Genomic DNA, 55937 nt, shown 5'->3' with positions numbered 1-55937 from the left:
CCACGCCCCGGTTCCTGGCCCAGCCGCCGCTGCTGCCCGTGGGCGAACTCGACCTGGAGGCGGCCGAGCCCACCCCGGTGGAGCGGGCGGTGGTCGAGGCGCTGGCCGAGGGCTGAGGCGGCCGGCCGCGCGGAGCGGCGCTACCCGGCGGCGCCGGCCGGGTGCTCGGCGCCGGGGGCGCCGCCGGCCTCCGGCGCGGCCGCACCGGGCGCGCCGGAGGCGCCGGCGCCGCCGGGCGAGCCGCCCCGGCGGGCGCGCGGACGCAGCCGCGCCGCGGCCGAGCGCGCGAGGTCGGCCACTGAGGGACCTCCGGCGAAGCACCACAGGGCGATGACCGGATCGCAGATCGCGCAGCCCAGCGAGGAGTGCTCGGCGAACGGCAGGATCGGGTTGCCGTAGAGGTGGTGCAGGGCGTCCCACACCGTGTGCAGCAGCCAGGCGACCCCGATCCACGCCCAGGAGTCCAGGCCCCGGTAGGCGCAGTAGGTCGCCACCGCCGTGAACGCCAGCTCCAGCGGGCCGAACCCGCCGCCGCTCAGGTAGGCGGCCCCGGCGCCGGCGACGAACACCGCGTTGAAGCGCCTGCGGTGCGGCTCGGCGATGAGGGAGTTCAGGGCGGCGTAGACCAGCCCGATCACGATCGGGGCGACGACGGTCAACATGGTGGAGTCCGGCCTCCTTCGAACGGTCGCGGGACGCGCTCGCGCCCCCGTGGGTCACGACCGTAGAAGCGCGGCCCGCGACCGGGGGAGTGGCCGGACGGCCAGATGCCGCCGGGTTTCTGCCAGGCCGCGGCGGCGCCCGCGCGCCGGGGCGAACGCCTGGTGCGCGTCGTCCACCCGCGCGCTCCCCGGCCTCCTCAGCCGCCCTCCGGACGGCGCCGCGAATCGAGCCAAACGCCCGCGGCACCGCGTCCGCCTCCGTTCCCTCGGTGGTTTCGGCGCGGTCGCGGCCGCCCGTTGCGGTCGGTGCCAAACGCCTGGACCGGGGTAGGGGGCGGGGCACGATCGCAAGCCCGCAGGTGGGGGCGCGCCGAGCACGGTGTGTCCGCTAACGTGTCCGATCGCGCCGCATCCGTGTTGCGGCGCGGTTAATGGGCCGGTTTGGCCCGCCCGACCGCCCCCGGGCCAGAAAGGCAGGAGCTTCAGATGGCACAAGAGCACCGCGAGCAGTGGGGGTCCCGCACGGGCTTCCTGCTCGCGGCGATCGGATCCGCTGTGGGACTGGGCAACATCTGGCGGTTCCCCTACATCGCCTACGAGAACGGCGGCGGCGCCTTCCTGGTGCCCTACCTCGTGGCACTGCTGACCGCCGGCATCCCGCTGCTCATCATGGAATACGCGATCGGGCACCGCTTCCGCGGCTCGGCGCCGGCGTCGTTCCGCCGGATGTCGCGGCCCACCGAGGCGCTGGGCTGGTGGCAGGTCGCCATCTCCTTCGTGATCGCGGTGTACTACGCCGTCATCGTCGCGTGGGGCGCCTGCTACGCCTGGTTCTCCCTGACCCAGGCGTGGGGCGAGGACCCCGACGCGTTCCTGTTCCAGGACTTCCTCCAGGTCTCGGAGGCCCCCGGCGCCATCACCGGCTACGTCCCCGGCGTGCTGTGGCCGCTGGTGGGGGTGTGGATCGTCGTCCTGGTCATCCTGGTGCTGGGTGTGCGGCGCGGCATCGAATGGGCCAACCGCATCTTCATCCCGCTGCTGGGCGTGCTGTTCGCGATCCTGGTGGTGCAGGCCCTGTTCCTGGACGGCGCTGAGGTGGGCCTCGACGCGCTGTTCGCGCCCGACTGGTCGGCCATCACCGACGGCAGCGTGTGGGTGGCCGCCTACGGCCAGATCTTCTTCTCGCTGTCGGTCGGGTTCGGCATCATGATCACCTACTCGTCCTACCTGCGCCGCCGATCCGACCTCACCGGGTCGGCCATGGTGGCCGGGTTCGCCAACAGCTCGTTCGAGATCCTCGCCGGCATCGGTGTGTTCGCCACCCTGGGCTTCATGGCCGTGGCCAGCGGGGTGCCGGTGGACGAGGTCGCCACCAGCGGCATCGGCCTGGCGTTCGTCGCCTTCCCGCAGATCATCTCCAACCTGCCGTTCGGCGCCGCGCTGTTCGGCGTGCTGTTCTTCGTGTCGCTGGTGATCGCCGGCCTGACCTCGCTGATCAGCATCGTGCAGGTCGTGGTGTCGGCGGTGCAGGACCGCCTGGGCATGCGCCGTGTGCCCGCCGCCCTGCTGGTGGGCGGTGTGACCGCCGCGGTGTCGATCCTGCTCTTCCCCACCAACCAGGGCCTCTACATCCTCGACGCCGCCGACCACTTCATCAACCAGTACGGCATCGTGCTGGCGGGCCTGGTGTCGGTCGTCGTGGTGGCCTGGATCGTGCGGCGCCTGCCCATGCTGGAGGCGCACGCCGCCAAGACCTCCGTGGTCGCCCTCACCTGGTGGTGGCGCATCACCCTGAGCGTGGTCACGCCGATCGTCCTCGGCTTCATGATGTACGACAGCCTGCGCGCGGAGCTGGCGTCCAACTACGAGGACTACCCGACGTGGTTCCTGCTCACGGCGGGATGGGGTGTGGCCGGGGCCGCCCTGGTGCTCGGCATCCTGATCTCGCTTCTCCCGTGGAAGAACCTGCCGAGTGCGACGGCCGACCCCGACGACCCCGAACCCGGGACCGCCGCCGCGGCCGACGACGCCGAGAGGGGGCGCTGATGTCCGTCGGAGCCATCGTGATGATGGTCCTCGCCATCGTGATCGTCTGGGGCGGTCTGATCGCGGCGATCATCCACCTCGCCCGCCACCCCGACCCCGACCCCGGCCCCGACGCGTGACGGGCTGAGGGCGCACCGAGGCGGAACACGGGGGTGTTTCGGACCCGTACGGGTCCGAAACACCCCCGCGCGCCTTTTCGCGCCCCGCGGCGCCGTCGGCGCGCTGTGCCAGAATGAGAGCCGCCGCCATGCGGCCCGCGCGCGCCCGCCCCGGCCGCCGCCCGCCCCCGTCACCGAGGACCGGCCCCCCATGAGCGACCCCTACAGCCCCCAGCCCTACGGCCCGCCGTACGGCGCCCCGCCCACCGGCCCCGACTACGCGCCGCACGGGGGGCACCCGGCGCCGCCGGGATACGCCGCCCCGGCGCCCGGGGGCTACGCCGTGCCCCACGCCGGCGGCTACGGCGCGCCGGGCCCGGGCCTGCCGCCGCCCCCGCCGGAGCACGCCGACCAGGTGTGGCCGCCGCCGGCGGGCTGGGGCGCGCGGGTCGGCGCCTACATCGTCGACACGCTGATCGCGCTGCCGATCTTCCTGGTCTGCTTCTACGGCGGCCTGGGCCTGATCATCTTCATCCTCGAAGGCCAGAACCTGCCCGAGGACCAGGAGGCGGCGATCGGGATCCCCACCACGCTCCTCTTCGGCGCCCTGGGGGCGTTCCTGTCGTTCAGCTACTTCTGGTTCCCCCACGCCCGCAGCGGGCGGACCCTCGGCAAGCGGCTGTTCGGCATCAAGGTCGTCTCGATGAAGACGGGCGAGCCCCCGTCGCTGGGGCTGTCGGCCGGGCGCCAGCTGGTGCACATCGGCATGGCCTCGGTCACCTGCGTCGGCTGGCTGATCGACGTGCTGTGGCCGCTGTGGGACCAGCCCTACCAGCAGGCCGTGCACGACAAGGCGGTCGGCACCCGGGTGATCACCGTGCGCGGCGCGGGCGCGGCCCCGCCGCCGGGGCGCCCCGGCGCGGCGTACTGACGCCGCCGGCCGCGCGGCCGCGCGTGGCGCCTGTCGCAGCGGGCCGGTAAGATCACCGGTCACCACCGGCACCGGCACCGGCACCGGCGCCGGCGCCCGGGCGCGGCCGGTCGAGCGGAAGGGCTCACACCATGGCCGACAGCACGGACAAGGCGGCACACGACGCCCGCTCCCTCGCGGTGTTCGCCGAGATCTACCTGCGGGAGTTCGCCGACCACGCGCCCCAGGACTTCGCCTTCGCCGACCTCGACACCCGCGCGGTCCTCGCCGAGGCCCACCGCCGCTGGACCGGCACCACCGCCTCGCTCGCCTACAACACCGACTCCAAGAAGGGCATCCGCACCCACAGCATCCTCGTGCCCCGCGACCTCGCCGCGCTCGCGGCCGAGGTCGCCAAGACCAGCCCGCTGGCCGCCGCGGCGGTCGAGGAGGAGCGGCTGCGCCGCTACGACCCCCAGAGCCGCGACCACCTGGCCGAGCGCGGCCGGATCTCCGAGCGGATCGGATCCCTGCTGGTGCGGGCCGGCCACCTCGGCGGCGCGGCCCTCAAGTACCGCGCGGCCCAGGACTTCCTCGCGGCCGCGGGCGAGCACACCGAGGCCCGCGCGGCGGGCCGCACCCGGCTTCGGGTGCTCGACCGCCTTGTCCGCCACCTGGAGGCCAGGCAGGACGACGTCCGCGCCGCGTCCGCGTCCGCCGACGACCCCGTGGCCTTCAACAGCGCCGTCGGCCGCCGGATGCGGATCACCCCAGGCAGCGGCGGATGGGAGTCCGAGCTGACGGCGGCGCGCCGGGAGCTGTACGAGCGCACCACCGCGGAGTACGGCCCGCTGCACGCCCGTGCCGTGTCGGCCGCGCGGCGCCTGGTCGAGGTCCTGCACGACATGGGGAAGCACCTGGACGCGTACCGCTTCGGCCGGGACGCCCTCGACCGGATCAGGAAGGCCGGCCGGAACACGGGCCGGGACCTCCTGCGCCGCGCCGACGAGACCCGCGCCCAGTACCGCGAGCGCGTCGGCGCCCCGCTCGCCGCGCTGGAGCAGCGGGTCCAGCGGGCGCGCGTGGTCTCGGCGCCGACCGACCCGAACGAATCGGGCTACCTGGGCGGCGAGCGCGGGATCAGCGGTCCGCCCGGCGGCGTGCGCAGGGCCGTCGTCAAGGCCGCGCAAGGCGTGTCCCCGGGCCGCCGGGCGCACACCACCCCGGCCCTGCCGGCCCCCCGGGGCGCCCGCCGGGGCTGACCCCGGTCCGGCCGCCCGGCGCCTCAGCGCCCCCGGGTGCGCCGCTCGTAGTTGCCGCTGGAGAAGAACGGCGCTTGCGGCGGACCGGGCGGTCCGCCCGTGGCGGCGGTGTGGCCCGAGACCGTGGGAGCGGGCCGGGCGGCCCGGCGGACGTCGGGCCGCAGGCCCCGCAGCGCGGCGCGCACCGGGTGGCCGCTGTCCTTGAGGTCCACCTGCTCCAGCTTCGCCTGGACCGCTTTCAGGTCCTGGGCGACGGCCTCGTAGGGCCCGTCGGCCGCGACCCGCGCGGCCACCGCCTTCAGCGCCTGCTCGGCCGCCCGCCAGCGGCCGTTGCCGCGCTGGGCCTTGGTCAGCTCCCAGCACGCCTGCCAGCCCTCGCGCACCGCCTCCCCGGCCTCGTTGTCCAGGGACGGCACCGCGACCCGGGCGCTCCACCCGATCAGGCGCAGGGCGGCGGCCACGCGCTCCTCGCCCGCGGCGAGCAGCAGGCGCTCGGCCCGGCCGTGGTCGCGGGCGCGCAGCGCCTGGACGCCCTCGCGGTACAGGGCGTCGCCCAGCAGGCGGTTGGCGCGCAGCGCGTGCATCCGCGCCGGGCCCCGGCGCCGCTCGACCAGGTGCGCTTCCAGGTCCTCGACCAGGGCGGGCAGGCGCTCCCGCAGCCGCGCGAGGTTGGCGGGCGTGAGGTCGTCGGCGAGCGGGGCCAGCTCCGCCAGCTCCCGGCGGAGGTCCTCCAGGGGTGCCGCCATGCCGCCGTCCTCTCGCCGCGGTTCGGGGGGCGGCACCGATTATGGCGCAAGCGCCCTCAGCCCTCGCCCAGGGCCTCGCGGGTGCGGCGGGCCCGCTCCGCGCGCGGGGTGAACGCCACCGGCAGGCGCTCGACGGTGTTGGCCATGAGCGAGGGCACCGGCTCCAGGGCGGCGGGGTCGGCGTCCAGGCGCAGGTCGGGGAACGCGGTGAACAGCTCCCGCAGGGCGATGGCCGCCTCCATCCGCGCCAGCGGCGCGCCCATGCAGTGGTGCGGGCCCCAGCCGAAGGCCAGGTGCCCGCGCTGCTCGCGGGTGGGGTCGAAGCGCTCGGCGGTGGACCCGTGCCAGGTCGCGTCGCGCCCGGCCGCGCCGTAGCACAGCAGGACAGCGTCGCCCGCGCGCAGCGCGGTGCCGCCGACCTCGACGTCGCGCAGCGCGTAGGCGAACGGCAGCGCGAACAGGGAGGTGTCCCAGCGCAGGACCTCCTCGACGACGCCCTCCCACGTGGCCGCGCCGTGCGCCAGGAACTCCAGGTGCACGGGGTGGGCCAGCAGCGCGCGCACGGCGTTGACCAGCACGCCCTCGGTGGTCTCGAACCCGGCGGCGAGGAACAGGTAGAGCATGTCGACCAGTTCGGTGTCGCTGAGGCGGTCGCCGCCGTCGCGCGCGGCGATGAGCGCGCTGGCGAGGTCGTCGGCGGGGGCGGCGCGGCGCTCCTCGATGAGGGTGCCCAGCACCTCGTGGATCTCCTGGTAGAAGGCGGCGCCCTCCTCCGGGGTCATGACGCTGGAGCCGAACCCGCGGCGCACCAGGTCGACCAGGCGCGGGCGGTCCTCCTCGGCGATCCCGAACAGCTCGGCGAGCACCCGCATGGGCAGCGGGAAGGCGAACGCCTCGCGCAGGTCGGCGCGCCCGCCGGTGGCGTCGAGACCCGCCAGCAGGTCGGCCACGATCGCCTCCACCCGCGGGCGCAGCCCGGCGACGCGGCGCGGGGTGAAGGCGCGCGACACCAGCGACCGCATGCGCCGGTGGTCGGCGCCGTCGGCGGTGAGCATGTTCCGCAGCAGGACGTTGCTCATCATGGGCCAGTCGTCGGGGACCTCGCCGTCGCGCAGCGCCCGCCAGTTGTGCCCCGAGCGCGAGAAGTCGCGCGAGGTCAAGATCTCCTGGAGTTCGGCGTGCCGCGTCACCGCCCAAACAACGACATCACCCGGGAGACGAACCTGGACAAGGGGGCCGATCCCACGGAGGAGCCGGGCCTGTCCGTGGACGTCGGCGGCTCGGGGGTCGAGCCGGACGGGGAGTTCGACGGGTTCCACGGGGCGCCTCCGTTCGCGGTGGCCTGGACGGGTGCGGGGGTGAAGGTGACCGGCAGGCTCTGCGGGCCGCGCCGGTAGACGGTGGGCAGGGGGCGGATGTCGTCGGCGGCCACGGCCAACCGCATGTCGGGCAGCCGGCGGCGCAGCGTCTCGACGGCGGTGGCGACCGCGCCGATGCCCATGCCGCGCGCGGGGCAGGCGTGCGCCCCCGCGCCGAAGGACAGGTAGGACTGGTTGCCCGAGCCCAGGGTCTGGGCGCCCAGCTTGGGGTCGCGGTTGGCGGCCAGGTAGCAGGGCACCAGCCCCTCGCCCGCGCGGACGGTGCGGCCCTCGATCACGACGTCGGCGGTGGGGAAGCGGCCCGGCAGGGTGGCGATGGGCGGATCGGTCCACAGCACCCGGTCCACCGCGTCGGACACGCTGACCCGCGCGCCGGCGACCTCGCTGGCGATGGCGCGGTCGGTGAGCAGGAGGCGCACGGTGCTGGCGATGAGGTTCTTCACCGGGTCGACCGAGGCGGCGATGAGCAGTTCGAGGTCGAAGGCGATCTCGATGTCGGTGAGGTTCTGCGGCGCCGACACCAGCGCCGCCACCAGGTCGTGGCCGGGCCCGATCTCACCCGCCTTCAGCGCGGCGCGCTTGGCCTCGGCGACGCGGGTGCCGTGCTTGACGAGCCGCTGCTGGGCCTGGATGGAGTCGGCGTCGACCTCCCACTGGCGGGCCATGCACTCCACCAGGTCGCCGAACTCCTCCTGGGTCATGCCGAACCACCGGTTGAGCATCAGCGCGGGCACCACGGCGGCGAAGTCGGTGACGATGTCGGCCCGGCCCTCGGCGCAGAAGCCGTCGACGGCGATGTCGGCGAGCTGCGCGGCGTCGATGCGCACCCGGGCGCCGCCGAGGGTGTCCAGCGCCCACTTGATGGCGGCCCGGCGGCGGCGGTGGCGCTCGCCGTCAAGGCAGAGGGCGTTGAGGCCGCCGCGGTCGCTGAACAGGGTGTGGATCGCCATGCCGGGGTGGAAGCGGCCCTCGACCTGCTCGCGCCAGTGCCCGGAGGCTCGGGGGAAGCGGTGCGGGTCCTTGAGGACCTCGGCCAGCGCGGAGTAGTCGAGCACGAGCCAGGCCGCCACGCCCGCCTCGAAGTCCACGGGCGCCAGGGCGCCGTAGGTGGCGCGGAGCCCTTCCAGGTAGTCGGCGGGGTCGACGCCGTCGGCGGTGAAGTCGGGGAGGGGGACGGCGTTGTCGTGGAGGGGGCAGCCGGCGGGCGGCCCGTCCTGACTGTGGCTGGGGCTCATAGGCGCGTTTCCAGTAATCCGGTAGTCGCGGAGAGTGGCGGGGTGGGGGTAGAGGGGTGCCCGGGCGGGAGCACGGGGGCCGGGCCGAAGATCGGCGGACATGGTAGCCCCAGACGATCATGCGCGCGAGAGTCCCAGGTCACGAGAATTCGGCTGCCGCGGCGCTTTGGGCCGCCGGGACGCTCCCCGGTGACCCAGCGTGCCCGGCGGTCCGTCCGGGCTAGGCGGTCCGGAGACGGTCGAGTCCGGTCGAGTCCGGTCGAGGCCGGTAGGGGCGGGCCGGGGAGGCCGCCCCCGCCCGGGAGCAGGGGGCGGGGGCGGCGTGTCGGGGGCGGCCGCGGTCACCGGCGCTGCCGGGCGGTGCCGCGCAGCGCCTCCGTCGTGGCGGCCACGATCCCCGGCGGTTCGGGGCCCAGGGCCGGCAGGACCAGCAGGACCGCGCGGGTGCGGATCGCGCGGGCGGCCAGTTCCCTCCGGTAGGCGGCGATGTCCTCGACGCGGTGCGGCGGCTCGACGCTCAGCGACTCCACCACCGCCGAGAGGAGGTCGCGCACGCCCGGGTCGAGGTTCACCGGGCGGCCGCCGCGTCGGCGGCGGCCAGCAGGAGGGCGAACCTGTCCAGGTCGTAGGACCCGACGGTGTCGCCGGAGCCGTGGTGCACCGCCTGGTAGTAGACGTCACCGGACTCGTCGGCGGAGTACCGCGCGCACCAGCCCCGGTGCGCCAGGGTGACGGCGACGAACCGCTCGTAGGTGTCGCGGTCCAGCGGGCGCGGTGTGTACTCGCGGGAGGGGAGGGGGGTCATCGCGGCCCCTCCCCGGACGCCCGGCGGCACTCGATCCACCGGCGTACGAGCGGCTGGAGGGCGGCGCGGGACGTCGTCGAGCCCGTCACCGCGCATGAGCGGGCGCGGCCGCCGCGCGGCCGCCGTCTTCTCGGGTTCGGGAGGGCGCCCGTGTTCGCCGGTCGCGTGCCGCGCCCGCTGCGGGCGGGCGTGCCCCGCGCCCCACTGCCCGGGGGCGCCCTCGCCAGGATGTGGCCTGTGCATACCGTGACCGTAGGTGTGCGGTACGCATCAGAGGTTCAGTGAATTGAACCCGGTTTCGCTGGTCAGATGACGCCCATCCGCCAGGCGAGGCCCCGCAACACCGGGTCCTTGACCCGGGCCATGTCGCGGACCGTCTCGCGGATCAGGGGCGAGTGCCGCACCTGGGCCGGGGAGAGGCGTTCGGCCTTCTGGAGTTCGCGGGCCGCCGCCTTGTCCCGGCCGAGCATGTGCAGGGCCCGAAACCGGTCCATGTGGAGGGCCGCCCTGCGGTTCCTCGACGCCAAGGCGCCGGTGTCGACACGGTCGCTGATGCGCATGGCCTCGCCGGGGTCCTCGGCCTCGACCGCGAGCATGGTCCGCCACACGCCCACGTTCGAGACCCCGAACAGCTCCCACGCCTGGGGGTCGTCGCCGGTGTCGAATCGCTCCGCCAGCCGCGCCGCCTCATCCGCCTGGCGGCGCGCCGCGTCGTGCTCACCGGACACCTGGTGCGCCAGCGCCGCGCTCAACCGCAGCATGCCGTAGACCTGGTGGGCCATCGGGTCGTCGCCGATGTGCGGCTCCAGTTCGTCGGCGATCCGGGGGGTGGCCAGCAGCGCCCGCGACCGGTTCGCCGAGGGGCGGGCGTGCGCGCTGTGGTAGGCCGCCGCCGCGCTCCACACGGGGTCCGCCAGCCACACCGCCGCCTGCCGGGCCCGGTCGGCGCTGATCCACGCGAGGTCGCTGTGTCCGAAGTGCCGCATGACGATGACGGCGAGGCCGCAGGCGGTGATGAGCTGGCGCAGGGCCTCGGAGCGGTCGGGCTCGGCCAGGTGCGCTCCGGCGTGCAGTTCGGACAGCACCCCCGGCAGGGTCCGCATCATGGCGTCGTAGTCGGTGCGGCGCAACCGGGTGTCGAGTGTGCGGAGGTCGGCCGCGGTCTGGTCGAGCGGGCGCACGGGCACGTCCGGCGGGTCGTCCAGGGAGTACTCGTGCAGGACCTCGCGCAGCCGGACGAGGTTGATGCCGGGGAGACGGGCGTGGACGTCGTCGGCGGGCCCGCCGAGGATGGTGTCCGCCGAGACCTCCAGCACCTCGGCGATGGCGGCGATGTCCGCGCGCTTGTCGAGCGGTATCCGCCCGTTCTCGACCATCGACATCCAGCCTTTGGACTTCCCGACGAGTCCCGCCAGGACGTCGAGGTTCATGCCCTTGGCACGCCGGGCCGCACGCACGCGCTCACCGATGGAGGGGGTTCGGGGGGAATCGTCCATTGCCACGCTCCAGGTCGGTCGACTCGCATCAACAGCCTAGGGCGGGGGCCTTCCGCGTGTCAGGGGATTGCGGCGTGCGCGGCGCCGGGGCGGTCAGGGGCGCAGGGTGAGGACGTCCACGGCCGCCTCCTCAACGGCCGGGCGGGTGAAGCGCATGGGGATGGTCTCGCCCGCGGCCCACAGCGGGGTCTGGTCCTCGCGGTGGGGGTGGAATGCGTGGCCCGAGGGGCCGGTGAGGTCGATCCAGCGGGACCGGTCGAAGTCGGCCAAATCGACCGTCATGCGCATCGACGGCACCGTCGTCACCGCGTAGCCCTCCGCCAGGTCCCAGCCCGTGGCGTTGACGACGCTGGTGCCGCCCCCCGACTCCACCGTGGAGCCGTTGAACACCCACTCCAGCGGGGCGATCCCCGACGACCCCAGCGACGGGTGGCCCGCGGTGAGGGTGTGCAGGTCACCCCAGCGCCACGACCGCGGGTCCTCGCCCAGGGTCTGGGCCAGCTCCTCGGCGGCGCGCTCCATCGCCTCGGCCAGGACCGCGTCGCGGCCGTCGGCCACCGTGCCCCGCCACCACGGCGAGCCGGGGTCCTCCAGCAGCCGGCTGACCACCAGCCAGCCGCGCGAGCCGCCGTCCATGGGGTAGCCGCTGCCCAGTTCGTCGAACGTGAGGTCGAGCAGGTGGTGCCAGACCGCGTTGTAGAAGGCCGCCGCCGCGAAGTCGGCGTCCTGCTGGAAGTCCCACTCGGCCAGTAGCCGGCGCCCCTCGGCGGCGGTGCCCTCGGCCGGGGCGTCGAGCAGGTAGGGGACGATCGCGCGGGCGCCGCTGTTCTCGTTGTCCAGTTGGATCTCGCCCATGTCGGCCGTTGTCAGCCCGCCGCGCCCCACGGCGTCGGCGAGCAGGGTGCGGATCCGCTCGGAGCGGTAGCCGTAGTCCCAGTCGGCGGTGAGCAGGTGGGGGTAGTCCGACCCGACGGCGGCCTGGTTGGCGGTGACGATGAACCCCGACTCCGGGTCGGTCACGGTGGGCAGTTCGTCGAAGTCGAGGTAGCCCCTCCAGTCGTAGTCGGAGTCCCAGCCGGGCGCCGGCCAGCGGCCGTCCCCGGCGCCGCGCACCGGGATCGTGCCCGGAGCCTGGTAGCCGATGGTGCCCTCGGTGTCGGCGTAGACGAGGTTCTGCGCGGGCACGGCGAAGGAGCGGGCCGCCTCGCGGAAGGACGCGAAGTCCTCGGCGGCGTTCATCGCGAAGATCGCGTCGGCCGTGGTGCCCGGCTCCAGCGCGGTCCAGCTCAGCGCCACCCCGTAGCCGCCCTCGGGTGCGGCGGCGGCCTGCTCGGCGGGGCGGCCCTCGGCGTCCACGGGCGGGGCCTCGCCGATGTCGCGCAGGTCCAGGGCGCTGGCCGCGTCCGAGAGCAGCGGGCCGTGGCGGGTGGAGCGGACGGTGAAGGTGACGTCGGCGCCCCCGGCCACCCGCACCGTCTCCTCGCGGGTCCGCAGCGGCTCGTGCTCGCCGTCGACCACGGCGGCGTCGCCCTCGATCCGCTCCAGGTAGAGGTCGGCGACGTCGGGCCCCAGGTTGGTGAACCCCCACGCGATGTCGGCGTTGTGGCCGATGACCACGCCCGGCAGCCCGGCGAAGCCGAACCCGGTGACGTCGAAAGGGCACGCGTCGGTGACCTCGGTGCAGTGCAGACCGGTCTGGTGCCACACCGAGGGCATCTGCGCCCCCAGGTGGGGGTCGTTGGCCAGCAGCGGCAGGCCCGAGGCGGTGTGCTCGCCCGAGACCACCCAGGAGTTGGAGCCCAGCCCCGAGGAGTGCGGGCCCACCAGCGGCGGGACGGCGGCCAGGCCCGCGCCGACCTCGGCCAGCGCGGGTGCGGCGTCGGCCGGGGGGAGGGCGGTGTCGCCGCCGTCACCGGCGCCCGGGCCGGGGTCCGGCTCGAACGCGCCGTCGCGGACCCGCCCGCCGGAGACGATCGGCGCGTGCTCCTCCTCGGGGTAGGCCGGGTACAGCTCCTCCACCTGCTCGCGGGTGAGCCCGTCGGCCACCAGCCCCGCCCGCTCGATCTCCTCGGCCATGTTGCCGCGCAGGTCCCAGGCCATGGCCTTGAGCCAGGCCAGGCTGTCCACGGCGGTCCAGGGCTCCACCTCGTGGTCGGGGCTGAGCACGCCCAGCACGGTGAACTCCAGGCCCAGCTCCCCGCCGCCCCGCTGGTCCAGGTAGGCGTTGACCCCCTCGGCGTAGGCGTCGAGGTAGGCGCGGGTGTCGGGCTCCAGCAGGTCGTACTCCCGCTCGGCCACGCGCCGCCAGCCCATGGTGCGCAGGTAGACGTCGGTGCCCACCTGGTCGGGCCCGAACAGCTCGGCCAGCCGCCCGGCGGTGGTCATGCGGTTGAAGTGCATCTGCCAGAACCGGTCCTGGGCGTGCACGAACCCCTGCGCCCGGAACAGGTCCTCGGCGGTGGCGGCGTAGACGTGCGGCACCCCGCGGCCGTCGCGGTAGACGGTGGCCTCGCCCTCAAGGGCGGGCAGCGCCAGCTCGCCCTGGGTCTGGGGGAAGGCGCGCCGCACGGACCAGAACCCGGCCGCGGCGGCCAGCAGCGCCAGGCCGGTCACGACGCAGAGCGCGCCCACGGCCCACCGTTTGAAACGTGTTCTAGTCCCGGCCATGGGGAGACTCTAGTGGGGCGCGCCACACCCCCCGGTCACGGGGTCGGCGCTCCGGCCCGCGCGGGCGGGAACCGCACTCACGCCGGGGCGGGGAGCGCCGGCGCGCGGCTCAGTCGTCGGGGTCGGGCCGGGCCGCCTCGCGCCGGGGGCCCGCGGCCCGACCGTTCCAGGTGGCCACGGCGCACACGAGCAGGGTGAGGGCCGAGGCCGCCAGCCCCCAGAACGCGAAGACGCCGACGAAGCCGATGTCCTCGCAGTCGTACTGGGCCGGGTAGCTGGCGAACGCCCGCACGCAGCCCAGCGGCAGCACCCGCAGGGCCAGGTCGCTGAGCAGGCCGTCGGAGCCGATCACGAGCATGCCCGCCGCCCAGCCGATCGCGATGAGGACGAACGCGGCGAACAGCCGCCGGACCGTGTTCCTGACCATGGCGCCCCTGTACGCGAGAGCGGGCCGTGCGCCGGCCGCCGGCTGATCGCGGCTCCGGCCGTGGGCTTTACGAGGTGACTGGCGGTGGGCGGCACAAGCGGGCGAAGACGCGTGGCGGCCCGCCGGCCGCGGCGGCGCGGTGCAAGGCGTGCGCTGTGGTGATTCAAGCACACACCGGCCCCGCTGCGCAGGGCGGACGCCCGGCCGCGAGCGGACACGGGGCCCGCGCGGCGGCCGGACCGCCGTCCCCGTTCCCGGGCCTACTCGCGCCGCTGCTCGGAGTGGCCCAGCGACCGGTGCGGAGCGACGCGGTCGCGGACCGCGCGCTTGAGGGCGGCGAGGTCGGGGAACCCGCCGTCGTCGGCGCGCGACCACAGCCGCTCCTGGTCCAGGCGGACCTCGAAGACCCCGCCCGTGCCCGGGATCAGGGCGACCTCGCCGAGTTCGGTGCGGAAGGTCGTCAGCAGCTCCTGCGCCGTCCAGGCCGCGCGCAGCAGCCAGCGGCACTGGGTGCAGTACTCGATCTCCAGCCGGGGGTGTCGGGTGGTGGCCATGGCGCCCATTGTGCTGGGGGCGCGGTCGCCGGGTGCGCACCGGGGGGCCGGCGTGCCGTGAGCGGGCCCCGGCGACCGCGCGTTCACACGGCGGTTGCGAACTCGGCCGCCCGGGCGCGGGCCCGGGCGAACTCCGCCAGGGTGGTGGGCGGTGCGCCGCCGTAGCGCTGGATGTCGTCGGTGACCGGGTAGGGCTCGCGGCGTGAGCCCACCCGCCGGAAGGACTCCCACAGGTGGCGCAGGTGCTCGACGGCCACCGGGTCGCGGTAGAGCAGGTGGGCCTGGCGCTCCCAGCGGTCCTCGGGGAGGTCGGTGTAGGAGACCCCGTGGGCGGCGGCGGAGTCGAAGGCGGTGACGATCTCGGCGACGCTGCTGACCTGGCCGGTGAGCAGGCACACGGGGTCGGGGTCGGGGATGGAGCCGGGATCGGCGGTGGGGTCGGCGAGCAGCGCGGCCGCCACCCGGGCGACGTCGGCGGCCGCCACGAGCGGGAGCACGGTGCAGGGCGAGCCCAGCGGCAGGGCCAGCCGGCGTTCGTCGCCGGCGGCCAGCACCACGGCGAGGTCCTCGAAGAGCACGCCCGCGCGCAGGTGCACGGGGTTCAGCCCCGCGCGGTCCAGGACCCGCTCGGCCAGCCAGTGGCGGCGCGCGTGCGGAGCGGGGGCCTGCGGCGAGGCGGCGAGCTGGGACACGGCGACCACGCGGTCGAGGCCGCCGGCGGCCGCGGCCTCGGCGAACGCGGCGGCGGCGTCGAGCAGACCGGCGGCGACCGGGTAGGTGAAGAACGCCCGCCGAACACCGCGCAGAGCGGGGAGGAGGTCGCCGACCTCGCGGAGGTCGGCCACGGCCACCTCGGCGCCCGCGCGGCGCAGCGCGGCGGCGCGGTGGTCGTCGGCGCGCACGAGGGCGCGCACGGGCACCCCGCGCTCCAGCAGCAACCGGGTGACCAGGCCGCCGGTGGCACCGGGGGAGCCGCCGGCGGCGCCGGTGACCAGCACCGGGCGCGCTGAGGCGGTGGAGCCCGCGGCGGCGCGGAGGGCGCTGCGGGCGGCGGAGCGGGACGGCGGCATGGTTCCCCCTCACCTCGGACCGGACGACTTGTTCGAACATACATTCGATCCGCGGGTTGCGGCAAGGGTCTGTGCACGGCGGCCCGCCACCGCCTCCCGCCACGGGGTCCCAGACCGGTCGGCGCCCTCTCCCTCCGGCCCGCGCACCCCTCCGTGGCGGCCGGGCCGGAGCGGGGCGGGCCCGCCGGGCGGCCGACCGCCCCGCCCGCGGGCCCGCCCGGCGCGCCTCCACCGCGCCGCCGGGGCCTACCCGGCGGCCGCCAGGTCCGCCCGCAGGTGGCGGGCCGTCAGCGAGTGCTCGTCCTTGACCAGGTCGTGCGGAGTGCCCTCGAACATGATCCGGCCGCCGTCCTTGCCGCCGTGCGGACCGAGGTCGATCACCCAGTCCGCGTGCTTGACCACGTCGAGGTCGTGCTCGATCACGACCACGGTGTTGCGCGCGTCCACCAGCCGGTCCAGCAGCGCCAGCAGGGTGTCGACGTCGGCCATGTGCAGCCCGTTGGTGGGCTCGTCGATGATGTAGAGCCCGCCGCGCTTGGTGAGGTGGGTGGCCAGCTTCAGCCGCCGCCGCTCGCCGCCCGACAGCGAGCTCAGCTCCTGGCCCAGCGTGAGGTAGCCCAGCCCCACCTCGATCAGCTGCCGCAGCTGCGCCGCGATCCTCGGCTCGGTGAGGAACCCCGCGGCCTCCTCCGCGGTCATCGCCATGACCTCGGCGATGGTGCGGCCGCGCAGCCGGTAGGCCAGCACCGAGGTGTCGTAGCGCCGCCCCTCGCACGCCTCGCACACCATGGTCACCGGGTCCATGAACGACATCTCGGCGGTGATCTCGCCCCGCCCCCCGCAGGCGGAGCAGGCGCCCTTGGAGTTGAAGCTGAACATGCCCGGGTCCACCCGGTTGGCGTCGGCGAAGCTCTTGCGCAGCGGGTCCATGATGCCCAGGAACGACGCGGGGGTGGAGCGGCTGGAGGCGGTGATGGCCTGCTGCCCGATCAGCACCGCATCGGGGTGGGCGGCGGCGAACACGTCGGTGACCAGCGTGCTCTTGCCCGAGCCCGCCACCCCCGTGAACACGGTCAGCACGCCGGTGGGCACCGCCACCGACACGTCCTTGAGGTTGTGCCGCCGGGCGTTGTCCACGCGCAGCCAGCCGCGCGGCTCGCGCACAGCCTCCTTCAGCCCGGTGGTCCGCCGCAGGCACCGCCCGGTGAGGGTGTCGCCGGCGCGCAGCCCCTCGGGCGGCCCCGCGTACACCACCTGGCCGCCGTTGGCGCCCGCCAGCGGCCCCATGTCGATGACGTGGTCGGCGATCGCGATCACGTCGCGGTCGTGCTCGACCACCAGCACCGTGTTGCCCCGGTCGCGCAGCGCCTTCAGCAGGCGGTTGAGCCGCCCCACGTCGTGGGGGTGCAGTCCGGTGCTGGGCTCGTCGAACACATAGGTCATGCCCACCAGCGACGACCCCAGGTAGCGCACCATCTTCAGCCGCTGGGCCTCGCCCCCCGACAGCGTGGTGGTCTCGCGGTCCAGGCTGAGGTAGCCCAGGCCGATGTCGCTGAGCCGGCGCAGCGCGGCGGCGGCCGAGCGCGCGATGGGAGTGCCCTGGGGGTGGTCGATCCCCTCCAGCACCCCGATGAGGTCGTCCAGCTCCATCGCGGTCCAGTTGGCGATGTTGCGGCCGTCGATGCGCGAGGCCAGCGCCGCCGGTGCCAGCCGGGCACCGTCGCACGCCGGGCACCGCCCCTCGCGGATCACCGCCTGCACCGCCTCGCGGCTGCGCTTGCTCATACCGGAGATGTCGCGCTTGAGGTAGAGGCGCTCGAAGCGGTCGGCGATCCCCTCGTAGGTCATGTTGTAGGTGCCGCTGCCGGTCTCGACCGGGACCTTCAGTGTCTTGTCGCGCCCGCCGTGGAGCAGCGTGTGCCACTCCTCCTCGGTGAACTCCCCCAGGGGCTTGTCGCCGTCGAGCACCGCCGTCCACATGCTGCCCGCAATGCCGCCCTCGAACGGCCGGAACCGCACCCCGCCGTCGTTGAGGGAGCGGGACAGGTCGAAGAACGTGTCGGGGTCCAGCTCCACCTTGCGGCCCAGGCCCTGGCACTCGGGGCAGGCCCCGGCGGGGGTGTTGAAGGAGTAGGCCGAGGACATCCCGGCCGAGGGCTCGCCCATGCGCGAGAACAGCACCCGCAGTTGGGGGTGGATGTCGGTGGCGGTGCCCACCGTGGAGCGGGAGTTGCCGCCCACCGGCTTCTGGTCCACCACGATCGCCGCCGAGAGGTTGTCGACGTGGTCGGCCTCGGGCTTCTCGTACTTGGGCAGGAACCCGCGCACGAACGCCGGGTAGGTGTCGTTGAGCTGGCGCTGGGCCTCCTGGGCCACGGTGCCGAACACCAGCGAGGACTTGCCCGAGCCGGAGACGCCGGTGAACACGACGATCCGGTTCTTGGGGATCTCGACGGAGACGTCCTTGAGGTTGTGCACCCGCGCGCCGCGGATGACGATCGGCGGCGCGGCGGCGGGCGCATCGGTGGACGCGCCGCCGGACGGGGAGCCCTCGGTGTCGGGGGAGGGGGCTGACCGGGTCATGTGGGTCCTCTCAGGGGGTGGCGCCGCCGCGCGGGCATGCGGCGGCAGACCCCTACAGGCCAGGGGTCGGATCGGGTCGGGAGTGCCTCAACTCTGACCCGTCCGACCCGCAAAGGCAAACGCGAGTCGTGTGTTCACATTTGTCTGACCTGCGAAAACGCCGTAGGTCCCGGGCGGCGCGGCGCGGTGCCGCGCGGCACCGCGCGATGTCAGCCGGCCGTGGCCTCCATGGCCTGGGCCACGAGTTCCACGGTCCGCAGCCGGCCCTCCAGGGTCCCGGCCTGCGGCGCGACGATCAGCTCGTCGGCCTCGGCGTGCCCGGCGAACCAGGCGAGGTACTCGCGCACCTCGCCGGGCGTGCCCACGGCCGAGTACGTCGCCATCTGCATGACCTGCCGGCCCGCCGGGGAGTCGAGGGCGGCGTCGGCCTCCTCGGGGGTGAGCGTCCGCCCGCGCGCCAGCAGTTGGGCGGCCATGCGCCGCCGCGCCAGGTGCGCCTGCTCCTTGGCCTGCTCGGTGGTGTCGGCGGCGGTGGCGTTGACGCCGGCGATCACGTAGGGCTCGGCGAGCTGGTCGGAGGGGCTGAACTCGCGCCGGTAGAGCGCCACGGCCTCCTGCAACGCGGCCGGGGCGAAGTGCGAGGCGAAGGAGTAGGGCAGCCCCAGCGCCGCCGCGAGCCGGGCGCCGAACAGGGAGGACCCCAGGATGTACAGCGGCACGTTGGTGCCCTTGCCGGGAATGGCGTCCACGCCGGGGATCCGGGAGTTGCCGGTGAGGTAGCCCTGCAGCTCCAGCACGTCCTGGGGGAAGGTGTCGGCCGAGGCGGGGTCGCGGCGCAGCGCCCGCATCGTGTTCTGGTCGCTGCCGGGCGCGCGGCCCAGCCCCAGGTCGATGCGGTCGGGGTGCAGCGTGGCCAGGGTGCCGAACTGCTCGGCGATGGTCAGCGGCGCGTGGTTGGGCAGCATCACCCCGCCCGCGCCCAGGCGGATGCGGCGGGTGAGGGTGGCGATGTGGGCGATCAGCACGCTGGTGGCCGAGGACGCGATGGTGGCCATGTTGTGGTGCTCGGCGTACCAGATCCGCCGGTAGCCCAGTTCGTCGGCGCTGCGGGCCACGGCCGCGCTGGCTTCGAAGCTGTCGCGTGCGGTCATGCCCTCGTTGATGGGCGCCAGGTCGAGCAGGGAGACGGGGACGGACACGGCGTGCGGCCTTTCGACGGCGGGACGGGAACGCGCGGCGCCGCCGGGCGCCGCGCCGGGGAGTGCGGGCGGGGCGGACCGGATCGGCCGCGCGCCCACCTTGGGGCAACAGCGCTGTTCATCCGGTTTGTTCCGTGCGCGGGCGCGGCGCCGGGCGCGCCGCCGGGTTTCAGCCCCGCGCACCGGGCCAGTGGACACCCACCGACCCGGTGCACATCGACCCGAACACCGACCGACGACGAGGGGAGGACCCATGCGAGCGGTGACGTGGCAGGGCGTCGAGGACGTCCGGACCAGCGAGGTCCCCGACCCCGGGATCCGCGAGCCGACCGACGCGGTCGTCGAGGTGACCTCGACCGCCATCTGCGGTTCGGACCTGCACCTGTACTCGCCCCTGGGCACGTTCATGGAGCCCGGCGACATCCTCGGCCACGAGGCGATGGGCGTGGTGCGCGAGGTGGGGCCCGAGGTCACCGGCATCGCCCCCGGCGACCGCGTGGTGATGCCGTTCAACATCTCCTGCGGCCACTGCGCCATGTGCCGGGACCGCTACTACGCCCAGTGCGAGACCACGCAGGTCCGGGAGTTCGGCAAGGGCGCCGCGCTGTTCGGCTACACCAAGCTCTACGGGCACGTGCCCGGCGGGCAGGCGGAGTACCTGCGCGTGCCCCAGGCCCACTTCGGCCCGATCCGGGTGCCCGAGGGGCCGCCCGACACCCGCTTCCTGTTCCTCTCCGACGTGCTGCCCACCGCCTGGCAGGCCGTGGCCTACGCCGACATCCCGCCCGGCGGCTCGGTGGCGGTGATCGGGCTCGGCCCCATCGGCCAGATGTGCGCGCGCATCGCCCTGCACCAGGGCGCGGGAGAGGTGTTCGGCGTCGACGAGGTGCCCGAGCGGCTGGCCATGGCCGAGCGCTACGGGGTCAGCGTGGTCGACGGCGGCGCCGAGGACGACCCGGCGGCGGTCATCCGCGACCGCACCGAGGGGCGCGGACCGCACTCGGTGATCGACGCTGTCGGCATGGAGGCCCACGGCGCGCCGGCGGGCAAGGCCGCCCAGACGGCGGCGCGGCTGCTGCCCGACGCGGTGTCCGAGCGGCTCATGCAGCGCGCCGGGGTGGACCGGCTCTCGGCGCTGCACCTGGCCTTCGACGTGGTGCGCCGCTGCGGCACGGTGTCCATCAGCGGCGTCTACGGCGGGCAGACCGATCCGCTGCCGATGATGGACCTCTTCGACAAGGGCGTGACGATCCGGATGGGCCAGGCGCACGTGCGGCGCTGGACCGACGACATCCTGCCGCTGCTGGTCGACCCCGAATCCGACCCCCTGGGGGTGGACGACTTCACCACCCACGTGATGCCGCTGGACCGCGCCGCCGAGGCCTACGACATGTTCCAGCACAAGCGCGACGGCGCGGTCAAGGTGGTGCTCCGGCCGCAGGCGGCGGCATAGCGCGGGCGGGCGGCGCGGCGGACGCGGCCGGGCGGGCGCGGGCTCCGTGTGGTGTGCGCCGCCCGAGCCGAGTAGTGCGAACAGTCCGAGTAGTGCGACCAGAGCGCGAACACAGTGGAGGGCACATGCGCTGGACCATGGCCGCCGCGGCGGCCGGAACCGCGGCGGTGGCCGCGACCGCGTGGCGGGCCCTGCCCCGGCCCGCCGACCTCACCGGGCACACCGCCCTCGTCACCGGCGGATCGCGCGGACTGGGCCTGCTCATCGCGCGCGAGCTGGGCACCGCCGGCTGCCGGGTGCTGGTGTGCGCCCGCAGCGGCGACGAACTGGACACCGCGGTCGACGACCTGCGCGGGCGCGGGATCGACGCCCACGGGCTGGCCTGCGACCTGCGCGTGGAACGGGAGATCGCGGCGCTCACCGCCCGCGTCAGCGGCGAGTTCGGGCCGCTGGACATCCTGGTCAACAACGCCGGGATCATCCGCGTGGGGCCGGCCGCGACCATGAGCGACGAGGACGTCGCCGAGGCCCTGGACCTGATGTTCTGGGCGCCCTACCGGCTGACCCGCGCGTTCCTGCCCGAGCTGCGCGAGCGCTCCGGCCGCGTCGTCACCGTCACCTCGATCGGCGCCAAGGTCAGCGTGCCGCACCTGCTGCCCTACTCCGTCGGCAAGTTCGCCGAGGCGGCGTTCGCCGAGGGCATGGACGCCGAGACCGCCGGTGACGTGCGCTTCACGACCGTGGTCCCCGGCCTCATGCGCACCGGGTCGCACATGGGCGCGGAGTTCACGGGCCGCCCCGGCGCGGAGTACGCCTGGTTCGCACTGCTGTCGGGGCTGCCGGTGCTGTCCATGGACGCCGAGCGCGCGGCCCGCGCCATCGTGCGCGGGATGCGGCAGGGGCGGCGCTACATCGTGCTGACCCCGGCCGCGCGGGTGGCGATGGCGGCGAAGGGGGTCGCCCCCGGACTCGTCCAGACGGCGCTGCGCGCCACCGGGGCGGTGCTGCCGGGCGGCCCGGAGGGGCGGCTGGAGACCGGCGAGCAGGCGCGCGAGCGCACCGGGCCGGTGCTGCGGCTGCTGACCCGGCTCAACGACACCGCGAGCCGGCGGTTCAACCAGGTGCCGCGCCCGCGCCCGGAGGCGGAGATGCCGCGCCCCGAGGCGCGCTGAGAGCCTTCAGGGGGCGCCCGCGCCTCCCGCACCGCATGAGGAGCGGGCCCGCGCAGAGGAGCGGGCCCGCACACCGGCGGCGGCCGTACCCGCGGTCTCGGGGACGGCCGCCGCCGGTGTGCGGGCCTCGCGTCCGTGCCGCGCCGGTGTGCGGGCCTCCTCCAGCCCGTGTGCCCCTCGCGTCGGCGTGCGCCGGACCGGCCCGGCGGTGCGGGGCGGCGCGCTAGGAGCTGCGGCCCGCCAGCGCGTCGCGCATGCGGTCGATCATCCCCGCGCCCGGGTCCAGGATCCGGTTGGCGGGAGGCTTGTCGGGCGCGTGCGGGTGCGGCCTCGTGGGAGCCGACTCCTTGGCCTTGAGGACCTTGGCGCCCAGCTCCGCCAGCTCCTCGGGCGAGCAGGCCGCACGCAGCCGGGGCAGCAGGTCCTCCTCCTCGTCGCTGATGTGGTGCCGGATGTCGGACATCAGCGTGGAGAGCAGCTCCTCGAAACGGGGGTCGGTCGCCGCGCACCCCTCCAGGTCCTTCATCACCTGCTCGGCCTCGGCGTGCTCCTCCAGTTCGTGGTCGACGATCTCGTCGCCGTCGTCGAGCACACGGCGGGCCGCCGGGTACATGTGCTGCTCCTCGGCGACCGAGTGCCGCACCAGTTCGGTGATGACGTGGTCCGCCAGCCGCCGGCGGTGCTCGGGGTCGGGCGCGCCTTGCTCCAGCTCGGTGAACACCGCCTCGACCGCGCGGTGGTCGGAGATGATGACGTCGATGAGGTCGGTGCCCCGGGCGTCGGTGCCTGCCATGTCGCTCCCCTCTTCTGCCTGTCTCCCGCTCTCGCCTGTCTGAGGGTCTCCTGCTCCTCCGCGCTCCCGTCTTGCGCGGGGCGCGCGGCCCGCTAGCTAGCCGGCCTGGATCTCCCCGCCGGTGGGCGCCAGCACCTCCCCGGTGTAGTAGGACGACAGCTTGTTGCTGGCGAAGAAGACGTAGGAGGGCGCGATCTCGTCGGGCTGGGCCGCGCGCCCCATGGGCGCCTGGCCGCCGAAGCCCTCGACGGAGTCCTTCTCCAGCGTGGCCGGGATCAGCGGCGTCCACACCGGCCCCGGCGCCACGCAGTTCACCCGGATGCCGTCGTCCATGTAGTGCTGCGCCAGCGAGTGCACGAGGTTCATGACCGCCGCCTTGCTGGTGGCGTAGTCGATGAGGGACTTGTTGCCGCGCAGGCCGTTGACCGAGCCGGTGACGATGACCGACGCGTCGGAGGCCAGGTGCGGCGCCGCCGCGCGCAGCGTCCAGAAGACGCCGAAGACGTTCACCTCGTAAGTGCGGCGGAGCTGCTCGGTGGTCAGCTCGGCGAAGTCGTCCACCGGCGCCTGCGTGGCGGCGTGGGCCACCAGGACGTCGATCGTCCCGAGTTCGCGCACGGTGCGCTCGACCATCGCGGTGCAGTGCGCCTCGTCGGCCACGTCGCCGCGGATGAGCTCGCAGCGGCGGCCCTCGCGCCGCACCAGGTCGGCGGTGTGCTCGGCGTCGGCGTCCTCGCTGAGATAGCCGACGGCGACGTCGGCGCCCTCCTTGGCGAAGGCCACCGACACCGCGCGCCCGATACCGGAGTCGCCGCCGGTGATGAGCGCGGTCTTGCCCTCCAGCAGGCCGCGGCCGACGTAGCTGGCCATCTCGTCGCGGGGCTGGGGGTCCATGGGCCCGGTCTCACCGGGGTAGGGCTGCTGTTGGGCGGGCGGGTTGGTCACGGCCGGCTCCCTCCAAGCTCTTCGGGCTTCACGCTGTCGACTGCTGCGGGGCGGACGCGGGCGCCCCGCGGGTTCGTCCGCCGTTCCGCCCGCGGGGTGCGCCACCGCCGGGCGGGCGGTGGCGCGCGGACGGGCCGGCGGGCGGGTCAGCCGGTGGACTCCCCGCTGACGTCGGCGATGTCGCGGCTGACCTCGTCCGGGCCGCCGTAGTTCTGCCGGGGCAGGTTGCGCAGCGCGTCCACGACCTCGTCACCGGCCTTGTTCTGCCGCGCGTGCTGGACGAGGTCGTCGCGCGAGGACGGGTACCCCACGCCGGACAGCGCCTTCTGCACCTCGATGAACGTCGGCTGTGCCATGTCGGGCCTCCTCTTCGCGTCGACTGGCCGGACACCCGGCCGGGCTACCCGCGAAGGCGGCGTCCATGCCCGCTGAGGGCGGGGCGGGGCAGGGCGCGGATGGGGGTGGGCGGGGTGCGGGCGGGCGCGACGGGTGGGCGATCCGGCGGTGTGGGCGGGTGGGCCTGGGAGCGGGGGCGGACCTGCGGGCGGGGCGCGGGCGGTGGTTCGCCGTCCGCATGGGGGGTAGCCACCGCCGCATGGGAATCGTCAAGACCATGCACCGCATCGAGGCCGCCGAGGAACTGGACCCCGTGGTCGGGCGACTCAAGCCCCTCGTCGACCGCATCCCGCCCGGACGGCTGCGCGACCTGCTGCACGGCGTGCCGCTGGGGCACCCGGCCCACCCGATCCTGGTCCAGGTACCCATCGGCGCCTGGACCTCGGCGGTCGTGCTGGACCTGTTCCCCGGTACCGAGCGCGCCGCGCGGCTGCTGGTGGGGGTGGGCCTGGCGGCGGCGGTCCCGGCGTCGGTGGCCGGCGCCGTGGACTGGTCGGAGCAGCACGAGCGGCACCAGCGGACCGGCGTCGTGCACGCCATGGCCAACGGGGCCGGTGCGGTCCTGTTCGCCGCCTCGGCGCTGGCCCGGGCGCGCGGGCGCACCGGGCTGGGCAAGGCCCTGGCCGTGGCCGGGATGGGCGCGGTGGGCGCGGGCGGCATGCTGGGCGGCCACATCGCCTACCACCTGGCGGGCGGCGCCAACCACGCCGACTACGCGGTGGACCGGCTGCCCGAGGACTGGCAGGAGATCGGGCAGGCGGCCGACTTCGAGGAGAACACGCCCGTGCACGCCCGCCTCGGCGACGTCGGCCTGGTCGTGGTGCGCAGCGGTGAGCGGGTGCATGTCCTGGCCGACACCTGCACGCACCTGGGCGGCCCCCTGTCGGAGGGGGAGACCGACGGCACGTGCCTCACCTGCCCCTGGCACGGCAGCACGTTCCGCCTGACCGACGGCGCGGTCGTGGGAGGTCCGGCGACGGCGGCGCAGCCGGTGCTGGAGACCGAGGTGCGCGACGGCGTGGTGCGCGTGCGGCGAGGGTGAGCCGGCGCGGTCCGTGGTGCGGGCGCGGAGTCGGCGCGGAGTCCGGGGTGCCGGGTGGGGGTGGGCGCGGACGCGGGCGCTTGGCGCGGGGACGAAGACGGAGCGGCGGTACGCATGGGCGGGCGGCGCGGGTGTTAGTGGCCCGGGGAGAACCGACGAGCGCGTTCGGAGGAAGCCATGGACGGCGACGAGGATGCCATGGGCGGTGACACCGCGATCCGCGACGCCTTCACGCCGCTGGAGGACACCCGCTCGCTGGACCCGCTCCTGGAGCGGGTGGGCGGCGCCCGGTTCGTGCTGCTGGGGGAGTCCTCCCACGGCACCTCGGAGTTCTACCGGTGGCGCGCCGCCATCACCGCGCGGCTGGTGCGGGAGAAGGGGTTCTCCCTGATCGCGGTCGAGGGCGACTGGCCCGACTGCCTGGACGTCCACCGCCACCTCACCGACGACCCCCGCACCCCCGAGGACCCCGCCGACGCGCTGGCCGGGTTCGCCCGCTGGCCGCGATGGATGTGGGCCAACCGGGAGGTCGCCGACCTGCTCGCGGTCCTGCGCGGGCACAACGCCGGTCGCCCGCCGGCCGACCGCGTCGGGTTCTTCGGCCTGGACGTGTACTCGCTGTGGGAGTCCCTGCGCGCGATCCTGGACTACCTGCGCGCCCACCACCCCGACCAGGTCGACGCCGCACTGGAGGCCTACCGCTGCTTCGAGCCCTACACCGGCGACGAGCGCGCCTATGCCCGCTCCACCGCGCTGGTGCCGCCGGGCTGCGCCGAGGAGGTCGCCTCGCTGCTGGCCGGCACTAAGCGGCGGGCCGCCGCCGACGACACCGGCGCGGGTATCTCCGGCGGCGGCGGTCTCACCCGCCTGGCCGCCGTGCAGAACGCCGAGGTGGTGGCCAACGCGGAGGGCTACTACCGGGCGATGGTGGGCGGCGGGCCGCAGGCGTGGAACATCCGCGACCGCCACATGGCCGCCACGCTGGACCGGCTGATCGAGCACGGCGGGCCCGGCGCCAAGGTCGTGGTGTGGGCGCACAACACCCACATCGGCGACGCGCGCGCCACCGACATGGCGGCGGCGGGCATGGTCAACCTGGGCCAGCTCGTGCGCGAGCGCCACGCGGCCGACGGCGTGGTGGCGGTGGGGTTCGGCACCCACAGCGGAACCGTGGTGGCCGGGCGCCGCTGGGGCGGCGACCCCGAGGTGATGGAGGTGCCGCCCGCCCGCGCGGGCAGCCTGGAGGACCGGCTCCACCGCGCGCTGCCCAGCGGGGCGTCGCTCGCGGTCTTCCCCGAGAAGGCGGTGGGGGAGTCCCGCGGCGAGGTGGCGGGGGATGCGGCTGCGGAGGGCCGCGGGGACGCGGCCGGGCAGGGAGCCGGGAAGGCGGCTGGGGCGGCGCCCGGGGAGGCGGCGGCCTGGGGCTCCGGTTGGCTCGGCGAGACGCTGGACCACCGGGCGATCGGCGTCGTCTACCACCCCGAGCGCGAGGCGCGGGGCAACTACGTCCCCACGGTGGCCGGGCAGCGCTACGACGCGTTCGTCCACGTCGACCGCACCACCGCGCTCCATCCCCTGCACGGCACCGAGCCGCCCGCGCCCCGCGAGCCGGAGACCTACCCCAGCGGGGTCTGAGCCCTGGAGAGCACGCGGCCCGCGGTGAGTCGCCGAGGGGAGCGTGTTCACCACGTGAGACGCAGCGCCTCCGGGGGGCGGGCGGTGGCGCCACGGGGTGGTCACATCGCGCTGGGGTGCTGTTGGCGGCGTCACACCGTCGAATGGGGAACACATCGACGCGCGGCCGTGCTGAACACGCCGTCGTCCCCGCCCGTCCCCTGCGCCGGACGGAGCCGGAGGTTCTTGTCTCTACTCCCCCCACGCCCTTGCTGAAGACACGGAAAGGCCGGTTTCGCGAAGTGGCGGTTACCAACGCGTCCACCACCGGTTCCCCACCCACACCACCGACATCCTCCTCCGGCCCCGCGTCGGCGCGCGCGAGTGCGTCCGTGGAGCCGAGCGGCTGGCAGAAGCTGCGCGTCATCCTCGTTCTCGGCGCCCTGGTGGCCCTCGGGCCGCTCACCATCGACCTCTACCTTCCGGCGCTGCCGGCCATCGGCGAGGACCTCGGTGCCTCCTCCTCGGCCGTGCAGCTCACCCTCACCGGCACCCTGCTCGGGCTCGGGCTGGGCCAGCTGGTCGTCGGCCCGCTGTCGGACAGCGTGGGGCGCCGCCTCCCGCTGATCGCCGGGACCGTGCTGCACATCGCGTCGTCCCTGCTGATCATGCTCGCCCCCAACGTCGCGGTGCTGGGCGCGCTGCGCGTCGTGCAGGGCGCGGGTGCCGCCGCGGCGATGGTCGTGGCCATGGCCGTGGTCCGCGACCTGTTCTCCGGCCGCTCGGCCGCCACCGTGCTCTCGCGGCTGATGCTGGTCATGGGCGCCGCCCCGATCCTGGCGCCGTCCCTGGGCAGCGCGGTCCTGCTCGCGGGGTCCTGGCGCGCCGTCTTCGCGGCGCTGGCCGTGCTGGGGGTGCTGCTGCTCGCCGTGGCGGTCCTGGCCCTGCGCGAGACCCTGCCGCCCGAGCGGCGGCGCGCCGGCGAGATCCGGCCGGTGCTGCGCACCTACGGCGCGCTGCTCACCGACCGCGAGTTCCTGGTGATGGCGCTGGTGGCCGCGCTGGGGATGTCGGCGCTGTTCGCCTACGTCTCGGGTTCGGCGTTCGTGCTGCAGGAGCAGTACGGGCTCAACCAGCAGGAGTTCGGCATCGCCTTCGGCGTCGGCGCGGTCGCCATCATCGGCGCCTCGCAGTTCAACGTCGTGCTGCTCAACCGCTTCACCGCCCGCCAGATCGTGCTCTACGCGCTGGTCGCGGCCACGGCGTTCGGCGCGGTGCTGACCGCGTTCGCCTACAGCGGGGTCGGCGGCATGGCCGGGTTCATCGTCCCGCTGTGGTTCGTGCTGGCCGCGGTGGGGTTCGTGCTGCCCAACGCGCCCGCGCTGGCGCTGTCGCGCCACGGCGAGGCGGCGGGCACGGCGGCGGCCCTGCTGGGCGCCGCGCAGTTCGGGCTCGGCGCGTTCATCGCCCCGGTGGTGGGGGTGCTGGGCAACGACGGACCCGCCATGGCCGTGGCCATGACCGGGGGTTCGGCGGTGGCCCTCGCCGCGCTCGGCGCCACCCTCCTGGGGGAGCGCCGCCGGCGCCGCGCGGCCGAGGCCGCCGCCTAGAGGCGCGGGCGGCGCCGGCCCCCGGGGTCGGCGCCGCCCGTATCGGGGGCAGGGCCGGGCGCGTGGCGCCCGGCCCTTCCGCGTGTCAGCCGCGCGCAAGCGCCGCGAAGAACGCGCGGATGTCGCCGGCGAGCACGTCGGGTACCGCGTGGGCGGCGTAGTGGCCGCCCCCGGGGTAGGAGTTCCACCGCACGATGTTGGCGTGGTCGCGCTCGGCGAACCGGCGGATCGAGACGAAGTCGCCCTCGAACATCGCCAGGGCCGTGGGGACGGTGGTGGGCCCGGTCGGCTTGTCCTCGCTGTGGGCGTCCTCGAAGTAGAACCGCATGGCCGAGCCCGAAGTCCCGGTCAGCCAGTACAGCGCCACGTTGGCCACGACGAAGTCGGGGTCGAGGGTGTCGTCGAAGAGCTGGGCCTGCCAGGCGAGCAGCCCCACGGGGGAGTCGGCCAGCGCGAACGCGAGCGTCTGCGGCTGCTGGCTGTGCAGCACGTTGAACGCGAACTTGTTCTCGTAGAACCACTGGAGCACCTTGAGCGCGGCCTGGTCGGCCTCGCTGAGGTCGGCCATCTCGGCCGGGTCGCCCGAGGGGAACGCGTAGAGCTGGGTGACGTGGACCCCCGCCACGTTGCCGGGCGCCAGCCGGCCGACCTCGGGCGAGACCATGGAACCGCCGTCGTTGCCCACGGCGCCGTAGGTCTCGTAGCCCAGGCGGCGCATCAGCTCCACCCAGGCGCGGGCGGTGCGGTGGGTGCCCCACCCGGGCTCGCTGGTGGGGCCGGAGAACCCGAAGCCGGGCAGCGAGGGGATGACCAGGTGGAACGCCGGGTCGTCGGGGGACTCGGGCGCGGTCAGCGGGGCGATGACGTCCAGGTACTCCAGGACCGAGCCGGGCCAGCCGTGGGTCAGGATCAGCGGCACGGCGTCGGGCCGCTCGGAGCGGACGTGCAGGAAGTGGATGGTCTGGCCCTCGATCTCGGTCGTGAACTGCGGGTAGGCGTTGAGCCGGTCCTCCAGTGCGCGCCAGTCGAAGGCGTCGAGCCAGTGGGCGGCCAGGTCGCGGACCCGGCCCGCGGGCATCCCGTAGCGGTCGCCGGAGCCGGGGACCTCGTTGGGCCACAGCGCCCGGCGCAGGCGGTCGGCCACGTCGTCCAGGGCGGCCTGGGGGATGTCGACGCGGAAGGGGCGGATGGTGGCGGCGCTCATGGCTCTCCTCTGTTTGGAACGGAATGATTTGTTCCGATGGGTGCAACCTTAGCAGAACGGAATGATCCGTTCCAGTGCTAGGTTGGGGGCATGCCGAACCACACCGCTTCCTCCGCCGGACCGGGCCTGCCGGGGCGGCGCGGCCAGGCCGCGCGCAACGACGAGGCCATCGTCACCGCGGCCCGCGAGGTCTTCCTCGCCGATCCCAAGGCGCCGGTGTCGGCCGTCGCCGCGCGCGCGGGCGTAGGCATCAGCGCCCTCTACCGCCGCTACGGCGGCAAGGAGGACCTGCTGCGCCAGGTCTGCCACGACGGTCTGCGCCGCTACATCGCCGAGGCCGAGGCGGCACTGGAGGAGTCCGAGGGCTGGGCCGCCTTCACCGGGTTCCTGCGGGCCGTGGTGGACGCCGACCTGCATTCGCTCACCGTGCACCTGGCGGGGTCCTTCGCGCCCACCGCGGAGATGGGGGCCGACGCCGCCCGCAGCGGCGAGCTGACCGCCGAGCTGGTCGCGCGGGCGCGCGAGTCCGGGCGCCTGCGCGCCGGGTTCGCCGTGGAGGACGTCACCCTGGTCCTGGAGGGCTGCGCCGCCATCCGGTTCCCCGATCCCGGCCGCACCCGCCTCCTGCGCCGGCGCTACCTGGCCCTGCTGGTGCAGGGGCTCGACGCCGAGGCCGACGAGGCCGCCGACCTGCCCGGGCCGCCCGCCACCCAGGAGGAGCTGGGCTGGCGCTGGCTGCGCTGAGGTGGCCACGCCTTCAAGTCGCTGACCTCTGCTTTCAACCCAAAGGTTGACAGGGGGAACGGCATGGAAGATACTCAACCTGTCGGTTGATAAACCGAGAGGTTGAACGCGGAACAGGAAGATGGCAGACGACGAACTCAGCCTGACGTTCGCCGCCCTGGCCGACCCCACACGGCGGGCGATCCTCGCCCGCCTGGCCCAGGGCGAGGCGACCGTCAACGAGCTGGCGGAGCCGTTCGCCATCAGTGTCCAGGCGGTCTCCAAGCACCTGAAGGTGCTCGAACGGGCGGGGCTGATCAGCCGGGGGCGCGACGCCCAGTGGCGGCCCTGCCGGCTCGAACGGGCGCCGCTGCAGACCGCCTCGGAGTGGATCGAGCGCTACCGCCACGTCCAGCGCGCCCGCATGGACCGCCTGGACCAGGTCATCCAGAACATCGCCGGATCACGGCGGCAGGAGAAAGGGCAGGACAATGAGCGAGACTGAACTGATCGTGGAGCCGGGCCGCCAGGACATCGTGATGTCGCGGGTCTTCAACGCCGACCGCGCGACCGTCTTCGCCGCCCTCACCGACGCCGAGGCGCTGAGCCAGTGGTGGGGCGCCCTCGACGGCGGCACCAACGTCGAGCGGCACGACCCCCGCCCCGGCGGCACGTGGCGCTTCGTCAACCGCGACAAGGACGGCAACGAGTACGCCTTCCAGGGCGTGTTCCACGACGTCGTGCCCGACGAGCGCATCGTGCAGACCATGGAGTTCCTCGGCATGCCCGGCCACGTGCTGCTGGAGACCGCCACCCTGGAGGAGGTCGAGGGCGGGACGAGGTACACGTCGGTGTCGGTGTTCCAGTCGGTCGAGGACCGCGACGGCATGGTCGCCGCCGGCATGGAGCACGGCGCCCGCGCCGACATGGAGAAGCTGGCCGAACTGGTCGAGAAGAAGGGCTGACCCCGGCCGGCCGGGCATCCGGGGGCGGGCCGTCCGGCCGCAGGTGCGCGTCCCGCGCGCCGCCCGCCGACCCGCCCCCGCCTTCCCGCCCGGGGCGGCGGCCGCGCGCACCGGCGGCTCCCGGCGGACCGTCCGCGCAGGCACCGCGCGGGCCGGTCCACCCGGCCGCCTCAGCGGCGCGGCGTGCGGGCCAGGTAGTCCGCGAAGGTGACCGTGCCGGCGGGCCGCGCGGCGGTCGTCAGGTGGCCCGCGCGGAACGCCCGGCCGAGCGCGCCGGGCAGGCGCACCGGCAGCACCGGGCGGCGCGCGCCCCGGGCGCGCTGCCATTGGCGGACCGCCTCGTCCATCGCCAGCACCTCCGGCCCGGCGAACTCCTCCACCGCCCGCGACGGCCCGGCGCGCAGCAGTGCCAGCACCCGCTCGGCCACGTCGGCGACGTCCACCGGCTGGGTCGTGACCCCCCGGTCGGCGGCCATCACCGGCAGCCGCGCCATGGCGCTCAGCGCGTCGTCCACCAGGCCGTGGAACTGGGCGGCGCGCAGGATCGTCCAGGGCAGGCCCGCCGTGCGGACCTCCCGCTCGGCGCGCAGCTTGGCGCGGAAGTAGCCCCACGGCACCCGGTCGACCCCGATGATCGACAGGTGCAGCACGTGGCCCACCCCGGCCCCGCGCGCGGCCTCCAGCAGCAGGCGGGTGCCGTCCACGTCCACCCGCTCGGTGTAGCGGCCCTTGTAGGGCGCCGAGGCCAGGTGCACCACGGTGTCGGCGCCCGCCACGGCGGCGGCCAGACCCGCGCCGGTGGCGAGGTCGGCCACCACCCACTCCGGTCCGCGCCCCTGAGCCGCCGGGAGCCGCTCCTCGGCCGCCACCGCCGGACGTCCCTCGCCCGCCGCCGCGCCGTTGCCCGCACGGGCGCCCGGCCGGGCGGCCCCGGCGTCCGCACCGCCGGGGTGCGGGCGCCGGCTCGCCGCGCGGACCTCCAGGCCGGCCCCCACCAGGACCGGCAGCACGGCCCCGCCCAGGCGGCCGGTGGCGCCGGTGACCAGGACGCGCGTCACGACGCCGACGGCCGGTGGGAGCCCGGGACCATCCGGGTCGTCACGGCGACGCGGTTCCAGAAGTTGATCGCGGCGACCGCCAGCACCAGCGCCGCCAGCGTCTCCTCGTCGTAGTGCCGCGCCGCCTCCTCCCACACCGGGTCGGACACCGCGTCGCGGCGGTCGCTCAGCCGCGTGGCCTCCTCGGCGAGGGCGAGCGCGGCGCGCTCGGCATCGGTGAACAGCGGCGACTCCCACCAGACCGGCAGCGCCAGCAGCCGCTCCTCGGACTCGCCCTCCTTGCGGGCGTCGTGGGTGTGCATGTCCACGCAGAACGCGCAGCCGTTGATCTGGCTGACCCGGATCTTGACCAGTTCCAGCGTGCCGGTGGGCAGCGTGCTGGCGCGCAGCCACGCCTCCAGCCCGGACACGGCCTTGTAGGCGTCCGGCGCGAGTTTGATGACGTTCATGCGCTGGCTCATCGGGCACTCCTCAGCTTCTCGGGGTTCAACACGATGTCGATCTCGGTGATCCGCCCCTCGGCGACGCTCAGCGCCGCCACGCGGACGGGCCGGCCGCCGTGGTACTGGACCAGCCCGGGCCGGCCGTTCACGGGGCGCACGCGGGTGGACAGGTCCTGGCCCGCCGATCGCGCCTGCACGCCCATGAGGAAGCGCGCGACCTTGTCGGCGCCCTCGATCGGCCGCAGCGCGCTGCGCACCCGGCCCCCGCCGTCGCTGCGCAGCACCGCCGCGGGGTCGAGCAGGCCCAGGAGCGCGCCGAGGTCGCCGCCCTCGACCGCGCGCTGGAACGCCTCCACCACTCGGCGGTGCTCGCCGGCGTCGACGGCGAAGCGCGGCGCCCGCGCTGTGACGTGCCGCCGCGCCCGCGCGGCGAGCTGGCGGCAGGCCGCCGGCGAGCGGCCCACGGCCTGGGCGACCTCGGTGAAGGCCAGCCCGAACACGTCGTGCAGCACGAACGCGGTGCGCTCGGCGGGGCTGAGCGACTCCAGCACCACCAGCATGGCCATGCTCAGCGACTCGTCCAGGCTGATGCGGTCGGCCGGGTCGCCCGCGTCCACCACGGGCTCGGGCAGCCACGGGCCGACGTAGGTCTCCCGGCGGCGGCGCGCCGACCGCAGGGTGTCCAGGGCCAGGCGGGAGACCGTTGTCACCAGCCAGCCCGTGACGTCGGCGATCTGCCCGGCCTCGGACCGGTCCAGCCGCAGCCACGCCTCCTGGACCACGTCCTCGGCCTCCTCGACGCTGCCCAGCAGGGAGTAGGCGACGCCGAGGAGGCGGGGCCGGATCGCGTGGAACTCGGCCGCGAGATCGGTTTCACTGTCCACGCCATGAGGACGGGGCAGCGGGTTCTCGTGTGACATCGGGGGAGAGGTTCCTTGGTGCGACGTGTGCGGGGGACTGCGCGGGTGTGCGGAAACCGTGCGGGCGTGCGGTGGGCCGCCGCCCGGTCCGGGGACGGCCAGGAGGGCGGCGCCCGCGCGGGCGGGGGCGGCACGTGCGGCGAGGCTACCGGCGCGGCCCGCCCGCGCGGGCGCGAACCCCGCGGGTCAGCGTCGGCGCGCGGGCACAAGCGGCCGGCCCGCCGCAGCGGACGCGGCGCCCGGCCCCCCGGGGCCGGGGCGCCGGGGGCGCCTTCGCGCTGCTCGCGGCCCGCGCCGCTCGCGGCGGAGGTGTGCGGGGCGCCCCGCCCCCGCGCCGTGTCCGCACCGCGCCCGCCGGGCGCGGACCGTTGAATCGGACCGCCCGCAACCGGAGCCCGCGCCCGACCGCGAGCGGCGCGGGGCCTGCGGCCGGCCCGGGGGCGCCCGAAGGCGGTGGTGCCCGCACCACCCCGGTTTCGGGTGCCGGCGAGGCGCCCACGCCTGCGCGCACTACCGACACCGCACCCCGCCGGGCACGAGACTGCCGGTCACAGCCCTGAACACCCGTCCGCGCGAAGGGACCGGCAGCCGTGAACACCCCGACGAGGACCCCCTCCCCCACCCCGCGACCGCACGGCGCAGCGGCGCCCTCGGCGCCGACCCCCGCCTCCGCCGAGCGGCGGCGCCCGCCGCGCGGCGGGGCGCTGTGGCGCACCCTGCTCCAGGGCCACCGGCCGCTCGCCTGGTTCGCCCTCGCCATGGCGGTCCTGGCGCTGTGGTGCGCCGCGGGGGCGCTCCTGGACGGCCGGGTGGTGGAGGGCGAGCCCACCTGGGCCAAGCCCTTCAAGTTCGCGGTGTCCTTCGGCCTCTACGCCGGGACCGTCGCCGCGATGCTCGCCCACGTCGGCCGGTTCCGCCGGACGCTGTGGTGGCTGGGCACCGCGCTGGTCGCCCTCTTCCTCGTGCCCGAGATCGCCGTGATCACCGTCCAGGCCGCGCGCGGGGTGCCCAGCCACTTCAACGTCTCCGGCGCCCTGGACGGCACCCTCTACGGCATCATGGGCGGCGCCGCCTACGCCGGGTGGCTGCTCACGCTGGCGCTGGGCGTGCTGCTGGTGCTCCAGCGCCGCGCCGACACCGCCATGACCTGGGCCATCGGCCTGGGCGTCCTCGTCTCGCTCGCCGGGATGTCCACCGGCTACCTGATGACCGCGCCCACCCCCGAGCAGATCCAGGCCATGGAGAGCGGCGCCGAGGTCGCGATGGTGGGATCGCACGGGGTCGGCGGCACCGGCGCGGGGTCAATGCCGGTGACCGGCTGGGAGACCCGCCAGGGCGACCTGCGCGTCGCGCACTTCGTCGGCATCCACGCCCTCCAGGTGCTGCCGCTGGTCGCGGCGGGCCTGCTCGCGGCCGCCGACCGGTTCCCCCGGCTGCGCTTGGCCGGGGTGCGCGCCCGGCTCGTGGTGGTGGCCGGCCTGGGCTACGCGGGGCTGGGCGGCCTGCTGCTGTGGCAGGCGCTGCGCGGTCAGGCGCCGCTGGCCCCCGACGCGGCGACCCTGCTGGCCGCCGGGGCGCTGGCCGCCGCCGTGGCCGCCGGGGTCGCGGCGGTGCTGGCCTCGCCGCCGCGCGCCGCCGCGCGGTCGTAGGACTCCCGGGCGTCCAGCAGCTCCTCCCAGTGCTCCTCGGCCCAGGCGCACACCACGGCCAGGGGCCCGAGGAGGCTGCGCCCCAGGGGCGTCAGGTCGTACTCGACCCGGCGCCCCTGGCCGGTGTGCTCGGTGCGCGAGACCAGGCCGTCGCGCTCCAGCGCCCGCAGCGACGCGGTCAGCACCTTGAGGCTGACCCGGTGCAGCGGCACCCGCAGCTCGCCGAAGCGGCGCGGGCCGTCCTCCAGCAGCTTCAGCACCAGCCCGGCCCACTTGTCGCCGACGCGGAAGGGGCTCAGCCCCGAGGGGCAGACCTCGTCGACCATGTCGGCGGTGAGTTCCCTGCGCATGCGGCGAGGCTACCCCGCGCCGCGGTACCCGAGCGGTAACCACCTCCCGGGCTACGGTGCCGCCACCGCCGGGTTCCACGGCCCGGCGGGTCGAGACCAGAGGCGAAGGGACGGTGGCCGGCGATGGAGACCACGGGCGGGCACGGCGGGGGTACGGGGGCAGCGCTGCGGATCGCGGTGTTCGGCGCGGGCGGCCGGGCGGGGCGCCGGGTGGTGGCCGAGGCCCGCGGGCGCGGCCACGAGGTGACGGCCGCCGTGCGCGACCCCGCCGCGCACGGCGGCCTCGCGGGGGAGGGCGTGCGGCTGGTGGCCGCCGACGCCGCCGACGAGGCGGCGGTGGCGGCCGCCGCCAAGGGGCACGACGCGGTGGTCAGCACGGCGGCCGCCTACGGGCAGGGGACCGACCCGCACGCGTTCTTCACCATGTCGGCGCGGGCGCTGCTGGCGGCGGCGCGGACGACGCGGACGGGGCGGCTGGTCGTGGTGGGCCTGGGCGGCCTGCTGCCGGACGCCTCGGGCCGCCCGCTGATCGACGTGCTGGGCGTGCCCGAGGAGTTCCGGCCGTTCTGCGACGCCCACGCGGCGGGCCTGGCGGAGCTGCGCGCGGGCGGGGACGGCGTGGACTGGCTCTACGTGAGCCCGGCCGGCGACTTCGACCACGACGGTCCGCGGCGCGGGCGGTACCGGGTGGTCCCGCGGGGCGACGCCGAGGCGCGGATCTCCTACCCCGACTTCGCCGTGGCCGTGCTGGACGAGGTGGAGGAGCCCCGCCACCGGCGGGTCCACCTCGCCGTGGCCTGGTAGCAGCGGGTGCGGTGAACCCGGCCCGGTGCCGGCGCCGAGGCGGGCGTCGGCACCGGGGGCGCGGACGGGGGCGTGCGGGGCGGAGGCACGGCGGGTGCCTCAGAGGTGCCGGTTTTACCGAAAAGTCTTTGGCGTGCATTGACGTAATGATCAGATAAGCGCCAGGCTGGTATAGACCGGACCGGACCAGTGTGCGTTCCCTGGTCCCGCACCGTGTCCGCGCCCCTGGAGGAGTGAATGGATACCGTACGCGACGTCCTGATCTGGATCGCCAACAACGTCTTCGGACAGGTGGCCGTCCTCATCGGGCTGATCACGCTGCTGGGCCTGGTGCTGCAGGGCAAGCGCATCGAGGACATCGTCGGCGGCGCGCTGCGCGCCACCCTCGGGATCATCATCCTGTTCGTGGGCGTCGACCTGTTCACCGGCGGCCTGAGCAGCTTCCAGACGATCGTCTCCAGCGCGGTCGGCCTGGAGCCGCCATCCTCCGACAACACCCTCGACGACTTCCTGGCCAGCCACGGCGGCACGGTCGCGCTCATCATCACGCTCGGCTTCGCGCTGCACGTCGTGCTGGTGCGCGTCTTCCGCGCCGCCCGCTACGTCTACCTCACCGGCCACCTGATGTTCTGGATCAGCGTGGTGATCACCGCCTGCCTGGTGGAGGCGTTCGGCGACCTCTCCCAGCCGGTCCTGGTGGTGGTGGGCGCCGTGCTCATCGCCTGCTACTGGACGCTCCAGCCGCTGTGGATGCGCCCGTTCATGCGGCGGGTCACCGGGCGCGACGACTTCGGCTTCGGCCACACCACCTCCTCCCTGGGCCTGCTCACCGCGCTGGTGGCCCGCCCCTTCGGCGACCCCGAGCGGCACAGCACCGAGAACCTGAAGCTGCCGCGCCAGCTCTCCTTCTTCAAGGACGTCAACGTCAGCACCGCCCTGGTGATCGGCGTGATCCTGCTGGTGGCCATGGCCTTCGCCGACGACCGGGTGGTGGCCGAGGCCGCCGCGGCCTACGACCCCGACATCGACCCCTGGGCCTGGGGCGTGATCGCCGCGCTGCGCTTCGCCGGCGGCATCGCGATCCTGCTCTACGGCGTGCGGATGTTCCTCGCCGAGATCGTGCCCGCGTTCAAGGGCATCGGCGACAAGGCGGTGCCCGGCACCAAGCCGGCCCTCGACATCCCCACCCTGTTCCCCTTCGCGCCCACCGCCGTCATGCTCGGGTTCGTCGCCAGCACCGGCACTTTCCTGGTGCTGCTGGGCGTCTTCGCCGGGCTCGGCTGGTTCACCCTCGTGCCCCCGATGATCATGCTGTTCTTCGGCGGCGGGGCCGGCGGCGTGTTCGGCAACGCGGTCGCCGGATGGCGCGGCGCCCTGATCGGCGGCGTCCTCAACGGCGTGCTGCTGGCCGTCGGCCAGGCCGTCACCTGGGGCATGCTCGGCACCACCGCGCCCGAACTCGCCACGCTGGCCGACCCCGACTGGTACTTCATCGCCTGGCTGCTGATCGGCGTCGGCGCGGTCGTGCCCGGCGTCTGGCCGATCCCCATCGCCGTGGCGGCGGTGACCGTGGGCCTCCTGACCTGGCTGTCGGTGCGCGAGGGCCGCCGCGAGCGCGAGGAGCGCGAGCGGGCCGAGCGCGAAGCCGAGAGCGCCGAGCCCGCCGAGGCCGGCGGTACCGCCGACGCCGCCACGGCCCCCGGCGCGGCCGCCACCGACACCGCCGCCCCGGCCGGCTCGGAGGAGCCGCCGCGCGGCTGACCCGCCGCCCGCACCGCCCCCCGCGACCACGACCGAACACCACCGCCAAGGAGACCGCACATGTCCGCGTCCCGCCCGCTGTCCGTCCTGACCGTCTGCGGAGTCGGCATGGGATCCAGCCTCATCCTGAAGATGACCGCCGAGGACGCGCTGCGCGACCTGGGCGTCGAGGCGTCCGTGCAGAACACCGACATCTCCAGCGCCCGCAGCATGAACGCGGACGTGATCATCGGCCAGGGCATGCACACCGGCGAGCTGGCCGGGATCGCCCCGGTCGTGGTCAGCGTCGACAACTTCCTGGACAAGAGCGGCCTGGCCGAGCAGCTCCGCGGCGAGCTGTCCGGCCAGGGCTGGCTGTGAGCCGCCCGCCGCACCCGCACCCCCGACCCGCCCCCACTTCCCCGGAGAGGACCCGCACGGTGGAGCCACAGGCCAACGCGGTGGAGGACGCCGACTTCGGCGCGCTGATGCGCGAGGAGCTGGCCCGTGTCCAGCACCTGAACGAGGCGGCCCTGGCCGAGGTCGCCGACGTGCTGATGGAGCGCGTGGTGCGCGGCGACGGCGTCATCCTGGTCGGCGGCGCCGGCCACTCCCTCAACGCCGTGACCGAGGCGTTCTACCGGGCCGGCGGCCTGGCGATCGTCAAGCCGCTGTACGCGCCCGCACTGCTGCCGGTGCACGGCGCCTCGGCGAGTACCGCCGCCGAGCGCCGCCCCGGCCTGGCGGCCGAGGTCATGGCCAAGGCCGAGCCCGGCGGCTCCGACGTGCTGTTCGTGTTCTCCACATCGGGCGTCAACCCCTACCCCGTGGAGCTGGCCCGCGAGGCCGCCGACCGCCGGATCCCGGTGGTGGCGGTGACCTCGCGCGCGTGCAACGCCGCCGCGCCCCGGCGGGCGGGCACCACGCTCAGCGAGGAGGCCGACCACGTGCTCGACACCGGGGTGCGCCCCGGCGACGTGGCCTATCCGCCCTCGATCCCGGTCACCGGCGCGTTCTCCAGCCTGGCCAACGCCTACCTGTGGAACCTGCTGCTGGCCGAGCTGCACGACCGCGCCGCGGCGGCGGGGCTGCGGCTGCCGCTGTGGCGGTCCTCCAACATGGACGGCGGCGACGACTCCAACGCCCGGCTGCTGGAGCGCTACCTGCCGCGCGTCCCCGAACTCGGCTGACCCCGGCTCCGCCGGTTCGGCCCGACCCCGGTCGCCGCCGCCCCACCGCGGGCGGCGGCGATTTTTCATGCCCGCCGCCGCGTTTTGTGAAAAAGGGCGCTCGGCGTGCGGATCCGCCCTGCCGCGGCCATTTCCCCGAGTGGCCGTGAGTGGTGTTTTCGCAGGTCAGGAAAACGTGAATGTGGCGTTCGCATTTGCTTGGGTGTGGAATCCCGGCTAAAAATTGAGGGTTCCTCGACCACTCATGCCCAAGGGGTGTATTCAGCGTGCCCGAACGGGCCCGATTCCCTTTCCCGGTCTGCCCCCTCTGCCCACTCCCACACCGATCCACGGAGGCGACATGATCCACGCCCGGGGCCTGACCCGGCGCTTCACGGTCAAGCGCAAGGTCGTCGAGGCCGTGCGCGGCCTGGACCTCGACGTCGAGCAGGGCCAACTCGTCGCGTTCCTCGGCCCCAACGGGGCCGGAAAGTCCACCAGCCTGCGGATGCTCACCACGCTGCTGCCGCCCACCTCGGGCACGGCCACCGTCGCCGGCCGCGACATCGCCGCCGACCCCGACGGCGTCCGCGCCCGCATCGGCTACGTCGGCCAGAACAGCGGGGCCGGCGAGCAGTTCCGCGCCGGCGACGAACTCGTGGCCCAGGGTTACGCCTACGGCCTGACCCGGCGCGAGGCGCGGCGCCGGGCCGCCGAGGTCATGGACATGCTCGACCTCACGCCGCTGGCCGCCCGCCGGCCCTCCACGATGTCGGGCGGCCAGCGCCGCCGCCTGGACATCGCACTGGGCCTCATCCACCGCCCGCCGCTGCTGTTCCTGGACGAGCCCACCACCGGCCTGGACCCCCACACCCGCGCCGACGTGTGGCGGCACATCCTGCGGCTGCGCGAGCAGTACGGCATGACCCTGTTCCTGACCACCCACTACCTGGAGGAGGCCGACACCATGGCCGAGCGCGTGGTCGTGATCGACCACGGCCGCGTCATCGCCGACGGCACCGCCGCCCGCCTCAAGGCCGACCTGGCCGGCGACCGGGTGACCCTCACCGCCCAGGAGCCCGGCGACACCGCGCGCGCCGCCGCCACCGCCGGCCGGATCTTCGGCGCGGACCGGGTCGAGACCGAGGGAGGCGCCGTGCGGGTGCGGGTGCCCCGCGCCGAGGCGGCGCTGCCCGAACTCCTGCGCGCGCTGGAGGGCGAGGGCGTGCGGGTCGCCACCGCCGAGACCGCCCGACCCACCCTCGACGACGTCTTCCTCGCCCTCACCGGGCGCACCCTGCGCGAGGCCGAGGGCGGCGGCACCGCCGACACCGCCCTCGCCGACGGTACGGCCGACGCCGCCGGCACCGCCGGCACTCCCGGAACCGCAGCCCAGCCCACGGCCGCACCGGCCGCCGCACCGGAAGGGGACCGCGCATGACCGCGACCACCGCCGCCGCCCCCGGCACCGACTCCGGCGACGTCGTCCCGGTGCGGCGCACCTCGTTCGTCCGCGACGTGTGGACCGTGTTCTCCCGGGAGATCACCCCGACCCTGCGCGAGCCGCTGGGCCTGGCGTTCACGATGGCCCAGCCGCTGCTGTTCCTGTTCCTGTTCGGCCCGCTGCTGGGCGGCACCGGCGGGTTCGGCGGCGGTGAGGCGCCGTGGCAGTGGTTCGTGCCGGGCATCCTCGTCCTGCAGTGCCTGTTCGGGCCGATGATGGCGGGCTACAACCTGCTCACCGAACTGCTGGGCGGCTCGCTGGAGCGGATGATGGTCAGCCCGCTCAACCGCACGGCGATGCTGATCGGCCGCACCCTCAAGGAGTCGGTGCTGCTGGTGGCCCAGGCGGTGCTGATCATGGCGCTGGCCGTGCCGATGGGCTTCACCGTGCACGCGCCCGGCATCGCGGCCGGGCTGGTCCTGCTCACGGTCTTCGGGGTGGGGCTGGGCGCGCTGTCCTTCTGCCTGGCCATGGCCGCCCAGCCCAACGGCGAACTGTTCTACATGGTCACCCAGATGCTGCTGTTCCCGCTGCTGCTGCTCTCGGGCGTGCTGCTGCCGCTGGACTTCGGCCCGGCCTGGCTGCGGGCCGCGGCGGCGGCCAACCCGGTCGCCTACATCGCCGACGCCGAGCGCGCCCTGTTCGCGGGCGACTTCACCGACCCGTCGGTGGCCTACGGCGCGCTGGCGGCGGTGGCCATCGCGGTCGTGGGCCTAGTGCTGGGCACCCGCGCCATGCGGAAGGGGGTGTAGCGGCGGGCCGAGGAGTCCACGGCGCGCGCCCCGTCCGCCGCCCGGCGGACGGGGCCGGGCGCCCACGGGCGCGGGCCCGGCCCCCGCAGGGGAGCCGGGCCCGCGCCGCGGCGCTCTCAGCGGCGGGCGGCGCCGCGCTCGTCCTCGGCGGCGCGCTCCTCGTCCGCGCCGGCCGCCCCACCGGCCGGCACCGGGGCCAGCCGCTCGCCCTCGACGTCGACGTTGGGCAGCAGCGCGTCCAGCCAGCGCGGCAGCCACCACGCCGCCCGGCCGAACAGCGCCATCACCGCCGGGACCAGGGTCATCCGCACCAGGAAGGCGTCCAGCAGCACGCCCACGGCCAGCGCGAACGCGATCGGCCGGACCATCTCGTTGTGGCCGAACACGAACGCCGAGAACACCGCCACCATGATCACCGCGGCGACTCGCCAGGAGTTCGTCGATGTTGAGGGGCTTGGTGACGTAGTCGTCGCCGCTGTAGGTGAGCCCGGCGACGCGCTCGGTGTGGGCGTCCTTGGCGGTGAGGAAGACGATGCCCAGCCGGGGCAGCTCCCGGCGCAGGACGCGGCAGACCTCGAAGCCGTCGCCGTCGGGCAGCATGACGTCGAGGACGACGAGGTCGGGCCGGCGCAGGCGCGCGGCCTGGACCGCCTCGGCGGCGGTGGCGGCCGAGGACGCGGCGAAGCCGTGGAAGTCCAGCACGGTGGTCACCATGTCGACGATGTTGGGTTCGTGGTCCACGACGAGGACTCTGGGTCGGGTGGTCATCGGGCGTCCAGGGAATCGGAGTCGGATGAGAAAGAGATGAGAACCGGCCCGGCGGGCGTGCCGCGCGGGGGCAACCTTGGCGACGGCAGGGGTGTCGCCCCTGTTCAGGAGTGTGCGAGCGGTGGCGCGTGGCGTGGGGCACCAAGGGCGCTGAGTGCGCGGACGGCACTGGGGAGGGGTGGCTTGGGTGGGCGGTGGTCGGTGCTCGTCTCAGTGGTGGGGGTGGTGACGGGGGCGGCGAGGACGGCGGGTGGCTGGGGGAGCGGGCATCCTCCCGGGGGCGGGCGGCTGGTGTGGTGACGGGGCGCCGAGGGCGGCGGGCTCCTTCGGTCGTGGTCGCCCACCGGCTCTGTGGCGTGCGGGAGGCGAAAACCGCTGGATCGCGGGCACGTGCCGTTCCTTTATGGGGCTTATGCCGGATTCTGAGAGCCGGGGGAGGCCTTTGGGGGCGGCACAAGGGTGCAGTTGTCCACGATGTGAGAGGCAAGGGGCCGGTGTCAGTTTGTTTTGTGGTGCTATGTCGGAATTGAAGTGCGACGATCTAGCGTTTTCGGTGCTTTGTGCGGCCGGGGATGCTAGATCGTCGCGCTCGGAGCTCATCTGTCTCACTAGGTGAGATGAATGGCCTGGGTAGTCGCTTTCCCGGCGCCTTCGGCGGCGCGCGCCGTCCATCGGTGCTGACTCGTCGCGCCTCCTCAGCCGCCGGTCCGGTGCCGCCTTGGCCGTCCCGGGATGGCGCGCGATGCCCGCGCGCGGCGGCCCGCTGCCTTTTGGCGCCTCGTCGGGGCCTTGGCCATTCGGCGCCCGGGCGATTGCCGCTGGCCGGGCTCGCGCGCTGCCCTTGGTGCCCCGTTGCCGCCCCGGCCACTCGGGGCGGTGCCGATGGTCGCCACCCTGCGGGCATGCTGCCCTCGGTGCCTCGGTGCCTCGGTGCCTCGGTGCCTCGGTGCCTCGGTGCCTCGGTGCCTCGGTGCCTCGGTGCCTCGGTGCCTCGGTGCCTCGGGCGCCGTCCGCCCCCGCCCTTCCCCCGGCGTCGGGTGCCGGGCGCACCCGGTGAGCCGGGCATACCGGTCATTCCGGGCTGGCCCGGCGTGCCTGGTTGGCGGATCCGGGTGGACCCGCGACCGGGCGGGCCGGTCACGAGGCGGTGCGTTGGGCCCAGGGGAGGGGGACGGTCAGTTCGACGCGGGTGCCCTCCATGGGGCCGCTGCCGATCTTGATGTCGCCGCCGAGCTGCTCGACCCGCTCGCGCATGGAGATCAGCCCGTGGCCGCCGGTGGGGTCGGCGGGACCGGGCGGGTCCTCGACCGCGAACCCGACGCCGTTGTCCTCCACCACCACGCTGACCGTCTCGGGCATGATCTCCACGACCACCGAGGCGCGCGAGGCGTCGGCGTGCTTGTCGACGTTGCGGATGCACTCGCGGATGATCACGAACAGCTCTTCGCGCTGGTGGCGGGGCACCAGCGCCTCGTCGCCGTTGATGCGCACGTCGAACTTGGTCTCGGGCAGCGCGCAGCGGGCGAACATCCGCAGCTTCTCGGCGATGTCGCCGTTGGCGCGGTAGGTCCGCAGTTCGGCCACGAGCCGGCGGGCGTCGTCCATGAGGTCGTTGAGCGCCTTGCGGGCCATCGTGAAACGGGTCTGGGCCTCGGGCGAACCGCGCTCGCTGTAGACCTCGTAGAGGTCGAGGTTGCGGTGCACGAGGCTGATGCCGCTGCCGATCCAGTCGTGGACGTCGCGCGCCAGCCGGCGGCGGTCGGCCGCCAGCATCTCCTGGCTGGGACGGCGCACGCCGCCGTCGTGGCCCTGGATGAGGCCGATCACCCGCACCGAGATGCTCTCGTGCAGCGCGCGCAGCCACAGCGCCACGGCGTGCACGCCGTCGGGCTCGTCGCGGAACAGTTCGGTGGCGGCCTCGGAGGCGACCTGGAACAGGATGTCGGTGACCCGCAGCACCTCGGCGGTGTCGAGCTCGGCGCAGTCGGCGCGGTCCTGCGACATCGACCGGCGGGGGATGCTGCCGTGGTCGATGATGACGGTGCCGCTGCGCACACTGGCGAAGCAGTCCTCCAGCGCGGCGTCGGCCTGGCGCAGGACCTCCTCCATCGACTTGGGGTCGGGGACGGCGCCGCCCAGTGTCAGCAGCCGGGACCGGAACGCCTCCAGCACCCTCTCCTTGCGGTCGCGGTGGGAGTGCCCGCGCGCCTTGCGCAGGAGCCCCCGGCGTACGCTCTTCGCCCTACTGTTGCCTGGCATGCCCCTCCGACCTCGGGGGGTGCGCGCTCGGTCGCGCGGGCGGCCGCCCCTTATCAGGGTGGCGCCCATCGCGCGCCCGGTCCGTGGACCGCCGGCCGCGTACCGCGCCCCGGCGCCCGCCCCCGCCTGCTCGTCGTGCCCAAGCGAACCGCTGGGCGCGATCGCCCGGGTGGCCGCTTGCTGCCCCTTCGTCCCCGCTCGTCCCCCCGCCGCGGTGCGCCCGGCGCGCGGCGCCGGACCGGCTGTCCGTGCCCCCGAACGGTCCGCGACGGTGGCTGTGCGAACCGGCCGCGGCCGCGTGCGGCGGAAAGCGCGAGGCGGACGTGGGGACCTCCTCCATTCGGCCGCGGTGTCGGAATCATACGATACGCGGTTACCGGAGAAATCGGCATATTCGTCGCCAAATTCGCTTTCCCGGAATGGCCGGATGCGGATGCCAAGTGGAAAGTTTGATTCCCTTTCCATCGGTGCGGCACGGGAACGCGGCGGGGTGTTTCGGTCGTGTTACACACCCGCCGCGTCCACGCGTCTTCCGGCCGGTCGGCGGCTAGGCCGCCGACGTGAAAACCAGAACCGCGTTCTGTCCGCCGAAGCCGAAGGAGTTGCTCACCGCGACATTCGACTTGTGCTCGCGCGCCGCCCCCGAAACCACGTCGAGGTCGATCTCGGGATCCTGGTGTTCCAGGTTGGCGGTGGGCGGCACCGTGCTGTGCTCGACGGCCAGGACCGAGAACACCGCCTCGATCGCGCCGGCCGCGCCCAGCGTGTGCCCCACTACCCCCTTGGTGGAGGTCACCGCCGCCCGGTCGCCGATGAGCCGGCGCAGCACCCGCGCCTCCGCGGCGTCGTTGAGCGGAGTGGAGGTGCCGTGGGCGTTGACGTGGTCGACGTCGGCGGGGGAGACCCCCGCGTCGGCCAGGGCCGCCGTGAGCGCGCGGGTCACGCCCACGCCCTCGGGGTCGGGGGCGGTGATGTGGTGGGCGTCGTCGGAGGCGCCGTAGCCCGCCAGCCGGGCGTGCACGCGCGCGCCCCGCGCCCGCGCGTGCTCGGCGCGCTCCAGCACCAGGATGCCGCTGCCCTCGCCGATCACGAACCCGTCGCGGTCGGCGTCGAAGGGGCGCGACGCCGTCTGCGGTGCGTCGAGCCGCTTGGTGGACAGTGCCCCCATCTGGGCGAACCCGGTGGTCACCACCGGCAGGACCCCGGCCTCGGTCCCGCCGGTGATCACCACGTCGCAGGTGCCGTCGCGCAGCAGCCCCAGCGCGCACCCGATCGCGGTGGCGCCCGAGGCGCACGCGGTGGCGGTCACGAAGTTGGGCCCGGTGGCGCCGAACTGCAGCGCCAGGTGCCCGGCGGCCATGTTGGGGATCATCATGGGGATGAGCAGGGCCGACACCGCCTGCGGGCCGACCTCGTGCATCCGCTTGTGCTGTTGGTCGTAGCTGCGCAGCCCACCCATGCCGCAGCCCAGCACCACGCCCACCCGGGCGCCGTCCCAGGTGGCGGGGTCGAGGCCGGAGTCGGCGACCGCCTCGCGCGCGGCGACGATCGCCATCTGCACGAACCGGTCGTAGATCAGCGAGGCCCGCTTGCCCACCAGCTTGTTGGGGCTGAAGTCGGGGACTGTGCACGAGATGTCGACCGGCAGCCCGGCCAGCTCGGGGTTCCGGGCGGCCGCGGAGGCCCCCGAGCACACCCCCGCCCAGCTGGCGGCGGTGCCGATCCCCGCCGCGGTGACCAGGCCCAGCCCGGTCACCGCGACGTCGGGGCGCCTCACGATCCCGCCGCCGCGGTCGCGGCCTCGATGAGCTTGGCGGCCTGGCCCACGGTGTCGCTGGGCGACGCGGAGTCCTCGCTGATGGTCACGCCCATCTCGGACTGGATGACCAGCAGCAGCTCCACCAGGAACAGGGAGTCCATCTCCAGGTCCTCGAACGTGACGTCGGGGGAGATGTCCTCGCGGCTCACCTCGAAGCGGGTGACCAGGATGTCGACAAGCTGGTCGTAGGTCGTGGTCGTGCTCATGGTCCAGGCTCCTCGTTGGTTGGGTGTTGCGTGGTCGAGGCCGGCCGCGTGGCGCGGCGCGGCCGGGGCGGGCCGGGTCAGGTCCGCTGCAGCCCCGGCCAGGTCAGCACGGTCGAGCCCCAGGTCAGCCCGCCGCCGAAGGCGGTGAGCAGGACGTGCTCGCCCGCGCGCAGCACTCCCTCGGCGTCGGCCTCGGCGAGCGCGATCGGGATGGAGGCCGCGCCGGTGTTGCCGACGCGGTCGATGTTGACGAGCGCCCGGTCGCGGGGGACGCCCAGCTCGTCGGCGAGGTGGTTGATGATCCGCAGGTTGGCCTGGTGGCTGACCAGCCGGTCCACCTCGTCCAGCCGCCGGCCGGCGCGCTCCAGCACCGCCCGGCAGGACTCGGCCATGCGGGTCACGGCGTGCCAGAACACCGCCCTGCCCTGCATGGCGAAGTAGTGGTCGGCGGGGCCGGGCGGGCTGCCCGACAGCCGCTGGCGCGAGCCGCCGGCGCGCACCGTGATCAGGTCGGCGCCCTCGCCGTCGCTGCCCAGCACCGTGGGGCCCAGCGCGCCCAGCTCGTCGGCTTCGCCCGCGCGCAGCAGCACCCCGCCCGCGCCGTCGCCGAAGATGACCGAGGTGGAGCGGTCGTCGGGGTTGAGGACGCTGGAGTGGGTCTCGGCGCCGATCAGCAGCACGCGTTCGGCCGTGCCCGCGGTGATCAGGCCCTGCGCGGTGGCCAGCCCGTAGACGAACCCCGTGCACACGGCGTTGATGTCGAAGGCCATGGCGCCGCCCAGCCCCAGCCGGGTGGCCACCGTCGGCGCGGTGCCCGGGCAGGGGCGGTCGGGGGTCATGGTGGCCACCACCACGGCGTCGGCGGTGGTCTCGCCGGCCGACTTCAGCGCCTGGGCGCCGGCCTCGACGGCGAGGTCGGAGGTGGCCATGCCCTCGGAGGCGAAGAACCGCTGCCGGATCCCGGTGCGCGTGCGGATCCAGGAGTCGCTGGTGTCCATGGCGGCGGCCAGGTCGTCGTTGGTCACACGGCGCGGGGGCAGGTAGGAGCCCACCCCGGCGAGCACGGCGGCGCGGGTCATCGCGCGCCCGCCCGGCCGGGGGGCCGCCGGCGGCCGGCGGAGTGGGGGGAACTGCGGTGTGCGGTCATGGTCGCGCGCTCCTTACGGCGGCACGGCGGCTGGGATCGCGGGCCCGCGGCCGGTCGGCGGTCCGGCGAGTCGCGCTTTGAGTCTCTCCGAGCGCGCTGATCGCCGGTTGACACGCCGCTGACGCCGGGCTGACGCCTCCGCGGGCGCATCGCCGCAGCCTAGAGAGGGTCAGGCGGCGGTCAGCGCCGTGTCAGGGGCGGCGGCGACGATGGCCGGCGCACCGCCCGCCGGGCGGCCCCGCGCCCCGGGCCGGCGCCCGCCGGCCCCGCGCGGGCGGGAAGCCCGGCGCCCCCGGGGCGTGCGCCGGGCGCCCGCCCCCGATGGAACCGTGCCGCGGCGGCCCCCAGGGCGGCCGCCGCGGCAGGCGAACAGGCGCGGGCCCGCCCCCGGAGCGCGGCTGCGCGCGGGGTGCGGGCCCGTGGTGGTGCGGCGGGGCGCCGGGCCGGCCTCAGCCGGCGGGCGCCAGCGCCGGGTCGTGGTTGAGGATCTCGGAGTAGCGGCGCTGGAGCGGCAGCCCAGGCTCCAGGCCCAGCTCGGCGTTGAGCAGGCGGCGGGTGCGGTGGAACAGCTCCAGCGCCTCGCCCTGGCGGCCGCAGCGGTACAGCGCGAGCATGAGCTGCTCGCAGAAGCGCTCGTGCAGCGGATGCTGGCCCACCAGCAGGCGCAGCTCCGGAACGGCGCGGCGCTCGTCGCCCACGGCCAGCCGGGCGGCCACCAGGTCCTCCCAGGCGGTGAGCCGGCGTTCGTCGAACAGGGCGGCCGCGGCGCGGCAGCGCAGGCCGTCGCCGGCGTCCAGCAGGGCCGGGCCGCGCCACAGCTCCAGGCCGCGCTGCAGCAGCTCCACGGCCCGCTCGGGGTGGGCGGCCACCGCCGCGCCCCCCTGCGCGGCGAGGTCGAGGAACCGGTTGCCGTCGACCGCCTCGGGCGCCACGTCCAGGACGTAGCCGTTGCGCACGCTGCGCAGCAGGTCGGCGCCCGCCCCGCGGGTGGCCGCCGGGCCCTGCAGCAGCCGGCGCAGCCGGGTGGCGTGGGCCTGCAGCGCGTTGCGGGAGTTGCCGAGCGTGTTGGTCGACCACAGCTCGTCGCACAGCTCGTCGTGGGAGATGGCCACGCCGGGGCTGAGGGCCAGGGTGGCCAGCATCGTCCGCACCTTGTTGGCACGGACCGGATGGCGCTGGCCGCGCGCCACGATGGACACGTTGCCAAGGATCTCGATCTGGATCTCGCTGTGCACTGCACTCCTCAGGGTCGTGCGGGGTGAGGCGCGGCGGGCCGCGCCTCCCGTGGCCGACGGGGTCGGGCCGAGCGGCGCGGCCGGGACGGGACGGGAGCTCACGAGACCGCGCGGAAGCGCGCCGGGACCGCGACGGCGCGGGCGCCCCGGCGGCCGTCGGCCATCAGGATCTCGTGCTGGAGGCGCTGCGCCTCCTCGGACGGCTCCAGGCCGAGCTCCTCGTTGAGCACGCGGCGCAGGTCGTGGAAGGCGGCCAGTGCCTCGCCGCGGCGCCCCGATCGGTGCAGCGCGGTGATGAGCTGGTCGTGGTACCACTCGTTGAGCGGGTTGGCGGCGATGAGGGAGCGCAGCTCGGGCACCAGCTCGCGGTGCCGGCCCAGCAGCATGTCGGCCTCGATGCGCAGCTCCAGGGCGTGGTGGTGCACCTCGTCCAGGTAGGTGACGTGGCGCGAGAGCACCGGGCCCACCGACGTGTTGGCCAGGGCCCGCCCCCGCCACAGCCCCAGCGCCTCGCGCAGCCGGCGCGCGGCGTCCTCCACCCGGTCCTGCCGCAGCAGGGCGCGGCCCTGCTCGACGTACTCGGTGAAGAGCGTGGCGTCCAGCTGCTCGGGCTGCAGCCGCAGCAGGTAGCCGGTGCGCTCGGTGGTGAGCATCTCGGCCAGCTCGCGGGTGGCCGGGTCCTGGGCGAGCGCCCGGCGCAGGTGGTAGACGTGCGTGCGGATGGTGCCCGTGCCGTTCTGCGGCGGGCGGTCGTCCCACAGCTCCTCGGCCAGGGTGTCGACGTCGACCACCTGGTTGGCGCGGAGCAGCAGCAGTGCGAGAACCTTGCGCACCTTGACGCCGTTCGGTAACCGGACTCCGAAATCCGTCCTCAGCTCCAACGAGCCGAGAACGCTGAAGTAAATCATCTAAGCCCTCGTATCTTCATCAATTCGGAAGTAAGCGATTGTCGAATGCGTGAGCGATCGGTTACTGTTCGCACAGAGCTTTTTCAGGACGGGTTCTCTGTGACGCAGACCACGTGTATGCTGGCTGGGCTTTCGGGGCTTCCCGGGAAAACGGGCTTCAACGACATTTCTAGCAGCCGGGTTCCGCAGGCCAACAGGTAGAAGCATCCAAGGTGGGAAGAAAATGTTTCTTTAGTGGTATTGCGCGGACCCGAAGTGGCACAGCGAATGCGTCCGCGTGGCGATGAACGGCGCGCTGCACCTGCTCAATCCTTGAGCACGTAGGAGTACACCTGCGCAGCCCGCCGTTTGTCACACGAAGGAGCCGATCCCGTGAAGCCAACCGTTCCGGTGCTCGTCGTCGGCGCCGGCCCCACCGGACTCGCGCTGGCGAGCGAGCTGCTGCGGCAGGGCGTGGACTGCCGCGTCGTCGACCGCGCCGCCAACCGGCCCACCCACCAGGCCCGGGCGCTCACCATGTGGGACGGCGCGCTCGACGTCCTCGCCCGCCACGGGATCGCCGACGAGGTCATCGCCCGCGGGATCCCCATGACCGCCGCCCGCTACTGGTCGCGCGGCCGCAACTTCGCCACCGTGCGCTTCGGCGCCGGGTCCGTCGCCGAGGGCGCCGCCAACCCCCTCATCATCACCCAGCCCCAGGTCGAGGAGGTCATGGTCGCCCGCCTGGCCGAGCTGGGCGGCGCCGTGGAGTGGAACACCGCCCTGACCGCCCTCACCGACCGCGGCGACCACGTCGAGGTCCGCCTGGAGGGGCCCGACGGCGACGAGGAGGAGCTGACCGCGGCCTGGGTGGTGGGCTGCGACGGCAACCACAGCACCGTCCGGCGGCTGTCGGGCATCGCCTTCGGCGGCAGCACCTACGGGCGCAGCTTCATCCTGGGCGACGGCGACATCGACAACCCCGTCGTCCCCGGCGAGGCCCACTACATCCTGGACCCGGCCGGCGTCCTGGTGCTGGTGCCGCTGCCCGACGGCAAGCTGCGCATCTTCGCCGACGCCACCACCGTGGGCGACCTGGAGACCGCGCCCACCGCCGAGGAGCTGCAGCGGCTCGCCGACGAGCGCGCCCCCTTCCCGCTCAAGGTCCACGACCTCCAGTGGAGCACCCGCTTCCTGGTGCACCTGCGCCAGGCCACCAGCTACCGCGCCGGGCGCTGCCTGGTCGCCGGCGACGCCGCCCACGTGCACAGCCCCGCCGGCGGGCAGGGCCTCAACACCGGCATCCAGGACGCCGCCAACCTCGCCTTCAAGCTCGCCCTGGTGATCCAGGGCTGCGGCGCCGCCGACACGCTGCTGGACAGCTACGAGGCCGAGCGCGAACCCGTCGCCGCCGACGTCATGCGCTCCTCCCACACCCAGACCCGGCTGTGGACCGTCCGCTCGCCGATCGCCCGCTGGGCGCGCGACACCCTCATGGGCCGCGCCGCCCGCAGCGGCCTGCTGGAGCGCCGCCTGGTCCCCGCCATGGCCCAGATCGACCTGGACTACCGCAAGAGCCCGGCGGTGGGCCCCGGCGGCGGACGCCGCGCGCTGCGCCGCGGCCTGGCCGACGCCGAGCTGGTGCCCGCCTCCGGAGGCGGGCGCACCCGCGTCTCCACGCTCCTCCAGTCGCCCCGGCACACCCTGCTCGTCCTGCCCGGCGCCGACACCGCCGGCGCCGCCGCCGTGCTCGCCGAGGCCGCGCCCCTGGCCGACCGCGTCAGCGCCCACGTACTGCTGACCCCCGCCGACCACGCCCGCGCCGAGGGCGGCGGCCTGCCGCCCGAGCACACCTACCTGCTGCCCGCCGACTACCCCGGCCCCTCCGGCGACCTCGCCGGCGCCCGGGTGGTCCTCGTGCGCCCCGACGGCTACGTCGCCGGCACCTCCCGGGAGCTGGCGGCCGCCGAGCTGCTGCGGCCGGTGGCCCCCGCCGCGCCGCGCCTGGCGCAGGCGCCCGGCGCCTGACCACCCGGCCGCCGCGCCCGCGGCGGCACCCGGCGGCGGGTCGGAGTCCGGCCCGCCGCCGTCCCGCGCCCCCACCGCACGACCCGAGCGCACCCACCTGCCTGTTCGAGCCGGAGAGAAACCTGATGTTCGCAAGACTCGACAAGCTGACAGCGCGGCCCGTGCTCGTGCTGGTCGTCTCGCTCGCCTTCGTGGCGGCCATGATGGTGCTGGGCTCCGGCGCCGCGTCCCGGCTGCTCAGCGGCGGCACCGAGGACCTGTCCTCGGAGTCGGCGCGGGCCACCGAGGTCATCGACGAGCGCTTCCCCGGCAGCCGGCCCAACCTCGTGCTGCTGGTGCGCCCCACCGCCGAGGACACCCCCGTGGAGCACCCCGACGTGGTCGCGGCCGGGGAGGACCTGGTCGAGCGGCTGGAGGCCGAGGAGGGGGTCACCGGGGTCACCTCCTACTGGACAAGCGGCGCGCTGCCGCTGCGCTCCACCGACGGCCAGGCCGCGATGATCACCGCCCGCATCACCGGCGACGAGAACACCGTCTCCGAGACCTTCACCCGCCTGGCGCCGGAGTTCCGCGGCGAGCAGGGCGACGTCGCCGTGGAGCTGGGCGGCGAGGCGGCGGTGCGCACCGAGACCGAGTCCACCGTCGAGGCCGACACCGTGCGCGGCGAGCTGTTCGCGCTGCCGATCACGCTGGTGATCCTGCTGTTCGTCTTCCGCAGCGTGGTCGCCGCGCTGGTGCCCCTCATCGTCGGCGTGGTCACCATCGCCACCACCAACGGCGTGCTGCGGGTGATCACCGAGTTCGCCGACGTGTCGATCTTCGCCCAGAACCTCGCCACCGGCCTGGGGCTGGGGCTGGCCATCGACTACGCGCTGCTGTTCCTGCGCCGCTACCGCGAGGAGCGCGAACGGCGCCCCGAGGTCCGCCGCGCCGTGGGCGCCACCATCGCCACGGCCGGGCGCACCGTGGTGTTCTCGGCCCTGACGGTCGCGGTGGCGCTGTCGTCCATGCTCGTGTTCCCGCAGTACTTCCTGCGGTCCTTCGCCTACGCCGGGATCCCCGTGGTGCTGTTCTGCGCGGCGGCCGTGCTGGTGCTGGTGCCGGCCGCGCTGGTGCTGCTGGGCGACCGCATCGACGCGCTCGACGTCTACCGGATGCTGCGGCTGCGCCGCCGCGCCGCGGCCACCGAGTCCGACGAGCGGCAGAGCGGGCGCACCTGGTACCGCCTGGCGGTGGCGGTCATGCGCCGCGCGCCGCTGTTCGCCGTGGGCACCACCGCGCTGCTCCTGCTGCTGGCGGTGCCGTTCCTGCGGGTGGAGCTGGGGCCGGCCGACCACCGCCAGCTGCCCGGCCACTCCGAGTCGCGCCAGGTCGCCGAGGCCGCCGAGGAGGAGTTCCCCGGCCGCGCCGACGGCGGCATCGACGTGCTGCTGCCCGTCACCGCCGAGGACCCCGCCGAGGACCCGCTGCTGGTGCCCACCCGCGCCGCCGAGCTGTCGGAGATGGACGGGGTGTTCGCGGTCGTCACCCCGCTGGGCACCTTCCAGGAGGGCGCCCTGGCCTACGCGCCCACCCCGGTGGACACCGAGCGCATCGCCGGGGACCGCATGGCGTTCTCGGTGGTGCCCGAGGAGGACATCGCCGCGGTCTCGCCCGAGAGCCGGGCCCTGGTCGAGGAGCTGCGCGAGATCCCCGGCGCGCTGGTGACCGGGCAGGCGGCGACCTTCTTCGACGCCCAGGACGCGCTGGCCGAGCGGCTGCCGGTGGCGCTGGCGATCATCGTCGTCGCCGCCCTGGTCCTGATGTTCCTGTTCACCGGCAGCGTCCTGGTGTCGGTGCAGACCCTGGTCCTCAACGGGCTGAGCCTGACGGTGATGTTCGGCGCGGCCGTGTGGATCTGGCAGGACGGCAACGGCGCGGCGCTGCTGGGGTTCGACCCCATCGGCCAGATCGAGACCACGCTGCCGGTGCTGATGTTCTGCCTGACCTTCGGGCTGTCGATGGACTACAACATCATCGTCCTGTCGCGCATCAAGGAGGAGTACGACCGCGGCGGCGACCACCGCGCCGCGATCGCCCTGGGCCTCCAGCGCACCGGCGGCCTGGTCACCGCCGCCGCGCTGATCCTGGCCGTGGTGCTGTTCGGCATCGGCTCCTCCCAGATCACCAACATGCAGATGCTGGGCATCGGCGTGGCCCTGGCGATCCTCATGGACGCCACCGTGGTGCGCGGGTTCCTGCTGCCGGCCCTGATGGCGCTGACCGGGCGCGCCACCTGGTGGGCGCCCGCGCCGCTCCAGCGCTTCCAGCGGCGCTTCGGCCTGCGCGACGAACCGGAGCCGGACGCGCCGCCCGCCGATCCCGCCGGCCCCGCCCCGCACCGCCCGGTCCCCGCGGCCGCTCCCGCGCCCGCGGCCGCCCGACCCGGCGGCGAACCGCCCGCCGAGCCGTCCATGGAGCCCTCCGGGCCCACCGGCCGGACCTGACCACCCCCACGACGAGGAGTCGCACCATGTGCTCGCCCCAAGTGATCCTGGCCGCGATCGGCGCGCAGGACCAGCACGTGTGCCGGTGCCACCAGGCGGGCGCGGACGCGCCGGAGGCCGGCGCCCGCACCGACGGACACCCCGGCCACGCCGGAAGCACCGTGGACCGCCGCCCCCGCCCGGCCGGGCCGCAGGCCCGCGCGGCCGAGGCGGACGCCTCAGCGGCGCCCGGCCGCGCCGCCACCTCCCGGCGCACCGCGCTGCGGGCCGCCGTGGCCGGTGCGCTGGGCCTGGCCGGCACCGCCGTGCTCGCCGCCTCGCCGGCGGCGGCCGCGGCCGCGCCGGCCGACCCCCCGGCCCCCTCCGACTATCCGGAGTCGGTCCCCGACATGCTGCGCCGGGGCGGCCGGCGGATCGTGGACCTCACCCACCCGCTCAGCGCGGACTTCCCGGTGTTCCAGTTCTACGTGCGCAAGCCCGAGCAGCGGCAGGTCATGTTCGAGGACGTGATGGGGTTCAACTCCGCGGAGTGGACCTTCAACGAGCACGCCGGCACCCACATGGACGTGCCGGCGCACTCCGAGGCGGGCCTGGCCACCGCCGACGAGATCCGGCTGGAGGACCTGGTCGCCCCCCTGGTGGTGGTGCGCATCGCCGACCGCGCCGAGCGGGAGAACACCACCGAGTTGACCGTGGACGACCTGCGCGGCTGGGAGCGCGAGCACGGCCGCATCCCCGAGGGCGCGTTCGTGGCCATGGACAGCGGCTGGTACCGGCGGGTGGACGACGCCGAGGCGTTCCTCCAGTTCGACCGGGCGGCCGAGGTCATGCGCTTTCCCGGCGTCAGCGTGGAGGCGGCGGAGTTCCTGATCGCCGAGCGCGACATCGTCGGGTTCGGCACCGACACCACCAGCCTGGACGTGGGCACCCGGGTGGAGCCGCTGACCCACCGCACGCTGCTGACCACGGGCCGCTACGGGCTGGAGAACCTGGCCGCGCTGGACCAGGTGCCCGAGCGCGGGGCCACCCTCATCGTCGGCGTGCCCAAGCTGCGCGGCGGATTCGGCGCACCCGTGCGGGCCATGGCCTTCCTCTGACGGACGCCCATCGCTACGATAGTGAGCAGTACCGCTATCCGTTTTCCCTCTTGCGGACTCCCTGCCTTGCCGGGAAAATGGATAGGGTCGGTACCGATAGTGGGTAGCGTCGCTATTTGAGTACCGTCATTCGATCTTCGCTCCAGTCCGACGGCGGGCGATCACCGAGGGAGAGGCAAGGACGACCATGTTTTCCGCACTAGGCCAGTTCTGCATCCGGCACCGTCGATGGGTGTTAGCCGTCGCCGTCCTGTTCATCGTCCTCGGCGGGGTCTGGGGGGCCGGGGCGGGGGGCACGCTCGGCGGCGGAGGCGGGCTCGACGACCCCCACGCCGAGTCCACGCAGGCCGACGAGATCCTCCAGGAGGGCGACCTCGGCCGCAACACCGCCGATGTCATCGTCGTCTACGAGAGCGACGACATGACGGTGGACGACCCCGAGTTCCGCCGCCTGGTCGAGGAGGCGGTGGCCCGCGTCCCCGCCGACGCCTACGACTGGCAGCGCAGCCACTGGGAGCCCGGACCCGGGCCCATCGAGGCCGACGACTACGTGTCGGAGG

General features: G+C 74.8%; 51 protein-coding genes and 1 pseudogene (2 of these 52 only partly in view). 23 read left to right on the top strand and 29 right to left on the bottom strand.

Annotated features, from left to right (window positions below):
* Nucleotides 1–116, top strand: partial view of a phytanoyl-CoA dioxygenase family protein gene (locus HNR12_RS07860; RefSeq protein ID WP_179766862.1) — the end only. It extends 646 nt beyond the left edge of the window; the window shows 116 of its 762 coding nt (coding positions 647–762); its start codon lies beyond the left edge, outside the window; it ends in the stop codon at nucleotides 114–116.
* A gap of 24 nt (nucleotides 117–140) precedes the next feature.
* Here HNR12_RS07860 and HNR12_RS07855 read toward each other — a convergent pair whose 3' ends face one another.
* The gene (locus HNR12_RS07855; protein ID WP_218901891.1) at nucleotides 141–662 is read right to left on the bottom strand and encodes a DUF6010 family protein; all 522 of its coding nucleotides are present in this window, start codon (nucleotides 660–662) and stop codon (nucleotides 141–143) included.
* Between the two features lie 486 nt (nucleotides 663–1148).
* Here HNR12_RS07855 and HNR12_RS07850 point away from each other — a divergent pair, with 486 nt between their 5' ends.
* The 4 genes from HNR12_RS07850 to HNR12_RS07835 all read left to right on the top strand — a co-directional run bounded on the left by HNR12_RS07850 (nucleotide 1149) and on the right by HNR12_RS07835 (nucleotide 4978).
* Nucleotides 1149–2708 (top strand): sodium-dependent transporter, encoded by a 1560-nt coding sequence (locus tag HNR12_RS07850; RefSeq protein WP_179766861.1) that lies wholly within the window; start codon nucleotides 1149–1151, stop codon nucleotides 2706–2708.
* The gene (locus HNR12_RS07845; RefSeq protein WP_179766860.1) at nucleotides 2708–2827 is read left to right on the top strand and encodes a methionine/alanine import family NSS transporter small subunit; all 120 of its coding nucleotides are present in this window, start codon (nucleotides 2708–2710) and stop codon (nucleotides 2825–2827) included. The genes HNR12_RS07850 and HNR12_RS07845 overlap by 1 nt, the downstream gene beginning before the upstream one ends.
* A 190-nt stretch (nucleotides 2828–3017) precedes the next feature.
* Complete coding sequence (locus tag HNR12_RS07840; protein ID WP_179766859.1) at nucleotides 3018–3737, top strand: RDD family protein; 720 nt, start codon at nucleotides 3018–3020, stop codon at nucleotides 3735–3737.
* A gap of 131 nt (nucleotides 3738–3868) precedes the next feature.
* Nucleotides 3869–4978 (top strand): hypothetical protein, encoded by a 1110-nt coding sequence (locus HNR12_RS07835; RefSeq protein WP_179766858.1) that lies wholly within the window; start codon nucleotides 3869–3871, stop codon nucleotides 4976–4978.
* 23 nt (nucleotides 4979–5001) lie between these two features.
* Here HNR12_RS07835 and HNR12_RS07830 read toward each other — a convergent pair whose 3' ends face one another.
* The 12 genes from HNR12_RS07830 to HNR12_RS07780 form a co-directional block, all read right to left on the bottom strand.
* A complete protein-coding gene (locus HNR12_RS07830; RefSeq protein ID WP_179766857.1) occupies nucleotides 5002–5724 on the bottom strand; it encodes a hypothetical protein in 723 nt (240 codons plus the stop codon).
* Between the two features lie 56 nt (nucleotides 5725–5780).
* Nucleotides 5781–6914 (bottom strand): cytochrome P450 family protein, encoded by a 1134-nt coding sequence (locus HNR12_RS07825; protein WP_308118567.1) that lies wholly within the window; start codon nucleotides 6912–6914, stop codon nucleotides 5781–5783.
* Complete coding sequence (locus tag HNR12_RS28305) at nucleotides 6911–8338, bottom strand: cytochrome P450 (protein WP_246425028.1); 1428 nt, start codon at nucleotides 8336–8338, stop codon at nucleotides 6911–6913. The genes HNR12_RS07825 and HNR12_RS28305 overlap by 4 nt, the downstream gene beginning before the upstream one ends.
* Nucleotides 8339–8679: 341 nt before the next feature.
* Entirely contained in the window at nucleotides 8680–8910 is a 231-nt protein-coding gene (locus HNR12_RS07820; protein WP_179766855.1) for a hypothetical protein, read from the bottom strand.
* The gene (locus HNR12_RS07815) at nucleotides 8907–9143 is read right to left on the bottom strand and encodes a hypothetical protein (protein WP_179766854.1); all 237 of its coding nucleotides are present in this window, start codon (nucleotides 9141–9143) and stop codon (nucleotides 8907–8909) included. Before HNR12_RS07815 ends, HNR12_RS07820 begins: the two co-directional genes overlap by 4 nt.
* 305 nt (nucleotides 9144–9448) lie before the next feature.
* Nucleotides 9449–10639, bottom strand: coding sequence for a helix-turn-helix domain-containing protein (locus HNR12_RS07810; RefSeq protein ID WP_179766853.1), 1191 nt, complete (start codon nucleotides 10637–10639; stop codon nucleotides 9449–9451).
* A 93-nt stretch (nucleotides 10640–10732) separates the two neighbouring features.
* Complete coding sequence (locus HNR12_RS07805; protein ID WP_179766852.1) at nucleotides 10733–13306, bottom strand: penicillin acylase family protein; 2574 nt, start codon at nucleotides 13304–13306, stop codon at nucleotides 10733–10735.
* A 109-nt stretch (nucleotides 13307–13415) separates the two neighbouring features.
* Nucleotides 13416–13733, bottom strand: coding sequence for a hypothetical protein (locus HNR12_RS07800; RefSeq protein WP_179766851.1), 318 nt, complete (start codon nucleotides 13731–13733; stop codon nucleotides 13416–13418).
* A gap of 260 nt (nucleotides 13734–13993) precedes the next feature.
* Nucleotides 13994–14287, bottom strand: coding sequence for a SelT/SelW/SelH family protein (locus HNR12_RS07795; protein WP_179766850.1), 294 nt, complete (start codon nucleotides 14285–14287; stop codon nucleotides 13994–13996).
* Between the two features lie 83 nt (nucleotides 14288–14370).
* A complete protein-coding gene (locus HNR12_RS07790; protein WP_179766849.1) occupies nucleotides 14371–15357 on the bottom strand; it encodes an NmrA family NAD(P)-binding protein in 987 nt (328 codons plus the stop codon).
* Between the two features lie 246 nt (nucleotides 15358–15603).
* On the bottom strand, nucleotides 15604–17940 hold the full coding sequence (locus HNR12_RS07785; protein ID WP_179766848.1) for an ATP-binding cassette domain-containing protein: 2337 nt from the start codon (nucleotides 17938–17940) through the stop codon (nucleotides 15604–15606).
* A gap of 209 nt (nucleotides 17941–18149) precedes the next feature.
* Nucleotides 18150–19139, bottom strand: a complete 990-nt coding sequence (locus tag HNR12_RS07780) for an MsnO8 family LLM class oxidoreductase (RefSeq protein WP_179766847.1) — start codon at nucleotides 19137–19139, stop codon at nucleotides 18150–18152.
* Between the two features lie 253 nt (nucleotides 19140–19392).
* On the opposite strand from HNR12_RS07780, the gene HNR12_RS07775 reads away from it, so the two are divergent.
* Together HNR12_RS07775 and HNR12_RS07770 are read left to right on the top strand one after the other, a co-directional pair.
* Nucleotides 19393–20592, top strand: coding sequence for a zinc-dependent alcohol dehydrogenase (locus HNR12_RS07775; RefSeq protein ID WP_179766846.1), 1200 nt, complete (start codon nucleotides 19393–19395; stop codon nucleotides 20590–20592).
* 125 nt (nucleotides 20593–20717) lie between these two features.
* A complete protein-coding gene (locus HNR12_RS07770) occupies nucleotides 20718–21764 on the top strand; it encodes an SDR family NAD(P)-dependent oxidoreductase (protein WP_179766845.1) in 1047 nt (348 codons plus the stop codon).
* A 223-nt stretch (nucleotides 21765–21987) separates the two neighbouring features.
* On the opposite strand, the gene HNR12_RS07765 is transcribed toward HNR12_RS07770, so the two are convergent.
* From HNR12_RS07765 to HNR12_RS07755, 3 genes are all read right to left on the bottom strand, one after another.
* Entirely contained in the window at nucleotides 21988–22557 is a 570-nt protein-coding gene (locus HNR12_RS07765; RefSeq protein ID WP_179766844.1) for a hemerythrin domain-containing protein, read from the bottom strand.
* A 96-nt stretch (nucleotides 22558–22653) separates the two neighbouring features.
* Nucleotides 22654–23451 carry an SDR family oxidoreductase gene (locus HNR12_RS07760; RefSeq protein ID WP_179770478.1) on the bottom strand — a complete coding sequence of 266 codons (798 nt, stop codon included), beginning with the start codon at nucleotides 23449–23451 and terminating at the stop codon, nucleotides 22654–22656.
* A 197-nt stretch (nucleotides 23452–23648) separates the two neighbouring features.
* On the bottom strand, nucleotides 23649–23858 hold the full coding sequence (locus HNR12_RS07755; protein ID WP_179766843.1) for a DUF2795 domain-containing protein: 210 nt from the start codon (nucleotides 23856–23858) through the stop codon (nucleotides 23649–23651).
* Nucleotides 23859–24097: 239 nt separating this feature from the next.
* Here HNR12_RS07755 and HNR12_RS07750 point away from each other — a divergent pair, with 239 nt between their 5' ends.
* From HNR12_RS07750 to HNR12_RS07740, 3 genes are all read left to right on the top strand, one after another.
* Nucleotides 24098–24940 (top strand): Rieske (2Fe-2S) protein, encoded by an 843-nt coding sequence (locus HNR12_RS07750; protein WP_179766842.1) that lies wholly within the window; start codon nucleotides 24098–24100, stop codon nucleotides 24938–24940.
* Between the two features lie 177 nt (nucleotides 24941–25117).
* Nucleotides 25118–26575 carry an erythromycin esterase family protein gene (locus tag HNR12_RS07745; RefSeq protein ID WP_246425027.1) on the top strand — a complete coding sequence of 486 codons (1458 nt, stop codon included), beginning with the start codon at nucleotides 25118–25120 and terminating at the stop codon, nucleotides 26573–26575.
* A gap of 371 nt (nucleotides 26576–26946) precedes the next feature.
* Nucleotides 26947–28164: a Bcr/CflA family efflux MFS transporter gene (locus HNR12_RS07740; RefSeq protein WP_218901890.1), complete on the top strand. Its 1218-nt coding sequence runs from the start codon at nucleotides 26947–26949 to the stop codon at nucleotides 28162–28164.
* Nucleotides 28165–28249: 85 nt separating this feature from the next.
* Here HNR12_RS07740 and HNR12_RS07735 read toward each other — a convergent pair whose 3' ends face one another.
* Entirely contained in the window at nucleotides 28250–29368 is a 1119-nt protein-coding gene (locus HNR12_RS07735) for an epoxide hydrolase family protein (RefSeq protein ID WP_179766840.1), read from the bottom strand.
* A gap of 90 nt (nucleotides 29369–29458) precedes the next feature.
* Between HNR12_RS07735 and HNR12_RS07730 the strand changes: the two genes are divergently transcribed.
* The 3 genes from HNR12_RS07730 (at nucleotide 29459) to HNR12_RS07720 (ending at nucleotide 31056) form a co-directional block, all read left to right on the top strand.
* Complete coding sequence (locus HNR12_RS07730) at nucleotides 29459–30112, top strand: TetR/AcrR family transcriptional regulator (protein WP_179766839.1); 654 nt, start codon at nucleotides 29459–29461, stop codon at nucleotides 30110–30112.
* Between the two features lie 121 nt (nucleotides 30113–30233).
* Nucleotides 30234–30596, top strand: a complete 363-nt coding sequence (locus HNR12_RS07725) for an ArsR/SmtB family transcription factor (protein WP_179766838.1) — start codon at nucleotides 30234–30236, stop codon at nucleotides 30594–30596.
* Nucleotides 30583–31056 (top strand): SRPBCC family protein, encoded by a 474-nt coding sequence (locus HNR12_RS07720; RefSeq protein WP_179766837.1) that lies wholly within the window; start codon nucleotides 30583–30585, stop codon nucleotides 31054–31056. The genes HNR12_RS07725 and HNR12_RS07720 overlap by 14 nt, the downstream gene beginning before the upstream one ends.
* Nucleotides 31057–31226: 170 nt before the next feature.
* Here HNR12_RS07720 and HNR12_RS07715 read toward each other — a convergent pair whose 3' ends face one another.
* From HNR12_RS07715 to HNR12_RS27800, 4 genes are all read right to left on the bottom strand, one after another.
* Complete coding sequence (locus HNR12_RS07715; RefSeq protein ID WP_217781523.1) at nucleotides 31227–32114, bottom strand: SDR family oxidoreductase; 888 nt, start codon at nucleotides 32112–32114, stop codon at nucleotides 31227–31229.
* Nucleotides 32111–32575, bottom strand: a complete 465-nt coding sequence (locus tag HNR12_RS07710) for a carboxymuconolactone decarboxylase family protein (RefSeq protein WP_179766836.1) — start codon at nucleotides 32573–32575, stop codon at nucleotides 32111–32113. The genes HNR12_RS07715 and HNR12_RS07710 overlap by 4 nt, the downstream gene beginning before the upstream one ends.
* Nucleotides 32572–33441, bottom strand: a complete 870-nt coding sequence (sigJ, locus tag HNR12_RS07705; protein ID WP_308251228.1) for an RNA polymerase sigma factor SigJ — start codon at nucleotides 33439–33441, stop codon at nucleotides 32572–32574. The genes HNR12_RS07710 and sigJ overlap by 4 nt, the downstream gene beginning before the upstream one ends.
* Nucleotides 33442–35005: 1564 nt before the next feature.
* Nucleotides 35006–35476 (bottom strand): winged helix-turn-helix transcriptional regulator, encoded by a 471-nt coding sequence (locus tag HNR12_RS27800; protein ID WP_218901889.1) that lies wholly within the window; start codon nucleotides 35474–35476, stop codon nucleotides 35006–35008.
* A gap of 123 nt (nucleotides 35477–35599) precedes the next feature.
* On the opposite strand from HNR12_RS27800, the gene HNR12_RS07695 reads away from it, so the two are divergent.
* From HNR12_RS07695 to HNR12_RS07670, 6 genes are all read left to right on the top strand, one after another.
* On the top strand, nucleotides 35600–36280 hold the full coding sequence (locus HNR12_RS07695) for an NAD(P)-dependent oxidoreductase (RefSeq protein WP_179766834.1): 681 nt from the start codon (nucleotides 35600–35602) through the stop codon (nucleotides 36278–36280).
* 237 nt (nucleotides 36281–36517) lie between these two features.
* Entirely contained in the window at nucleotides 36518–38041 is a 1524-nt protein-coding gene (locus HNR12_RS07690; protein WP_179766833.1) for a PTS ascorbate transporter subunit IIC, read from the top strand.
* Nucleotides 38042–38101: 60 nt separating this feature from the next.
* The gene (locus HNR12_RS07685; RefSeq protein WP_217781520.1) at nucleotides 38102–38401 is read left to right on the top strand and encodes a PTS sugar transporter subunit IIB; all 300 of its coding nucleotides are present in this window, start codon (nucleotides 38102–38104) and stop codon (nucleotides 38399–38401) included.
* Nucleotides 38402–38460: 59 nt separating this feature from the next.
* Nucleotides 38461–39210, top strand: a complete 750-nt coding sequence (locus HNR12_RS07680; protein WP_308118943.1) for a sugar isomerase domain-containing protein — start codon at nucleotides 38461–38463, stop codon at nucleotides 39208–39210.
* A gap of 340 nt (nucleotides 39211–39550) precedes the next feature.
* Nucleotides 39551–40630 carry an ATP-binding cassette domain-containing protein gene (locus tag HNR12_RS07675; RefSeq protein WP_179766832.1) on the top strand — a complete coding sequence of 360 codons (1080 nt, stop codon included), beginning with the start codon at nucleotides 39551–39553 and terminating at the stop codon, nucleotides 40628–40630.
* A complete protein-coding gene (locus tag HNR12_RS07670; RefSeq protein ID WP_179766831.1) occupies nucleotides 40627–41445 on the top strand; it encodes an ABC transporter permease in 819 nt (272 codons plus the stop codon). Before HNR12_RS07675 ends, HNR12_RS07670 begins: the two co-directional genes overlap by 4 nt.
* Nucleotides 41446–41561: 116 nt before the next feature.
* Here HNR12_RS07670 and HNR12_RS07665 read toward each other — a convergent pair whose 3' ends face one another.
* The 8 genes and pseudogenes from HNR12_RS07665 to HNR12_RS07630 form a co-directional block, all read right to left on the bottom strand.
* On the bottom strand, nucleotides 41562–41846 hold the full coding sequence (locus HNR12_RS07665) for an MMPL family transporter (protein WP_338119740.1): 285 nt from the start codon (nucleotides 41844–41846) through the stop codon (nucleotides 41562–41564).
* An 85-nt stretch (nucleotides 41847–41931) separates the two neighbouring features.
* Nucleotides 41932–42159 (bottom strand): annotated as a pseudogene (locus HNR12_RS07660) (response regulator); the annotation flags it as partial.
* 1191 nt (nucleotides 42160–43350) lie between these two features.
* Nucleotides 43351–44472, bottom strand: a complete 1122-nt coding sequence (locus tag HNR12_RS07655; protein ID WP_179766830.1) for a sensor histidine kinase — start codon at nucleotides 44470–44472, stop codon at nucleotides 43351–43353.
* 547 nt (nucleotides 44473–45019) lie between these two features.
* A complete protein-coding gene (gene fabF / locus HNR12_RS07650; protein ID WP_179766829.1) occupies nucleotides 45020–46249 on the bottom strand; it encodes a beta-ketoacyl-ACP synthase II in 1230 nt (409 codons plus the stop codon).
* Nucleotides 46246–46497, bottom strand: a complete 252-nt coding sequence (locus tag HNR12_RS07645) for an acyl carrier protein (protein WP_179766828.1) — start codon at nucleotides 46495–46497, stop codon at nucleotides 46246–46248. The genes fabF and HNR12_RS07645 overlap by 4 nt, the downstream gene beginning before the upstream one ends.
* A gap of 77 nt (nucleotides 46498–46574) precedes the next feature.
* On the bottom strand, nucleotides 46575–47576 hold the full coding sequence (locus HNR12_RS07640; protein ID WP_179766827.1) for a beta-ketoacyl-ACP synthase III: 1002 nt from the start codon (nucleotides 47574–47576) through the stop codon (nucleotides 46575–46577).
* A 517-nt stretch (nucleotides 47577–48093) separates the two neighbouring features.
* Nucleotides 48094–48879 carry an AfsR/SARP family transcriptional regulator gene (locus tag HNR12_RS07635; protein ID WP_308118955.1) on the bottom strand — a complete coding sequence of 262 codons (786 nt, stop codon included), beginning with the start codon at nucleotides 48877–48879 and terminating at the stop codon, nucleotides 48094–48096.
* A gap of 98 nt (nucleotides 48880–48977) precedes the next feature.
* Nucleotides 48978–49712, bottom strand: coding sequence for an AfsR/SARP family transcriptional regulator (locus HNR12_RS07630; protein WP_217781517.1), 735 nt, complete (start codon nucleotides 49710–49712; stop codon nucleotides 48978–48980).
* A 447-nt stretch (nucleotides 49713–50159) separates the two neighbouring features.
* On the opposite strand from HNR12_RS07630, the gene HNR12_RS07625 reads away from it, so the two are divergent.
* The 4 genes from HNR12_RS07625 to HNR12_RS07610 form a co-directional block, all read left to right on the top strand.
* Nucleotides 50160–51794 (top strand): FAD-dependent monooxygenase, encoded by a 1635-nt coding sequence (locus HNR12_RS07625; RefSeq protein WP_179766825.1) that lies wholly within the window; start codon nucleotides 50160–50162, stop codon nucleotides 51792–51794.
* 125 nt (nucleotides 51795–51919) lie between these two features.
* The gene (locus HNR12_RS07620; RefSeq protein ID WP_179766824.1) at nucleotides 51920–54280 is read left to right on the top strand and encodes an MMPL family transporter; all 2361 of its coding nucleotides are present in this window, start codon (nucleotides 51920–51922) and stop codon (nucleotides 54278–54280) included.
* A 26-nt stretch (nucleotides 54281–54306) separates the two neighbouring features.
* On the top strand, nucleotides 54307–55377 hold the full coding sequence (locus HNR12_RS07615) for a cyclase family protein (protein WP_179766823.1): 1071 nt from the start codon (nucleotides 54307–54309) through the stop codon (nucleotides 55375–55377).
* 232 nt (nucleotides 55378–55609) lie between these two features.
* Nucleotides 55610–55937, top strand: the beginning of a protein-coding gene (locus HNR12_RS07610) for an MMPL family transporter (protein WP_218901888.1). It continues 1901 nt past the right edge of the window; the window shows 328 of its 2229 coding nt (coding positions 1–328); the start codon lies at nucleotides 55610–55612; the stop codon falls past the right edge of the window.

Source organism: Streptomonospora nanhaiensis, assembly GCF_013410565.1.
Classification (GTDB): Bacteria; Actinomycetota; Actinomycetes; order Streptosporangiales; family Streptosporangiaceae; genus Streptomonospora; species Streptomonospora nanhaiensis.
Note: the sequence above shows the minus strand (reverse complement) of the source record. Positions and strands in the feature narration are given on the sequence as shown.

What these genes read in the sequence shown, in the direction of transcription:
- HNR12_RS07670 (WP_179766831.1), top strand. Translation starts at nt 40,627, where the DNA reads ATGACCGCGACCACCGCCGCCGCCCCCGGCACCGACTCCGGCGACGTC.
- HNR12_RS07765 (WP_179766844.1), bottom strand. Translation starts at nt 22,557, where the DNA reads ATGGCAGGCACCGACGCCCGGGGCACCGACCTCATCGACGTCATCATC.
- HNR12_RS07620 (WP_179766824.1), top strand. Translation starts at nt 51,920, where the DNA reads ATGTTCGCAAGACTCGACAAGCTGACAGCGCGGCCCGTGCTCGTGCTG.
- HNR12_RS07685 (WP_217781520.1), top strand. Translation starts at nt 38,102, where the DNA reads ATGTCCGCGTCCCGCCCGCTGTCCGTCCTGACCGTCTGCGGAGTCGGC.
- HNR12_RS07855 (WP_218901891.1), bottom strand. Translation starts at nt 662, where the DNA reads ATGTTGACCGTCGTCGCCCCGATCGTGATCGGGCTGGTCTACGCCGCC.
- HNR12_RS07745 (WP_246425027.1), top strand. Translation starts at nt 25,118, where the DNA reads ATGGACGGCGACGAGGATGCCATGGGCGGTGACACCGCGATCCGCGAC.
- HNR12_RS07830 (WP_179766857.1), bottom strand. Translation starts at nt 5,724, where the DNA reads ATGGCGGCACCCCTGGAGGACCTCCGCCGGGAGCTGGCGGAGCTGGCC.
- HNR12_RS07640 (WP_179766827.1), bottom strand. Translation starts at nt 47,576, where the DNA reads ATGACCCGCGCCGCCGTGCTCGCCGGGGTGGGCTCCTACCTGCCCCCG.
- HNR12_RS07800 (WP_179766851.1), bottom strand. Translation starts at nt 13,733, where the DNA reads ATGGTCAGGAACACGGTCCGGCGGCTGTTCGCCGCGTTCGTCCTCATC.
- HNR12_RS07850 (WP_179766861.1), top strand. Translation starts at nt 1,149, where the DNA reads ATGGCACAAGAGCACCGCGAGCAGTGGGGGTCCCGCACGGGCTTCCTG.
- HNR12_RS07710 (WP_179766836.1), bottom strand. Translation starts at nt 32,575, where the DNA reads ATGAGCCAGCGCATGAACGTCATCAAACTCGCGCCGGACGCCTACAAG.
- HNR12_RS07785 (WP_179766848.1), bottom strand. Translation starts at nt 17,940, where the DNA reads ATGACCCGGTCAGCCCCCTCCCCCGACACCGAGGGCTCCCCGTCCGGC.
- HNR12_RS07755 (WP_179766843.1), bottom strand. Translation starts at nt 23,858, where the DNA reads ATGGCACAGCCGACGTTCATCGAGGTGCAGAAGGCGCTGTCCGGCGTG.
- HNR12_RS07750 (WP_179766842.1), top strand. Translation starts at nt 24,098, where the DNA reads ATGGGAATCGTCAAGACCATGCACCGCATCGAGGCCGCCGAGGAACTG.
- HNR12_RS07790 (WP_179766849.1), bottom strand. Translation starts at nt 15,357, where the DNA reads ATGCCGCCGTCCCGCTCCGCCGCCCGCAGCGCCCTCCGCGCCGCCGCG.
- HNR12_RS07725 (WP_179766838.1), top strand. Translation starts at nt 30,234, where the DNA reads ATGGCAGACGACGAACTCAGCCTGACGTTCGCCGCCCTGGCCGACCCC.
- HNR12_RS07840 (WP_179766859.1), top strand. Translation starts at nt 3,018, where the DNA reads ATGAGCGACCCCTACAGCCCCCAGCCCTACGGCCCGCCGTACGGCGCC.
- HNR12_RS07720 (WP_179766837.1), top strand. Translation starts at nt 30,583, where the DNA reads ATGAGCGAGACTGAACTGATCGTGGAGCCGGGCCGCCAGGACATCGTG.
- HNR12_RS07845 (WP_179766860.1), top strand. Translation starts at nt 2,708, where the DNA reads ATGTCCGTCGGAGCCATCGTGATGATGGTCCTCGCCATCGTGATCGTC.
- HNR12_RS07815 (WP_179766854.1), bottom strand. Translation starts at nt 9,143, where the DNA reads ATGACCCCCCTCCCCTCCCGCGAGTACACACCGCGCCCGCTGGACCGC.
- HNR12_RS07770 (WP_179766845.1), top strand. Translation starts at nt 20,718, where the DNA reads ATGCGCTGGACCATGGCCGCCGCGGCGGCCGGAACCGCGGCGGTGGCC.
- HNR12_RS07775 (WP_179766846.1), top strand. Translation starts at nt 19,393, where the DNA reads ATGCGAGCGGTGACGTGGCAGGGCGTCGAGGACGTCCGGACCAGCGAG.
- HNR12_RS07805 (WP_179766852.1), bottom strand. Translation starts at nt 13,306, where the DNA reads ATGGCCGGGACTAGAACACGTTTCAAACGGTGGGCCGTGGGCGCGCTC.
- HNR12_RS07810 (WP_179766853.1), bottom strand. Translation starts at nt 10,639, where the DNA reads ATGGACGATTCCCCCCGAACCCCCTCCATCGGTGAGCGCGTGCGTGCG.
- HNR12_RS07645 (WP_179766828.1), bottom strand. Translation starts at nt 46,497, where the DNA reads ATGAGCACGACCACGACCTACGACCAGCTTGTCGACATCCTGGTCACC.
- HNR12_RS07695 (WP_179766834.1), top strand. Translation starts at nt 35,600, where the DNA reads ATGGAGACCACGGGCGGGCACGGCGGGGGTACGGGGGCAGCGCTGCGG.
- HNR12_RS07835 (WP_179766858.1), top strand. Translation starts at nt 3,869, where the DNA reads ATGGCCGACAGCACGGACAAGGCGGCACACGACGCCCGCTCCCTCGCG.
- HNR12_RS07675 (WP_179766832.1), top strand. Translation starts at nt 39,551, where the DNA reads ATGATCCACGCCCGGGGCCTGACCCGGCGCTTCACGGTCAAGCGCAAG.
- HNR12_RS07615 (WP_179766823.1), top strand. Translation starts at nt 54,307, where the DNA reads ATGTGCTCGCCCCAAGTGATCCTGGCCGCGATCGGCGCGCAGGACCAG.
- HNR12_RS07735 (WP_179766840.1), bottom strand. Translation starts at nt 29,368, where the DNA reads ATGAGCGCCGCCACCATCCGCCCCTTCCGCGTCGACATCCCCCAGGCC.
- HNR12_RS27800 (WP_218901889.1), bottom strand. Translation starts at nt 35,476, where the DNA reads ATGCGCAGGGAACTCACCGCCGACATGGTCGACGAGGTCTGCCCCTCG.
- HNR12_RS07730 (WP_179766839.1), top strand. Translation starts at nt 29,459, where the DNA reads ATGCCGAACCACACCGCTTCCTCCGCCGGACCGGGCCTGCCGGGGCGG.
- HNR12_RS07795 (WP_179766850.1), bottom strand. Translation starts at nt 14,287, where the DNA reads ATGGCCACCACCCGACACCCCCGGCTGGAGATCGAGTACTGCACCCAG.
- HNR12_RS07655 (WP_179766830.1), bottom strand. Translation starts at nt 44,472, where the DNA reads ATGCCAGGCAACAGTAGGGCGAAGAGCGTACGCCGGGGGCTCCTGCGC.
- HNR12_RS07760 (WP_179770478.1), bottom strand. Translation starts at nt 23,451, where the DNA reads ATGGACCCCCAGCCCCGCGACGAGATGGCCAGCTACGTCGGCCGCGGC.
- HNR12_RS07690 (WP_179766833.1), top strand. Translation starts at nt 36,518, where the DNA reads ATGGATACCGTACGCGACGTCCTGATCTGGATCGCCAACAACGTCTTC.
- HNR12_RS28305 (WP_246425028.1), bottom strand. Translation starts at nt 8,338, where the DNA reads ATGAGCCCCAGCCACAGTCAGGACGGGCCGCCCGCCGGCTGCCCCCTC.